Origin of the sequence: Caballeronia sordidicola (assembly GCF_000729995.1) — a bacterium.
In the GTDB taxonomy this organism is placed as follows: Bacteria; Pseudomonadota; Gammaproteobacteria; order Burkholderiales; family Burkholderiaceae; genus Caballeronia; species Caballeronia sordidicola_A.
This window is the reverse complement of the sequence record NZ_JNFG01000007.1, coordinates 1-56,800: the sequence shown is the minus strand read 5'-3', so window position 1 is coordinate 56,800 and position 56,800 is coordinate 1. Positions and strand designations below refer to the sequence as shown.

The following is a 56,800-nucleotide window of genomic DNA, read 5'->3' as shown; positions in this document are numbered from 1 at the left end:
CAACGCGCGAGCGCACCGTCGAGCGCTGCGCTTGTGTGCGGCGTCGATGCCAGCGTGGTCGCCAGTGCAAGCGCGTTAGCGGCCGCCTTGGCCGTGCTGCCGGCCGTATGGGGCCGTGGCACGAACGCGGCGTCGCCGAGCAGGATTATTCGCCCGAACACCATCCGGGGCACCCGCAGGTCCTGGATGGCCTGCACGAACGGCTCTTGCGTCGAGGCAACCAACGCCTGAAACGCCGGTGCAAGCAGTGCGCCGGAAGCGGCGCGCAAAACCTCGATATCCGCCTCTTTCGTGGCGCCCGGGGGCAAGGAAAACGTGCGTTGCTTGCCATCGCGATCGACCAGCAATTGATCGAGTTCGCCGCGTGTCTGCTTGCGATACCAGACCCAGTTCCAGCGGCGCTCGCCGGGCGTGGTCGAACCGTCCTCGCCCGGGACCAGATAGGCAAGGGCGGAATGTCCCGGGCCTTGCTGGAAGGTGAAGCGGTCCCGCAGGACATCCGCGGCTTGCTGCGGCAACGCGTTTTCAGGAACGAGTCCGCGCCAGGCGACATAACCGGCATAGCTCGGCGCTACCTCCGGCAACAGCACGCGACGCACGCTCGAGCGCGCACCGTCCGCGCCGATCAGCAGGTCGGCACGCTCGCTGCGTCCGGTCGCAAAATGCGCCACTATCTGGTCGCCCTCTGTATCGAAACCGGTGAACGCCTCGCCTGCATGAAGCGACTCAGCGGGCAGCGCCTGCTTCATGGTGGTGTACAGCAGGTTCCAGGACGTCTGGGTCTGCGGCATGTATAACTGCTCGATCAGGTTGTCGTCACGGTCCAGATAGATCCGGTCTCCCGACGCCACGCCAAGCTGTTCAGGGAAGGCCACGCCCGCGAACCGGAACGCGGCCAGCACGTCGGGTTGCAACACGATGCCGCCGCCGCGGCTGTCCAGTTCATTCGGCGACAACTCGAACACATCGACGTCCCATCCCGCCCGGCGCAAGGTGGTGGCCGTGAACAGTCCGCTCAACGATCCGCCGACGATAACTCCACGCGGCTTCACTGACGTGTTCATGCGGCGCTCCGGTCGAGCGCGGCTTGCAGTGCGCTGGCGAATACCGCCGGCGGTTGCGCACCGCTGATCGCTACGCCCTCGATGAACACCGTCGGCACAGAGCGAATGCCTTGCTGTTGAGCAAGCCGCTGCGCTTCGAGCACCTTTGCAAGGCCTCGGCCCTGCAAAAGGTATTCCTCTGTCGCGGCAGCGTCAAAGCCAGCTTTGGCAGCGATCTCAACCAATGTGCCGAGAAGGCCAATATCGCGTCCTTCCGAGAAGTACGCGGCGAATATCGACTGGTAGAGCGCTTCGGTCTTGCGCGCGTCGCCGATGCTCAACGCGTACTGCATCAACTGATGAGCAAGGCGTGTGTTCGGCGTCCTGCTGACCTTGTCGTAGTTGAATTGCACGCCGGCAGTCAGGGCCGTCGCCGCGACCTGCGCGTCCATCCCTTGCGAGCGTACCCAACTGCCGAACTTGGCCGTCCGATATTCGCGCCGGTCCATTCCATCGACTGGCATCGTGGGGTTCAGTTCGAACGGCACATACTGGATTGAAACGGGTACCGGCAGGTTGGCTGCGCGAATTCCCGAGGCGAGATTCAGGTGGCCGATCCAGCACCACGGACAAATGAAATCGTAGTTGACAGAGATTTCGATGGCTTGCACGGCGCGCTCCTGAGGACAATTAGGAAGATTACGCACAGGATATCGATTGCAATTCGTTAGTAGAATACGTTCGCAGAGCAATCTTGCGTTGCGTGCCACGCAACGCTCAGACAGTGGAGCGAGCAAGTGGACAAACTGGTTGCGTTGACTACGTTGCTGGAAGTGGCCGAGGCCGGCGGCTTTTCCAAGGCGGCCCAGCGCCTGGGCGTGGCCACTTCGTCGGTAACGCGCCTGATGGATGCGCTCGAAACGTCGCTTGGCACAGCGCTACTCACGCGCACCACGCGGCGCGTCAGCCTGACCGATGCCGGCACCGCGTATGTCGAGCAAATCAGCAAGGTGCTCGACGACCTTGCTGAAGCTGACGACAGCATCTTCGACAGCGGTGCGGCGCCCGTTGGCGCGCTGCGTATTTCCGTGCCTACTGCCTATAGCCGGCTGTGCCTCGCGCCGCATCTTGCTACTTTCCTGAGCGAGTATCCCCGTGTGGTCCTCGACGTGGTGGTCGCCGATCACTACCTGGACCTGGCCGCAGAGCGTATCGATGTCGCGATTCGAATCGGCTTGCCCGCACGCGATGAAAGCCTGGTCGTGAGGAAGCTGGCCGACAACAAGCGTTTTGTCGTGGTGAGCCATGAGTACCTGGAGCGGTACGGCAAGCCTGCCGACCCGCAGGCGCTGGCCGATCACGAATGCCTGCGCTTCGCTTATGGCGGACCTCACAGGGAGGCAAGGCAGGTGTGGACGTTTCGCGATGGAGACGCGCAGGAGCGGGTCGAAGTGCGCGGCCACCTGATTGCCAATAACCCTGATGTGCTGTTCGAAGCTGTTCTCGCGGGCAGGGGCATAGCACTGATGCCCGAATGGCTGGTCGCGCCGGAGATTGGTGCGGGCCGGCTGTTACGCCTGTTTGAAAATGTCGAGGTCAATCCGCATGCGGGCGATGCGGTGATCTACGCCGCTTATCTGCCGAACCGCCGCCATTCGAGCAAGGTACGCACCTTCGTGCAGTTCCTCGCGGCACGCGTGCCAACGCCCACAGCGGAATGATCGGCAGAAGGGTGCTGCACGCCGCTCACAGGCGATGCTGCTGACTCGTCGAGCTTTCGATGTCCGACACAATGCAGTTACGCCCCCCCAGCTTGGCGCTGTAAAGCAGCTTGTCGGCGCGTAGCAAGAGGGCGTCGAGCGTCTCACGCCCGGTTTGCGAAGCCAGCGAGATCCCGAAGCTCAACGTGACTGTGAAGCGGACACCGTCCAGTTCCAGCGCCGTGGATGCCAGGCGCCGTCGCAGTTCATTGGCGGCGCCAATGGCCTCGCTGGCATCATCGACCATTGTCAGCACAGCGAATTCCTCGCCGCCGAGGCGTGCCGCAATATCCGGCTGACGCCATATCTCGCTGCATAGTGTTCCAATCGTCTGCAGCGCCAGATCACCGGCGGCGTGGCCCAGGGTGTCGTTGATCTGCTTGAAGCGGTCCGCGTCGAACATGATGAGGACTTGCTGAGCTTCGGTCGCCGTGCGCCTGCTGAGCGAAGCGGTCGCCTTGCGTTCGAACGCGCGGCGGTTGAGCAAGCGGGTCAGGAAGTCGGTGTCGGCCACGGTCTCGAGTTCGCGCAGCAGGATATTGCGCTCGTGCTCCAGCCGCATCTTTTCGATGCTGTTTTCTTTCAGCACGAGGATCGCGTGAAACAGGCTGCGGATCTCAAGCCGGTGTTCACCGTGAGGAATGGGTGTCTCGAGCTTTCCATCGGCGATCGCCATGATGATGTCGGCCGCTTCAATAAACGGCTGCACGAACCGCCGCCTGAAGTACACGGACGCAATCAGCAAAAGGTAAAGAACGCCCGCAGTGCCGATTGCACTTGCAACCAGAAACATCAGCGATTCATTACGATGTCCTTTGACTTCGTGTTCCGCCAGATCCAGCACGTAGTCGCGAAATTGCACGATGGGCCGCATGGTCGGCACATACTCCGCCGCCAGTTCGGCCGCCGTGAGATCGGCTCCTTCCGGGTGCGTTGCCAATACGCGGACGCGCGCCATGTAGCTCAGGCCATTGTCGTAATAGACGCTGGTGAGGCGCTGATAGGTGGTTGCGCTGACCGGTGTATGTTCTACGCGGGCAGCGATCAGGCCGCGCAATTCGTCGATACGTCCTTTAGCCCGTTCTTGCGCGAATAATTCGGTTTCACTCAAGGGCCGGTGAGCGGTCAGCGCCGCAGTGAAGGTCGACCCCAGAAGCCCCGCCTGTTCACGAAGTTGAGCGGTCAACCGAGCGATCAGGATGCAATTCAGTGCGTTGGGGTCGCCGCGCACAATGCCCGCTCCGCCGGCATTTGCCAGCGGACCGAAGTTCGGAATAACGGCGACCATCTGGTTGACCGCGCTGAGGACGGCATCATGGTCACGTTGCTCTATGGGCTGAGCGATGAGGGCGTCGACTCGCTTGCGGGCCGCAACAAGCTGCGTTTGCACTGCATCGACGGACGCGCGTTCAACCGTGCAGCCGGGACACACCTCACTTGTAGTCAGCGAGCGCAGCACCGCCAGGCGCCGGTCGCTTTCGGCGCGCGCGTTGATCAAGGGAAGTCGCAGCGCCGGTGCACTAAGTGCGTCCGCGCCGAGCGCGCCGTTAGCGGGGCCGCGTTCCGCCGACACGCTTTCCATGGCGAGCAAGGCGGCGCGAAAGCGGTCTAGTGATTGAACCCCATTCTCCGCCAATGAATACGCGCGTAATTGATGGAGGAGCAAAGGCGTCGCGAGGCTCAAGACCAGTACGCACAGAGCGGCTGTTGTCAGCTTGAGTCGTTTGGCAAGCAAGATCCGGGTTGAGGGCATTTTTGTTAATTCGCAGCAGGTCGCTTGCCTGGCACATTCTTGAAACAGGGCGACTTATTGCAGCCGGTGATTCAACATACCGCAGGCCGCCGGAATCGTCTACTCGGACAAAACACGATCGTTAGATCGTTTCCTGTCGAAAAAATTGGAGAGTTATCTATCCGGGACGGTGGTGCTGTTGTCGGGAAAAATTTGATCGTGGATGATATCTCTTGGTTAACGGCACGTTAGCCACTTTATTGAGCAGCGCGGGCATGTGCTCACGCGCGGTCTTTCCAGTTCGGCCGCGGTCGCGGCATTCATGCGGGCAGCTACAAGCCCGGCTTCCGTCCGATTTAACAAATCCATGCGAGAGCACTGCTTGCTGCAGTCATGGTTTTATTTTCCGTGTAGCCTACGTCGCTATTAAGTCATCGAAACGCGATATTCTTGTTTCCACCCATCCCGCTCCTCGACAAAGGATCCGCAGAAATGAGCTACATCCACTTTATCGGTGGCGAAAAAGGAGGCGTCGGCAAATCGCTCGTCGCCCGCGTATTAGCCCAGTACTTTGTTGATCGGAACATCCCGTTCACGGGTTTTGACACCGACAAGTCGCATGGCGCGTTATTACGGTTCTATGCGGATTTTGCCGCGCCGGCCGTACTTGATCGTCACGATAGCCTGGACCCCATCATTGAACTTGCACTTGAGGATCCCCAACGGCGCATCCTGGTCGATCTTGCCGCGCAGACGCAGCAGTCCGTCGGAAAATGGCTCGACGACGCGGAAGTTGTTGAACTCGCGCAAGAGCATGGCCTGACGCTGACCTGGTGGCACGTGATGGACGCCGGGCGCGATTCGGTTGACCTCCTGCGGCAATGGCTCGATCAGTTCGGCGGACGGATCAAGCTGGTCATTGTCCTGAATGAGGTTCGCGGTGACCGGTTCGAGATTCTGGAAGCGTCAGGGGAACTTGCCCGGGCCAAAGCGCTGGGCGCCAGTGTGATCAGCTTGCGGCGCTTGCCCGATACCACGATGCAGAAAATCGATCAGCACGGCGTTAGTTTTTGGGCTGCGGTCAATCACGCGGATCGAGCGGCTTCCGGACTCGGTTTGCTGGAGCGGCAGCGCGTCAAGGTGTGGTTGAATCGAGCCTATGGGGAAATGGGTAGTCTGGCGTTGTAGCAGGGGCGTTAGATAATAGATAGTTATACAAACTAAGTGGGATCAAAAGCGGCGCGGATAATCCTGTCGAACTATCCGCGCCGATTCCTGCAAGAATTTGAGCCACTCGCGCGATCTTCCAGCCGAAGCCGGAAGATCGCGATCAAACGCTACAGGCTGATCGAATGCCTCAAGCCTGAGCTGCCGCCAGTGCAGCGTTCAGCGTCTTGCTCGGGCGCATCACCGACTCCAGCTTCTGGAAGTCCGGCTTGTAATAGCCGCCAATGTCCGCCGCTGCACCCTGGACCGCCGACAACTCAGCCACGATGGTCTTCTCGTCCGCCGTCAGTTGTTTCGCCAACGGCGCGAACTGAGCAGCCAGCTCTGCGTCTTCGGTTTGCGCCGCGAGTTCCTGCGCCCAGTACATCGCGAGATAGAACTGGCTGCCGCGGTTATCCAGTTGCCCGGTCTTGGGCGACGGGTTCTTGTTGTTCTCCAGCAGTTGACCCGTGGCGGCATCCAGCGTCTTCGCCAGGACCTTGGCTCGCGCATTGCCGGTCTTTAGCCCCAAATCCTCCAGCGACACCGCCAGCGCCAGGAATTCACCCAGCGAATCCCAGCGCAGATGGTTTTCTTCCACCAGTTGCTTGACGTGCTTCGGAGCCGAACCACCCGCGCCAGTTTCGTACATGCCGCCGCCGGCCATCAACGGAACGATGGAAAGCATCTTGGCGCTGGTGCCCAGTTCCATGATCGGGAACAGGTCGGTCAGGTAGTCACGCAGGATGTTGCCGGTAACCGAGATCGTGTCCAGGCCGCGGATGACGCGCTCCAGCGTGTAACGCATCGCGCGCACTTGCGACATGATCTGGATGTCCAGGCCGCTGGTGTCATGATCCTTCAGGTAGGTCTCGACCTTCTTGATCACTTCGGCTTCGTGCGGACGGTACGGGTCCAGCCAGAAAATGGCAGGCATGCCGGAATTGCGTGCACGCGTGACGGCAAGCTTCACCCAGTCGCGGATCGGCGCGTCCTTAACCTGGCACATGCGCCAGATGTCGCCTTGTTCCACGTTTTGCGTCAGCAGCACTTCACCCGTGGCGATGTCGACAATGCGCGCCTCGCCCGCTTCCGGTACTTCGAAGGTCTTGTCGTGCGAGCCGTATTCTTCGGCCTGCTGCGCCATCAGGCCGACGTTGGGCACCGTGCCCATGGTGACCGGATCGAAGTTGCCATTGGTCTTGCAGAAGTTGATGATTTCCTGATAGATCCGCGCAAACGTGCTTTCCGGAATCACGGCCTTGGTGTCCTTCGGACGACCGTCGGCGCCCCACATCTTGCCGCCAATGCGGATCATGGCCGGCATCGATGCATCCACGATGATGTCGTTAGGTGCATGCAGGTTCGAGATGCCCTTGGCCGAATCGACCATCGCCAGTTCGGGACGATGCTCGTGGCACGCATGCATGTCACGGATGATCTCTTCATGCTTGGAAGTCGGCAGGCTTTCCAGCTTGTCGTACAGGTTGACGAGGCCGTTGTTGACGTTCACACCCAGCTCGTCGAACAGCTTGCCATGCTTCTCAAAAGCTTCCTTGTAGAAGATCTTCACGGCATGACCGAAGACAATAGGATGCGAGACCTTCATCATCGTGGCCTTCACGTGCAGCGAGAACATCACGCCGGTCTTGCGCGCGTCTTCCATCTGTTCTTCATAGAAGTCGCACAGCGCCTTCTTGCTCATGAACATGCTGTCGATGATCTCGCCGTCCAGCAACGACACCTTCGGCTTGAGCACAATGGTCTTGCCACCTTGCGTGACCAGTTCCATTTTCACGTCGCGAGCCTTCGCCACGGTCATGGACTTTTCGCCATGATAGAAGTCGCCATGCTTCATGTGGGCCACGTGGCTGCGCGAAGCCATGCTCCACTCGCCCATGCTATGCGGGTTCTTGCGGGCGTAGTTCTTGACGGCTGCGGGCGCGCGGCGGTCCGAGTTGCCTTCGCGAAGCACCGGGTTCACGGCGCTGCCCAGGCACTTGGAATAACGCTGGCGGATTGCTTTCTCGGCGTCGGTCTTCGGATCTTCGGGGAAATCGGGGATCTTGTAGCCCTTGCCCTGCAGTTCCTTGATCGCGCCTGTCAACTGGTGCTGGGATGCGCTGATGTTGGGCAGCTTGATGATGTTGGTGTCAGGCAGCAGCGTCAGGCGGCCGAGTTCGGCCAGGTTGTCCGGCACCCGTTGCTCTTCTGTCAGGAATTCCGGGAACTCGCCCAGGATGCGGCCGGCGACCGAGATGTCGCTGGTGGTGACGCGGATTCCGGCCGGCGCGGTGAAGGTGCGGATGATGGGCAGGAAGGCGCTGGTGGCCAACAGCGGGGCCTCGTCGGTGAGGGTGTAGATGATGGTAGGTTGCTCGGTACTCATCGTTTTTCTCAGGAAAAATGGGTTGGGGGCGCCGCCGGCTGCGTCAACGACCGGGGTTAACCATCGAATTTTGCCTGATTTTGCTTTCAAGAGGGCTGAACCGGCCCGGCGTTTCGCATTGCAACCCCCAAATTGAGGGTTTTCAATGGCTGCGAGGGGGTGCCTGGACCTTGCGACATGCCCGGCAAACGGGCTTAAGCGCCTAAATTTAAAGACTAAATTGCTGCGCCGATTACTTGGGCCACCGCTTGCGGCCGCCTTACATCGCTAAGAGCGGCACACGCGGCGATATCGGCGAAAAACTTGGCCGCGACCTTGGCGCCGGGTCTGCACGACCGGAAAATGCGCGGGGCCGGCATAGTCGGGACAATTGGCTTGGCGGCTTTAGCGGGCCGCTGTCAACTCATCCGTGCCAAGGTAATGGCCCGTTCGGGACACGCGGTCACGCATAAACCGCATGCCTGGCACGCATCGGCGTTCGGCGTGTACGCGACTTTCATGCCGTGCACGCGCAGCTTGAATCTCTGCAATGGCCCCAGGCGTTCGTAGTCGGTGGCGTCGATCCGGCGGATCTCGAAGACGTTCTCGGGACACACGACCGCGCAATCCGCCTTGCCCTCGCACCGGTTGAAGTTCACAACGGGCGCGATCACGCCCGGTGCCTGTTTGCAGGCGGATGCCGGTGCATTGCTCATACCGTATCCTCTTGCGGCTTGCGGCGGCCGCAGCGCATGCCCTGCTGAAACTTCTCGCGCTCTTCCGGCGTCATCTGTTCCCAGCGGCGCCAGTGCTGGCGACCACGCCAGCCGCCATGGCCGCGAAATCCGCCGAACAAGATCCGGCTCAGGATCAATAGGCCCAGCGCATGGGCGAAATCGATCGCACGAGCTCCCACGAACAGCGCCGGGACCACCCAGTTCCATAAGCTCATCACCATCCAACCCAGCACGGCAATGCCCACGAGCACGAACAGCGCCTTGCCGAGGAATCTCATTCTGAATCTCATCTGCCTTCTCCTTTAAATATCCAGTTCGTCATACACGGCTTGCAAGCGGGCGCGCAGATGCAGCACCGCATAGCGCTTGCGAGCCAGCAGCGTGTTCAGGGCCACGCCGCTTTCTGAAGCCAGTTCCTTGAAGCTGCGGCCCTCGATTTCGTGAGCGATGAAAATATCGCGCTGGTTCTCCGGCAATTCATCGAGCGCGTGTTGCAGGGCCGCCAGGAGCACCGACCGGGCATAGGCGGCTTCGGGGCCGGCATCGTGCGAAGGGAGCGCGAGATCGAGCCGGTATTCATCGTCGACGGTATCGGCGTTGTCACTGGTCGCCACGGTCTCGCTCAGAGGCTGCTCTTTCTTCTTGCGAAAGCGGTCGATGATGCGGTTGCGCGCTACGCGAAACAGCCACGCGCTGACTTGTTCAATAGGTTCGGGAAGCCGGTACGCCTGCACGAATTCGTGAAGCACGTCTTGCAGGATATCTTCGGCGTCGCTTGGATCACGCACGCGACGCCGGATGAAGTTCCCGAGTTTCGTACGCTCACGCAAGACGGTTGCGGTGATGTCGCTGTCTCTATCGATCATCGGGTTCGTGGGCGGCGGCTGTTCCATACAGGTGAAGACGTTTCACGATCAAGGATATTGTGGCCCGTTAGAAAAAAAGCCGGCGACAGGGCCGGGCAACGCACGGGCCGAATCGAAAATCAGTCGGACGACAATCTGACATACGTTTGAACCACCCAGCGCGGTAGCCGCACCAAAATCGACAGTTTAACTTGCAAGTTAAACTGTCTTAATTTAGGATTCACGCATGGCCCGCTCTCGTAAATCCACTCCGCCGCTCGAATGCGTCGTCTCCGACCTGACGCTGGCAGTTGGCCAGCTTTTGCGCCAGCTGCGCAGCGCCAATCCCGGCGACCTGAACTTGTCGCAGTCTAGCGTTCTCGCGCGGCTGGAGCGAGAAGGTCCGATGACCACCGCGGATCTCGCGCGCGCCGAACTGATGAAGCCGCAGTCAATGAAAACCATCCTCGCGGGCCTCGAAGAAGAGGCGTGCGTCGAGCGCGAACCGCATCCCTCAGACGGCCGTCAGATCCTGTTCGCGATCACGCGCAAGGGGCTAAATGAACGCAAGCGGCGCACGGCGACCAAACGCGACTGGCTGCTGGCGAAGCTCGAACAGTTCGATCCGCAGGACGTCGCGACGCTTGCTGCGGCCATTCCGCTCATCAAGCGCCTCGGCGATTCCAGTCTTCCATAGCCTTTGCGGCTTCTCCAGCTTCCTCGAAAGGATGAACCATGAGTTTCGTTGCGATCTTCTTCGCAGGTGCCTTTTTATGTAACGCGATGCCGCATCTCACCGCGGGTCTGCGCGGTGAGATGTTCCCGTCCCCTTTCTCGAAACCACATGGCAAAGGGCCGTCGTCGCCGCTGGTCAATTTTCTGTGGGGGATGCTGAACGTATCGATCGGTCTGGCGCTGCTCGTTCACTATCCGTTCGAGCCCGGCGTGAACGTCGATAGCGCGGCGATGCTCGTCGGCGTGCTTGTCATGGGTGTTTTCTCATCGGTTCATTTCGGTCGTGTGCGTCGCGAAGGGCTGTTTTGAGCGCGGCACAACGCGATCGGCTTGATCCACTGGTCTGGAGAATTACGATCGTCGCCGTACTCGGCTCGCTGCTTGCACAGCTTGATGCGACTATCGTCAACGTATCGCTGTCCGGTCTCGCGCACGAACTCCATGCCACGTTGCCTGCGATTCAGTGGGTGACGAGCGGGTATCTGCTCGCGCTGACGCTGGTGTTGCCGCTCAACGGCTGGCTGGTCGACCGGATCGGCGGCAGGGCGCTCTACTTGTGGTGCTTCTCGTCGTTCACGCTTAGTTCGCTGCTGTGCGGCTTTGCATGGTCGGCTGATGCGCTGGTTGGCTTCCGTCTGTTGCAGGGCGCGAGTGGCGGTCTGCTCGCACCGATGGCGCAGTTAATGATGAAGCGCGCGGCAGGTAACCAGTTTACACGCGTGGCTGGCTATGCAACCGTGCCGATCCTGCTCGGGCCGTTGCTCGGTCCGGTGATTGCAGGCCTTATTCTTCGCTATGCGTCGTGGCGCTGGCTGTTTTTCGTCAACTTGCCGGTGGGCGTGCTGGCGCTGGTGTTGTCGGTGCTGTTCCTGCCCGATGATCGTAAATATCTTCAGCCGCGGGAGATGGATTGGCTCGGACTCATGCTGCTGTCGCCCGGACTCGCGATGGTATTGTTCGGCGCAGAGCGCATCCGGCAGCATACGGGGATCGTCGCGATGGTTGCGGGCGTCGTGGTGTCCGTCGTGTTTTTGCGGGTTGAAGTGCGCAAGGCTGGGCGGGCGCTGATCGATCTGAGGCAGTTTCACAATCGCACGTTTACGGTGGCGGCTGCTGCGCAGTTCCTGTCGAATGGTGTGATGTTCGCGGGACAGATGTTGATTCCTCTCTTTCTCATTCGGTCGGTCGGCTCTGAGCAATCTATCCGAACAGCAGTCGGCCAGAGCGGATGTCTCTTTGTCGTGATGGGTCTATCAGATAGCAGGATCAGAATAAGCCTTTGCACCCGTCCAATATTGACAATCGGGCTTCGGCTATCAACGTCAACTCACGTCACTACATACATTGCTCTGACGGTCGGAGCGCTTCGAGGGAAATCGGATTGTGGAGCGTGATGAAAGAGTTCTTTTACTGGACGATATTGGTAAAACAGATTGCAGCCTCTAAAGTGGCATCAACGCGTCTGTCTCGCAGATGGATCGACCCAAAAGACTTTGGTTGGGACCACTCGAGACTGCCAACTTGTATAGCTGATTCGACCTGAGCGCGCCGTCTGCCGGCGCATGCCGCTGCCAGAAACGGCGCAATGCGTGATTCGAATTGCGCGTGAGTTAGTTGCAGAGGGTCTCGATTGCTATTGCATAACAAAACTTTGGCGCAATCCGTCTCACTGATTCAGTCTGCAGAGGGAGCTATGAAATTCACAAGCTTAGCTATGTCCTTTTTTGGCGTGTCGATCGCTTGCATTTCGGTACATGCACAACAGGCGCCGCAGCCTGAATATCGCTACGTGTTGCCACTCAAGATCGCCATGGAGGCGGCGCAAGAGGCACTCCGGGTATGTGAGGAAAAGCACTATTGGTCGACGGTCACGGTGGTCGACATGGATGGAGTACCTCAAGTCGTCCTACGCGGAGATCATGCACCGGTGGCCACAGGTGAATCGAGCTTCAGGAAAGCATTTACGGTCGTCACACTTGGACCGGAGTTTGGATTTGATCGGTCGAGCGGATTCTTCAACCTGGTTAAAACGAACCAATTCGCGCCACAGCTAGCAACGGTGCATAACGTCATTGCCCTGCCAGGGGCCGTCGCTTTCAAGGCGCACGGGGAGATCGTCGGCGCGTTGGGCATCGGCGGCGCGCCAGGGGGCGATAAAGACGAAATATGCGCGGCTGCGGGTGTCGCCAAAGTGGCCGATCAGTTGCCACAGTGAACTTGGGCTTCAGTCTAGATGGTGATGAAGCAACGTTTACACGTCGACATTGGCTTGATGCAGATCTGTCCTTCTGGCTGTTCAGCCGTTGAAGAATTTTTCGCGCGCCTTCGTCGAAAAGGCGCTATCGACCATCAAGCGTCGTTCGCCGCACTCGTCTATCGGACGATGGAGCGAGTGCATTACACAGAGAAGCGGTCGGCTGGATTCGACGAGTCGGCAACACGCCAGGAATCTGGAAGGAAACGCTGGTCGATAGTTGCCTGTCTTGTCGAGGGATGTATCAATCTTTCAGATGACTAAACTTGTCTTTTGATATCACGTCTCGACGGCTATACGCCCAAATACCGTTCTCGCGCTTAAGCCAATCGTCATAGACGCAAATGTAGCCATCAATCGCACCGTGTTTTTTCGTGAAGAACTGCAGATAGCACTTTTGACGGGCACTTTCACCGTCGACCGAAATAATTTCGTTGGTCGTGAGGTGATACATAGTCCCGAACTCTGCGATGCCCTTGGCAACAAACGCCTTCAATTGCTCGGCGCCCTTTGGCTTTTCGCCGTCGATAACACCATTGAAGACTCCGTCGACCGTGAAGCAACTCGCCCATGCTTCAGCGTCGCCTTCGTCCATCGAAAAGTTGTATTTTGCGTTTAATGCCTGGATTTCCTGAATATCACTAGATGCCATTTTGGTCACCTCTATAAAAGGTATTGAATTGCGCTGCTGCAAACAGCTCATATAAATGAGTCTCGCGATCACCGAGCCCGACGAGCCGGGTCTGCGCGCAGAGCCTTAGATCCGCTTGATATTGAATCGGCTAACGACCGGCACTCTGGCCGCCGTCGACGTGCAGGATTTCGCCCGTCACGAACGGCGCCGAATCAAGGTACAGGATCGCGTTGGTGATATCGCTCGTCTCGCCCATACGGCCGAGTGGATGGAGGGCATCGAGCATGTCGTGATATTCCGACGGATGCATTGGCGTCTTGATGATGCCCGGCGCGACGGCATTCACGCGAATACCTTTCCTGGCGTACTCAATCGCTAGTGACTTCGTGGCGGCGTTCAGGCCTCCCTTCGTCAGCGCAGCCAGTACCGAATACACTCCGCTGATCGCCTGGTCCACGACGCACGCGGTCACACTCACCACGTGGCCGCTCGAATGCTTTTCCATTTCAGCGATGGCGAGCTGCGTGATGTAATAGAAGCCCGACATATTCACATTCACCACGGCGGCGTAATCTTCCCTGGTGTTTTCCGTGAAGGGCTTGCCAATATAAATGCCGGCGTTGTTCACCAGCGTGTCGATCCGGCCGAACTTTGCGACGCCTTCCGAAATGACGCGTTCAGCGGTGTCTGGATCGCCAATATCACCGGCAACCGTCAGGATGTTCGGATCTTCCGATGGCTTGATCGATCTCGAGGTTGCAACGACGCGATAGTCGAGTTTGCGAAATGCCTTGACGATGTCTGCACCAATGCCTTGCGATGCGCCGGTGACGACGACAACCTTGTGTGACGTGCTCATGCTTTACTCCAGAAAAACGTAGATGTCTGGCTTGATGCCCGATTAAGCCGACGGCTCTTTTTATCGCGTCATCTTTGCCTGAATCGAATGGTGATTCATTTACCCAGGAAGCGGTAGGATGGCTGGATGACTTTCAGTTATTCTCCCTGCAAATGAATGACAAGCTTTCGACCCTGCAGTTGTTCGTGCGGGTTGCCCATACGTCGAGTTTGACCAAAGCCGGCCGCGAATTGGGCCTATAAGCCAACCGTCGGCATCCAGACGCATTTCGGAGCTGGAGGAGGAAATCGGGGCTGCGCTATTCATAAGAAGCACGCGAGCAGTCACGCTGACGGAAGCGGGTAGCGATTACCTTGCCCGCGTAGAAGCGATTCTCTCCGCGCTAAATGAAGCGGACCACGCCGCGCGAGGAACCACTGAGCTGCGAGGCCATTTACGCGTTGCCCTGTCGACCAGTTTCGGGGTCCACGAGGTTATCCCGCGGATAGGGCGGTTTATGAGCGCGCATCCGGCTTTGCACGTTGACTGCGAATGGCCGACGACCGAGAGGAAGCGATCTCGGTCTAGCGATCGATTCGCCGCCTGATCGAATCCGTTGAAGCGGCGAGTTGTTTTCTGGCTGCTCACGTCGCCACCGTCAGCGACCTGACATTCTGCGTACGTATGCTTAGTCCAATCTGCTCGATGTCACAAAGGTCGCAGAAGAACGGTATCGGTAAGCGAGTCGACGAACGGCCGTTGTATGTTGAAATCAGCTGTAAAGATCGAGTTGACTCGATAGACCGCATCGGGTCGCGTACTGCCGGTCGCGACTCTCCAAGACTGAGCCTACGCGTGCCAATCGTGCGAGGCAGTGACCGGCCATAATTGATCATTTGAAATGGTTGCGCAGATCGAAGACAATCCGGCGTTTTTCTCTGACGTAGCAGAGCGTGGGAGGCGGTAGGTCGCTTCAGAGCGGCGGGGACGAGACCTGCGTTTTTCAATCAGCTCTTTCGGCAGGATTGCGATTTCATCAATAGCCAGGCGGCCCATCCATTTTCGTGTTCCCGTGCGGCACCTCGGTACGCCCCTGTCCCAAATCATCAGACGCGGCTGCAGCTGGCGGAGAGGCTTGTTTCCCCGCGATGGGATCGGCTTTGGAAATGGGGAGGACAGAGGTCGTGCATCCCGCCAGGACGAGCAGTAAAGCCAGAAGGATGGTTTTTGTCATAATGGCCCCCAGAAAGGAAGTCACATATTACGACAGGCTATCAGCTATGAGTGTCAAGGCGACGGGTGTGGCATAACCTCTAGCAAAGCTTTTGAGCGATGCTGTGCGGAGTCTCTCGCATAGGAGTCAACGCGACGACGCCAGAAGTAGTTACGCGTAGCGATGCATGTCGGCTGGTCTCAGCTAGTCGGGCTCGATCTGGCTTCAAGTGTCCAGTCCGGCCAGCTTCAGTCACTCGACTGGCATCCGACCATCGCGGACAATCAAGTATCTACCGCAATTTACGGGCGCTCCATGAGTCAATCCGAAGAGACTTTCTACGATGACATGGCATCCTCTTATCACCTGATTTTCGACGATTGGGATAAGGCGATCGAGCGTCAACGGGCGGTACTCGTGCCGCTGATGGCCGCGCCCGATGTGCTTGGCACTATCCTCGATTGCGCATGCGGAATCGGTACTCAAGCGTTGGGTCTCGCACTCGCGGGATATGACGTTGAGGGTACGGATATATCGAACACAGAAGTCGAGCGGGCAGTACGGGAGGCCGCTCTGCGAAATCTGGATGTCAAATTTCGCGTGGACGACATGAGGCTGCTCTCCACGTGCAAGGAACAGCATTACGGCACGGTTGTGGCTTTCGACAACGCCATTCCACACCTGGACAGCGACGAGGAGGTCGCCAAGGCATTAGCGGCAATGCTTAGAAGCCTACGCGCGCGAGGCAAAGTATTTGTGAGCTTGAGGGACTACGGCACGTTGCTGACTCAGCGACCGACTGTGCTATCGCCATCACTGTTCATTGACAACGGGCTTCGCCGCATTGTGCATCAGGTCTGGGACTGGCAAGACGCGCGGCGTTACACAGTCCATTTGTATATCACTCGCCAGACGAACAGTCTCGGCTGGCAGTCGAACCATTTCGTCGGGCGCTATCGGGCTATCACGCCCGACGAGGTGGCGACTCTTGCTGCTCGGGTCGGATTCAACGACGTGCAGGTCCTCTCACCAACTGTCACTGGCTACTACCAACCAATTGTTACGGCCACAGCCCCTTAGTCTGCCCCGTCCGGTTGAGCTTTGCATGGCCGTTACGAGCAACGATGACCGTCTGGTACGGGGTCAACTTCTGCCCGATGCGGACCAATCAACGGCAGCCTACCCCGCAGTTCAACGTCGGACCGGGTTCGTTCTTCGGCCATGAAAGAACGATCGCCTGTTAGCTTCAACGGCAGACAACTGATCGGCAGTAGCCATTTCAAACGGAAGCTGGGTCGTCGCTGCCGTTGGAATAACGATCCCTATATTTTCGAATCTTTGACCTATTCGGAATGTCTTGGCATTCCATCCTCACGAATTTGCGGTCAGCGCCGAAGCTTATATTCCAATCGTTTGTTGGCGCATGCAGATAAGCGACGATTGCTTGACGGACGAGGTTTTCCTTCCAATATTCTGCAATTTTCCTATGGTGCAAAACACTACTGGAGAACAAACTTCCGTCTGGAGATGAACATCTAGAGCCGTTCACCATGGCTCGCGCATGGACGCTCGAGCGTCAGCTACTTATTCGACAGCGAACCGTCGGAGCGCCGCACGCTAGTGCAAGACGAACGGAGTGGACAAAGCTGCGGTGTACCGGCTGTCACGCCAGTGGCCGCGCGCGGGCCGACGCTGTTGCGCTGGCCCGTGCACCCGACGCATGGTTCGCGTCGGTGGGTATGTCGCATCTTCAGAACATCTTGCGAATACCGACTGCCACGCCCAGGTTGTTGGTCCGGCCAATGGTGTCGGTCGGCACGCCGGCGCCGTTGACCCCGCCCGGGTAGTCGGCGGAGAAGGCGCCTGTGCCGCGAGCGAAGTCTGTGATTGCGTAGACTTCCGTTCGTTTCGTGAACGAGTATTCGGCGAGAACGGTACCTGACTGGTTCACCCCCCTGCCGAGCGAGCCGTCGAGCAGTTCAGCATTGCGCGTCTGCCCGTAGTAGTAGGCGAAAGTGAACAGCAGTGGAGCGGTGGCTTGCCAGTTCGCGCCGACGTAGTAGGTGTTGTCGATCCGGTTGGGGCTGCCACCCTTCAGTGCCGGTGCGCCAGCTTGCTGCATGTTGCTGTCGGTCAAACCAGTCTGGTCCTGCCCGCGCAGCCAGCCGGCAAGCAGGCGGATGTCATGGGTGATCTGATACGCGCCGCTAATGTGGAGGAAGTTGGTCTTGCCACCATTGATTGGGCTGCCGACACTCGTGCCGACCGAAGAGGTGGTCGCAGATGTCGGCACGGAGACCTGCTGGAAGCCCGCGTTGAGCATGGCAGGGCCGAACGTATACGTCAGTTCCGCTGCGTAGGTGGAGCCGATACCGAGCGCGCCCGGCTGGTTGCTGAAGCCGTAAAGGGCATCGATCGCGAGGTTATCGAAGCTGCCCTTGTACTTGACCGCGTTATTGACTTCAAGGTAATTGCCGATGCCGTTATACATCCAGCTGTTTTGCCAGTAGTTGCCAACGGTCAGTGGGTCGAAGACATCGCCCAAGGTGTCGTAGACCGGTGCATATTGCCTACCGAATGTCAGCGCGCCCCACTTGTCGTTCGACAGCCCCACGTAAGCTTGTCGACTGAACAGTGTGTCGGGGACATGTAGTTGCCCATTGAAGGCTTCGAAGCCGTTTTCGAGGCGGAAGACCGCAGCCCAGCCACCCCCCAGATCCTCACTGCCCCTCAAGCCCCAGCGGCTGTGGGTTTCCGGGCCGGACGTCATGGCGACCTGGTCGTGGCCACCCGGGCCAGCATTCGTCTGGTATCGGATGGCTTCATCGACGATGCCGTACAGCGTGACGGAGCTTTGTGCAAATGCCGGCGCCGCAGCAGCAGCGAGAAGTGCGCCAGTGGCACTGGAAATGAAAATGTTTTTCATTAGCATTCCACAGTAATTGGTGAGCCGACTGGGAGAAATCCTTCCCAGGCTCGAACAATAAGACCGTGAAAGGGAGCGTAGCCCGTCATTTCATTCAGGCACAGATATTTGTTACGTAGTGTTGTTTATTTGCCGAGTGGGGACGGGTATTTGAAAATTGTCTGATAATTATATGAATAGGATAACGACCTATCAGTTTGGTCTTGATGCGCCGCGCTGCTTAAAGCGCGAGGCATTGCCGATGCCGAGGCGGCTAGGGAATGGGGAGGGAATGTTGTCTATTGCTGTGGCCGCAGAGCTTTTATAAAGAAATGAATTAAGCGACGCAATACTTTCGACGACGCGAAGCCCACCGCTCTCCGTTCCGGAAAAACAGGGAATAGCGGAAATTGGCGGCTTTGACTGAGGCAAGCAACAGGCGCATGCATGTCAACGGACTTCGCATGAATCTCCCCAGATTTATTCTCAAAGAAAGGCGAAACGGTATCAGGCTGTGTTCACGTCGTTAGGCGGCGTAGTCGCCATCAGTGCCTACCGAAAGCGCGCGCCAGCGGTTGAGTTCAGCTTGCATGCCGGCGAGTTTCGCATCTGCTGCATTCACGGCAACCGATCCGGCGATAAAACGCATCGGCGGTGCGGCCTCGTTTGCAAGATCCACCAGTGCTTGTGCGAGCTTCGCTGGATCCCCCGGTTGCTCGCCATTGCGTTGTTCGAAGGACGCACGCAGTCGCTCGCGCCGGTCATCGTAGTCGGTCACTACTGTGTCGCCAAAGCGAAGCGATCCGCTCGTGAGGAAGTCGGTGCGAAAGGGACCGGGCTCGACGATCGTCACGAAGAGACCGAACGGTGCGATCTCCTTCGCCAGGGATTCGGAGAAACCTTCGAGCGCGAACTTGCTGGCGCAGTAAAGCGAAGCCACTTCCGCGCCGAGGATGCCGGCAAGCGACGAGATGTTGAAGATGCGTCCGCGGCGAGCGGTGCGCATGACGGGCAACGCAGCCCAAGTCACGTTGAAAACACCGAATAGATTAGTGGCGAACTGGGCCTGTACGTCCTCGATGGTGTTCTCTTCGAAGAATCCCAGATGGCCGTATCCCGCGTTGTTCACGAGTACGTCTATCCCGCCGAATCGCGAGACAGCGGCTTCAACCGCGGCGTTCGCCTGCGCTGCGTCGGTCACGTCCAGCGCGATACCAAGCAGTTGGTCATTGTCCGGCCCCAGGCTCTTAGCAATATCTTCCCGCTTGCGTCCCGTGGCGACGACTCGATCACCCGCCTGTATCGCAGCCTTGGCGATAAGCGCACCAAGGCCGCGGCTTGCACCCGTGATAAACCATGTTTTCTGCATCATCGGCTCCTTTGAGTGAGCCTTCATGGAACCATGATGCGATGTCTGCGCGATAGACCGATCCTCGCGCGTTCTTGCCTGAACGTGCAAGACTTGGTCGAGGGTCGGTTAGCCCGTTTGCGGGTGATGAGATAAGGCGTGCTCGTCGTCAGCCCTATTTACTCAGTCGCCGAGCTCGCTTGTGCAACCAATTAACCTGGAAGGATCGGCGAGGAAGTCTTCAATGGTGCCCTCGTCCTCGAAGAGCATCTTGAGGACGCATGCTTCGTCATCGGTCAGGCATGCTTCGAGCAACTCGCCGTCGCGCCCGATGGTGTCGCAGTCTTCAAGGGTCAACTCCGCAATGACGGCGGAGGTCAATTTGACGGGCCACTTTTCACTGAACGCGACGGTGATTACTTTTCGCGCTTCATCGTAGGCTCTGATCTCGACGCTGATGTAGGACATGGTGTCGATTTCTCCAGTGAACGTACCCAGGATGGCTCGCACTGCAACCCGCCACGAAACGCTACAGAACCCAGTTTAGCAACACACACTCGTTGATACGCAATGTCTTTAGAGGAATGTAACCGCGAATTGCCAGCGAGTGAACGTGCTTTTTAAATGCCACTTTTAAGCGCGTGCACGCATTAGTTTTTGTCCACCGAGGATTCTAAGAAATCGCCTGGTTGCAGTTTCCATGTGGCCGTTCAAGTTGGAACGCTTGATGCATAGCACAGCGGCTAGCCCTTTCATTCGACAGTTTTGCTGCCTAACTTGCTGCCTAATTTGCTGCTAACGGAGCGTACCCATGTCATCTGAAACGTTCGAACTTGCCACTCGCTTTTCGCATATCCGGCCACAAGACACCCGTTATGAGGATCAAGGGTTGCGCGATTTTTTTCTTTATCGTGATTTAGGCATCGCAGACGCGACGGGTGGCAAGGTGATAGCGCAACTCGTGAAAGCTAACAATGCACCAGAGCAAGGCACGGGTTGGCACCGTCATGAGGCCGAATTCCACATTGTGATCATGCTCAAGGGCTGGGCGCGCTTCATGTACGGCGACAAGGAGACGCTGGTCGCATCCGGCGACTGCGTTCATCAAGCGCCGGGGATTGTGCATTACCTCTTCGATTATTCCGAGGACATGGAATATCTGGAGATAGTCGGCCCTGCCAATTTCACCACCATCGACGCAAAGGGTCCATGCGAAGTGCCGGCGTTCACGCCCTGGAAGAGCCAGCAACCCGCGTAGGTCTTATCCAGGCCCTTCGGACTGCACATTCAGATCCATGCGCGGTGCGACAGGGCGTGCGAGCGGCGCCAATGATTGCAAAGGCTGGGCGCGTGCATTGATGACGATGGAGCTGGGTTCGTTGTCGTGGATCATCGCGCGCACGCGTGGATAGATATGCCGCTCCCAGCGTTTGCCGTTGAACACGCCATAGTGACCGACACCCGTTTGCACGTGGTGGGTCTTCATGTACGGGCGCAATTTGTTGCACAGCTCTTGCGCGGCAAGCGTCTGGCCGACCGCGCAGATATCGTCGCGCTCGCCTTCAACGGTGAGCAGCGCGGTTCGCCGGATCAAAGACGGATCAACCCTGCGTCCGCGCACCTCCAGTTCGTGCAGCGGCAACGCGTGCTGTTGAAAGATGGTGTCGACTGTCTCCAGGTAAAACTCGGCCGTTAAATCCATGGTCGCGAAGTATTCTTCATAGAATACGCGGATGGCCTCGGCTTTCGCTGGGTCGCCCTTGGCGCGCTGATACACCATGTCTTCGAACGCGTCGAAATGACGTGTCGGATTCATCGACATGAATGCCATCAATTGCGTGTGGCCCGGATAAACGCGCCGGCCTGCGCCCGCAAATCCCCATGGCACGGCACTAATCAGATTTTGCTCGAACCATTCGATCGGCTTGCTCTTCGCCAGCACGTTCACCGAAGTCGGATTGATGCGAGTGTCGATAGGGCCGGCCATCAGCGTCATGCTGGCGGGTTGCAGCGGATGATCGTCTGCGGCCATCAGGGAAACTGCTGCAAGGGTGGCGACGGTCGGCTGGCAGACCGCCAGCAAGTGGGTGTTGGGTCCCAGCGCGACGATAAAGTCGATGACATGCTGGACGTATTCATCAAAGCCAAAGCGGCCCTGCGCGAGCGAGACATCGCGGGGGTTGATCCAGTCCGTGATATAGACGTCGTGGTGGGGCAGCAGGGTGCGTACCGTGCCGCGCAGGAGCGTGGCGAAGTGGCCGGACATGGGCGCGATCACCAGCACGCGCGGCTGTTTAGGCGCGCCTTCCTTCGCAAAATGCAGCAACGAACAGAACGGCGTGGTGAGCGTGATCTCCTCGGTCACGGGCAGGCTTTTGCCATCCATCTCCACCGAGTCGATAGCGAATGGCCGCCGGCTATGCGTGAGCGCTGTCAGTGCCAGCAGATCGCATGTGGCTCGCAGTGACCGGCCGTGAGGGGTATCGGCGAGAAACGGCCACGCATCGAGTGCGTGATTGAGCAGCGCCGCGCCGTGGCGTATTGGCAGTGTGAGATCCGCCATCGCCTGATAGCCGGAGTATGCGAATGGGTTCATCGGCTTTCGCTTGAGCGCGTATTGTAGAGTCATCCACATCAACGCAATACATATGCCAACTGTATGTCAACGTCCGGCGTCAGCATGAGGGGCGTTTGAAAGTGGCACATCCCTTGCAACATTCCTGAACATGGTCTGATCGTGCAGTCTTTTGGTGCACGTCGCACTGCGCCGCGCCGCTGGGCGTCTGCGTTTTCGCTTGAGCTTGAGCTTGAGCGTGAGCATAAGAGAGCATAAGCGTGAACCTTAAATTGATCCGTTGAGGAGCAACAGATGACGAATGCTACGCTCACTATCAGCAGCAAGAACTATTCGTCGTGGTCGTTAAGAGGCTGGTTGCTCACCAAATTCAGCGGACTGCCGTTCGACGAGTTCGTGATGTCCATGGATGACCCCGGCGCGCGTGCCGAACTGCTGCTGCTGTCGCCGTCCATTCTCGTTCCCTGCCTGGTCCACGACGGCATCAAGGTATGGGACACGCTCGCGATCGCGGAATACCTGAACGAAGTGCGTCCGAAAGCGGGGCTGTTGCCTGATGACCGGCGCATGCGTGCGCACTGTCGTTCTATTTGCGGAGAAATGCATTCGGGCTTCAGTTCCTTGCGCTCGGCATTGCCCATGAACATAAAATCGCACTTCCCGAACTTCACGATCTGGGCACGCGCTCAGACCGATATCGAGCGCATTACGGCGATCTGGCTCGAATGCCTTGAGCAATATGAAGGTCCCTATTTGTTCGGGGCGCTTAGCGCCGCCGATGCGATGTTCGCACCAGTCGTCACGCGCTTTGTCACTTACGACGTCAAGCTCGAGCCCGAGATTGTCGCCTATTCGCAGCGCATTCTCGCCTTGCCGGAGATGCAGCAATGGATAGCCGATGCGCAACAAGAAGTCGAAGAGATCGACGAGCTGGATGCCGAGTTTTGAGGCCCGCTTAGCTTGCCAGCTTCCTGAACGTATCCAGCACGCCGTCACCTTTGAATGGTTTGACTATCCAGCCCTCTGCGCCGGCGGCCTTGCCTCGCTCTTTTCGCTCGGTGATCGCTTCGTTTTTCTCGCGGTTCTTGTCGATGCGAAGTGTTTCAACAATCCCTTGCAGTTCGATGACCCCGGATATCAGTTGCGGCATCGGATAGAACCAGGCGCTATTTTCTGTCCGATGAATTGACGTGGCGCCTATTAAAGCGCTCCCGGTGCCTAGCCGCGTAAAGTTGAACACAAGGCCTGCCGCGCTCCCCACCCCGGCCAACGTATATCGAGTTGCGCCATTCACTTTCGTTGAACCCGTCGGTGGCGCTCGCATCTGCCTTCCCGCCGAGCCCAACCACGTTGTTCCAGTGGTCAAAATATCCTAATTGTTATAGGACGTCGTACAAATTGATACGCTAGCACATCATCTGAGAAGGTCATTTTGCCGTCAATGACGCACCCGGTCTACGGGTAAATGCCAAGTCGAAATCTATTTCCCGGAAACATATAGTACGTTATCGTACAACCACTGGAATGTCTACGCACTAAGCCCCAGTTCCGACCGCGTGACATTGCTCGCGCGGCTCAGGCGTTCGGGGCACCCAAAGGAAACTTATGAAGAAGATTGCCCTGAGTGGGGCCGGCGGTCAGCTTGGCTCGGTAGTACGGACCGCGCTGATCGCACGTGGCATTCCATTGCGCTCGGCTGGGGGTACCAAGCCGCTGGTCGCGTTAGTGGAGAGAGAGGATGTCATGCATGGCGACCTCCGTGACCCTGCCATCGTGGATCGCCTGCTTAACGGTGTCGACGTATTGATCCACTTCGCGGGCACGAGTGTGGAGCGCCCGCTCCCTGAAATCATCGACAACAACTTGCGGGCGTTAGTCGAGGTCTACGAAGGTGCGCGCAGGCAAGGCGTGCGGCGGGTGGTCTTCGCCAGCTCGAACCACGCGATCGGCATGTACCCGGTCACGGAACATCTTGAACTCGACTGCGCGCTGCGCCCGGATGGTTTCTACGGTCTGAGCAAGGTGTGGGGCGAGGCATTGGCAAGAATGTATTGGGACAAGCACGGCATCGAGAGCATTTGCGTACGCATTGGCAGTTGCCTCGAACGCCCGACCGAGCCCAGGCACCTGAGCACCTGGTTCGGGCATAGCGACCTGATGCATTTCCTTGACCGTTGTATCGAGGCCGAGAGCGTGGGTTTCATGACGGTCTGGGGCGTCTCCGCGAACACGCGCAGCTGGTGGGACAACTGCGGCGCCGAGCGCCTGGGTTATGAGCCGACACAAAACGCCGAGGACTACGCCGCGCAAGTGCTCGCAGGGCCGAACCCGCTCGATGCCCTCGGTCAGCGCTATCAGGGTGGCAGCTTCGTCGGCCTCGATTACTCGCGCGAAGACAGCGCGTCGGATGGATCAAGCGCTCCGGCAGCGCAGCCCATCTGACTGGCTGAAGATTGGAAGTACCAGGACTAAAAGCAAAAGCATTGAAAGGAGACAGCAATGAAAATCAAGGGCATTCGCTGGTGGATGGTGAGCCTGGTAGCGGCGGGTCTGATCATCAATTACCTCGCGCGCAACACGCTCTCGGTGGCGGCGCCAACACTGATGAAAGACCTGCATATCACGACCGCACAGTACTCGCATGTCGTGGTGGCATGGCAACTTTGCTATGCGTTCATGCAGCCGGTCGCGGGCTATGTGCTTGACACCGTCGGCACCAAAATTGGTTTTGCGGCCTTCGCGCTCGCCTGGTCCCTGGCCTGCGCGGCGGCGGCATGGTCGACGAACTGGCAAAGCCTTGCGTTCTTTCGCGGCGTGCTCGGCATTGCCGAGTCGGCCGGCATTCCCGCAGGCGTGAAGGCGACGAGCGAGTGGTTCCCGGCCAAGGAGCGTTCGGTGGCTATCGGCTGGTTCAACATTGGCTCGTCCATTGGCGCGCTGCTTGCACCCCCTCTGGTTGTATGGGCGTTGATGCACGGGCAATGGCAATGGGCGTTCCTGATCGTCGGCGTGCTCGGCGTGGCCTGGACCGCGCTGTGGATGCTGATGTACAAGCATCCGCGTAAGCAGAAGCTGCTGGGCGATGCTGAACGGGATTACATCCTCAGCGGGCAGGAGGCCAAGCACAGCGATGACAGCGCGCCCAAGAAACGCTGGTCCGAGATGCTGGGCAGCCGCAACTTCTGGGCGATCGGTATTCCGCGGATTTTGTCCGAGCCGGCCTGGCAGACTTTCAATGCGTGGATTCCGCTTTACATGATGACCGAGCGGCACATGAACCTGAAGGAAGTCGCGCTGTATGCATGGATGCCTTTTCTGGCGGCCGACATTGGTTGCGTGCTTGGCGGCTACCTCAGTCCGCTGTTCCATAAGTACGCCAAAGTTTCGCTGTTCACGTCGCGCAAGATGGTCTTCGTCGTCGGTGCGTTATGCATGATCGGGCCGGCGTGCGTCGGACTGGTGGCGAGTCCTTACGCGGCTGTTGCGCTTCTGTGCGTCGGCGGCTTCGCCCATCAGACGTTATCGGGCGCGCTGTACGCCATTACGTCGGACCTGTTCGGCAAGAACGAAGTCGCGACCGCTACGGGCATGGGCGGCATGGCGGGGTACCTCGGCGCTGCCGCTTTCACGGCGCTGTTCGGCGTATTGGTCACGCAGGTCGGCTACAGTCCGCTGTTTGTCGTACTGGCGGTGTTCGACATCGTCGCAGCGGGCGTGGTGTGCTGGCTGGCGAGAAGCGGCGAGCGCATACCGGAGCCGCGTCTGGTTGCAGCGGGGCCGGGGTTCAAGTAGGGCGAGGAATCAGGACCGGCGCCGCTTTGCATTTCATGACCGCGCCGACCTATAAGTAAAAGGAATCGCCACATCAGATATTTTCACTAGACGGATATCGCTCGATTGAACAGACTCTGTCTCCAATTGCTTCGGCTAATACGCGAAGCCTGAGTGCCTCACATAAGAAGCGCCCGAAGGCGCAACAGTGAAGGAAGAGGAGACAAATGTTCCATCGACCCAAAGTCAGCCGGTCAATCCTCGCGCTCATGTGCGCGATGTCGTTCATCATGTATCTGGATCGCGTGAATCTCTCGGCCGCTGCCGGCCTGATTCGCGATGACCTGCATCTCACCAACACCGACGTCGGCCTCGTCTTCGCCGCCTTCGCCTACACGTACGCGATCTGCCAGGTAATTGGCGGCTGGCTCAGCGATCGCTTCGGTGCGAAAACCACCCTGATCATCTGCGCGTCCATCTGGATCGTTGCGACTGTCGCCACCGGTTTCGCGGGCGGGGTCGTCACCTTGTTCTGCGCGCGGATGTTGCTGGGCGTCGGCGAGGGCGCAGCGCTGCCGGCGCAAGCACGTGCATTGACCAACTGGTTCCCGGCCGAGAAGCGCGGGTTCGTGCAAGGTCTTACGCACTCGTTCTCACGCCTCGGCAATGCCCTGACGCCGCCGCTGATCGCGCTGCTTGTGGCGTTCGCGTCATGGCGTGCGTCGTTCATCCTGGTTGGTGTGCTGACTGCGTTCTGGGTATGCGCCTATGCGTGGTATTTCACCGATAACCCGCGCAAGCATCGGCACATGACCGCAGAAGAAGCACTCGGCTTGCCGCCCGAAGGCAAGGTCGTGGTTGAAAAGACTCACGCGCCGGTTCCGTGGCGGCGGTTGCTCAAGCGCATCGGCCCGACCATGATTGTCTACTTCTGCTACGGCTGGACCGGCTGGTTGTTCTTCACATGGTTACCCACGTTTTTCATGCATGGCCGTGGCCTCGACCTGAAAAGCTCCGCGCTCTTTTCGGCCGGCGTATTCCTCTCGGGCGTGGTCGGCAATACGGCGGGCGGCGTGTTGAGCGACCGCATATTGAAACGCACGCGCAACGTGGTGGCGGCGCGGCGTAACGTCATCATTGGCGCGTTTCTTGGCGCACTCGTGTTCCTCACGCCCGTGCTGTTCGTCAAGTCGCTGCCGGTCATGGCTGCATCCATGAGCCTGTCGTTCTTCTTCCTGGAGATGACCATTGGACCCATCTGGGCGGTGCCGATGGACATTACGCCCAAGCATGTCGGCATTGCGAGCGGCCTGGTCAATGCGGGCTCGGCAATAGCAGGTATCTTCTCGCCGATCGTATTTGGCTTCGTCGTGGATCACACCGGGAGCTGGACCTTACCGTTCGCCGGTTCAGTCGGCCTGCTTGCGCTCGGCATTGTGATGACGTTCTTCATGCGCCCGGATATCGCGCTGGATCAGGGTGCGGATCAAAACGATGAAACCCGCCGCGGACTCGAGTTGGCGGACCGCCTTGGTCACTGAGCAAGCGTTCCTCCACCCCGGATCGCATCGATCACGAGTTGAGTCGCCGGCCTGATCCGGCGATTCTTTCGAAGAATCAGCCCATACGGTGCGAGCCTTCCACGCAACGGCGTTGGCAGTGAGGTCATGGTGTTCAATGCCACGTAGTATTGCGCGACCGAACTTGGCAACACCGCCAGCATGTCGGAGTCGCGCAAGAGCGAGAGCGTGGTGAGGATCGACGAGGTCTCGACAGTGCTGATAGGCGGTGCCACGCGCGACTCGCGAAAGGTCTGGTCGATGATCTGGCGCATCGGGCTCGGATGCGGTTGCACGATCCATGGGTACTGCGCCAGTTCCGCAAGCCTGGGCCGTGCCGTAGTCTTCGCGGCAGGATGATCCGGCCGGGCGACGATCGATAAAGCCTCTTCCGACAAGGTCTCGAAACTCAAGTCGAGCGCGGGAAAACCATCGGGAATCCGCCCGATCACAATATCGAGCTGATCTTGCTGCAAGGCCTGCACGAGCACGTCGCTGGTATCGATCTGCACGGAGATCTGCAGGCGCGGATGCGCCTCTTTCAGCGACACAATGGCTCCCGTAAGCAGTTCGGGCGCGGGTGCCATCACGGCGCCAATGCGCACCTTGCCGATATCGCCGGCTTCAATCGCGGCCAGTTCCTCACGCAGTTCATCGAGGTCTTCAAACACCACGCGCGCATAGCGCATCACCGCTTCGCCGAAGATGGTCGGCTCCATGCCGCGCGCGTGCCGCACGAACAGCGACACGCCAACGGTGTCCTCCAGCTCCTGCAGCGCCTTGGTCGCGGCGGGCTGGGTCATCGCGAGTTCGTCGGCGGCGCGACGCAGGGAGCCGAATTCCGAGAGCGCCACCATGAGTTGCAGGTGGCGCAGGCGCAAGCGCTTGCGGATGGTGGATGCGGGCGCGATCATGCGAGCGATAACTCCAGGGAATAGAGCGATGCGATTAATTCAATAGTCAGTTATCGCGTAGTTTCGCACACTACGGGTATCAAACGACACGCACAAAAACCCTCGGCGTAATGAGTCACGAACGACCCACGAACGAGCCGCGTGCAATAAAACTCAGGAGACAAATCAATGATCGCAACCCGCGATGCGGCGCTTGACAGCGCTATTGGCCGAGCACGTTCGCGGCTGCTGCCATTCCTCGTGCTGATGTACGTACTGGCCTTCATCGACCGTGCCAACGTGGGGTTCGCCAAGAGTGTCCTGCAGGCCGACACGGGCTTGAGCGACGCAGCATTCGCGTTCGGCGCGGGGGTCTTCTTCATCGGTTACGCGATCTTCGAGGTGCCCAGCAATCTCCTCATGTACCGTTTCGGCGCGCGCGTCTGGATGAGCCGCATCATGGTCACGTGGGGCATTGTCTCGGCATGCACGGCGCTTGCTCACGATGCAACGAGCTTCTACGCGCTGCGTGTCCTGCTCGGGATAGCCGAGGCGGGATTCTTCCCCGGCATCATCCTGTTTCTTTCAAACTGGTTTCCGGCCAAGACGCGCTCGCAAACCATGGGCGCGTTCTACTTCGGCTTTCCGCTTGCACTGTTGCTCGGCAGTCCGGTGTCAGGTCTTTTGCTCGATGCGTCGAATCCATTCGGGCTGCATCCGTGGCAATGGCTGTTCGTGGTCGAAGGCGTGGCGGCTTCGGTGGTCGGTGTGATCGCCTACTTCTACCTGACCGATCGCCCCGCCGATGCACGCTGGCTCAGCGACGTGCAACGCAATGCATTGTCCACCGCACTGCGTGACGAGGACGAACGCAAGCTCGCACACGGGCCCGCCTCGGTGCTCGCCGCCTTGCGCGATACCCGCGTGCTCTTCTTCAGCTTCATCTACTTCACGGTGCAGATCAGCGTCTATGGCGTGGTCTTCTATTTGCCAACGCGCATTGCCGGACTGACCGGCGGCCATGTGGGGACGAAGGTCGGCTTGATCACAGCCATTCCATGGATTGCAGCGATTGCCGGGACCTTCGTGGTCACCCGCATTGCTGACCGCGTGGGACATCATCGGACGTTTGCCGCCGCCATGCTCACGCTCGCGGCGTTAGGTATCGCGGCCTCGGCAATGACCGCTTCGCTCACGCTTGCCGTGATCGCGTTCTGCGTTGCCGCGATTGGCTTCGTCTCGGTGCAGCCGCTCTTCTGGACCTTGCCGACGGGCTACCTTGGCGGCGCTGCAGCCGCGGGCGGCATCGCGCTCATCAATTCGATCGGCAACCTGGGCGGCTTCGTTGCCCCAAATCTGAAAGGACTGGCTGAGCGCGTGGTCGGCTCACCGGAGGCGGGGATGTTCTCGCTTGCGGTCGTTGGGCTGATTGGCGCGGCCTTGTTGCTCACGTTCAAGTCTGCTTCGGCACAGTCCACCGGTTCAATCGATTCCGCCGCACCGCTTGGTAAAAAACGGCCGAGCCATTAAGTCAATTAAGTCAATCAAGTCATTCACTTCTTCGAGGAGAGTCAGACCATGAAAATCAAGCATATCCGCACGCGCGTCTTTGAGTGGAAAGGCAAGGTCGTGCCGCCGCAAGCGCATTTCTGCACCAACGCCGTGGACATTCTCTACGAGCGTGGCGACGCGATGGGTTCGTTCCGCTTTCACGGCTGGCTCGTGGTGGAAGTGGAGTGCGACGACGGTACCATCGGCATTGGCAACTGCGCGCTCGCGCCGCGCATTGCGAAGCAGATCGTCGATGAATATCTCGCCCCTATCGCCATTGGCGAAGACCCGTTCGACAACGAATACATCTGGCAGAAGATGTACCGTCGTACCCACGCGTGGGGCCGCAAGGGGATTGGCATGGCCGCGATCTCGGCCGTGGATATTGCGCTGTGGGACATCATGGGCAAAGCGGTAAACAAGCCGGTGTTCAAGCTGCTCGGTGGGCGTACGAAGGAGAAGATCTGGTGTTACGCGTCGAAGCTTTATAACAACGACGACCGCGATGTGTTCCTCGCCGAAGCGCAAGGTTATCTCGACCAAGGTTTCACCGCGATGAAGATGCGCTTCGGCTACGGTCCGAAGGACGGACCCAAGGGCATGGCGAAGAATCTGGAGCAAGTGCGGTTGCTACGTGAACTGGCCGGCGATGACATCGACATCATGGTCGAATGCTACATGGGCTGGACGCTCGAATACGCGCGCCGGATGTTGCCGCGCCTGGCCGAATTCAATCCTCGCTGGATCGAGGAACCGGTGATTGGCGACGACGTCGAGGGGTATCAGGAACTGAAGAAGATGAACATCATTCCTGTGTCCGGCGGCGAACACGAATTCACGAGCTATGGTTTCAAGGATCTGCTAGAACGCCGCGCGGTGGACGTGATCCAGTACGACACGAATCGCGTGGGCGGCATCACGGCCGCGCGCAAGATCAACGCGATGGCGGAAGCGTGGTCGGTGCCGGTGATCCCGCACGCAGGCCAGATGCATAACTATCACCTGACCATGTCGAGCACGGCGAGCCCCATGTCCGAGTTCTTCCCGGTGTTCGATGTTGAAGTAGGCAACGAATTGTTCTACTACATCTTCGAGGGCGAGCCGCAACCGGAGAACGGTTTCCTGCAGCTCTCCGACGAGACGCCGGGACTCGGCATTACCCTGAGCGACAAGTATCTCGACGACTTCAACATCATCGAGTGACGCCCGGGCCGGCTTGATCGCCTTGAACAACGTCACCATAAGAACCGGAGACAGCCATGCAAAGCCGTATCGAAGCGCGTGACCCGCCACGCGCTATGGCGCGGGTAGAGAAAGCGACCAGCGTGCGCTGGCGCATCTTCGGCGTGGTGTTTCTCATCACGCTGATCAACCTGGTGGACCGGATCTCGCTGTCCATCGCCATGCCGACTATCGCGAAGGAGTTTGCTCTGTCGCCGGCTATGCAAGGGCTGATCCTCTCCAGCTTCTTCTGGTCATATGCGCTGCTGCAGATTCCGGGCGGCTGGCTTATCGACCGCTTCGGGCCGCGTCGCGTGGTGGCGGCAGCCACCTTGCTGTGGGGTGTGTTCCAGACCCTGCTTGGGGTAGCGTCAGGCGGTCTCTCGATGCTGTTGCTGCGGGTCGGACTCGGCGCCGCTGAAGCGCCGCTCTTCCCGGCCGGCAGCAAGCTCAATGCATTGTGGCTCTCGCGTCATGAGCGGGCGCGTGGTGCGGTGCTGATGGACGCAGGATCGCCGCTGGGCGCAGCCATCGGCGGCCTCGCGATCTCGAACCTGATCCTCGTATTCGGCTCGTGGCGCATGGCGTTCATCGCGGCCGGGCTGGTGACGATCGGTTGCGGCTGGCTCGCGTGGCACTATCTCCGCGACGATCCGGCGAAGCATCCCGGCGTGAACGCCGCCGAACTGGAGCACATCAGCGGAGGTGCTGTTCCCCTGGCCAAGGTTGCGTTCAGCGCCGCCGATGAACTGCCGTTTCCGGTACGTTCTGCGGTGGCCATGTGCGTCGGACGGCTGAGCTGGGCGATGATCTTCTTCGGCCTGCTCACGTGGGGACCCAGCTATCTTGCGCAGGCGCGAGGACTGAGTCTTCAGCAGATCGGTACGTCGACGTTCTTCATCTTCCTGTCGGGCGCGCTGGGCTCGCTCTCGGGCGGTTTTCTCTGCGACGCGCTGTGTACCCGCGGCTTACCGCGTGGCAAAGTGGTGAAGGGCATGATCGCGCTGTCGGGTCTGACGACGCTCGGCGTGCTTGCTGCATTGCCTTCGATCTCGTCGGCACTGGAGGCCGTTGTGGTGCTGTGCGCGGCCGCGTTTTTCCTGATGTGGGGTAGTCTCTACTGGAGCCTGCCCTCGCTGCTCGCTAGTCCCCGGCGGGTTGGCCTGCTGGGCGCGTTGATGAATTGCGCCGGGAGTGTAGGCGGTATTTCGATTCCACTGATCACGGGTTTCATCCTGCAGCGAACGGGTTCGTTCGATATCGTCCTGCAGTTCTACAGCGCCTGTGCGCTGGTTTATATCATCGGCTCGATCGCTATCGATCTGCGCCGCACTCACTGAACATAGGGTGAAACGCATGACACCTCGTATTGCAGTATTGCTTGGCGACCCTGCTGGAATCGGCCCTGAACTCATTGCGCGTTTGCTCGCCAAACCCGAGAACCGGGCGCGCGCTGACCTGCTTATTTTGGGCGATCGGCGTGAGCTTGAGACCGGCATGGAGATCGCGGGGCAGCGCTTCGACTACACCGTCGTGGACAACGAACAAGCCGCATCGACGGGGACGGGTACGCCGTCGCTGATCGACTTCCGTCTGACCGACGACGCTCCGTATGAACGCGCCGTTTCGACCGAGCGGGGCGGGCGCTACAGCCTCGAAGCGTTCAAGCAGGCACTGGCCCTGACGAAGGCGAATCGCACGCAGGGCATGCTGTTTGCGCCGGTCAACAAGACCTCGCTGCACATGGCGGGCATGCAGACTGGTGACGAGATGGAATGGTTCGCGCAGCAGCTTGGCTACACCGGCGCGTTCTGTGAGTTCAACGTGCTCGACGAACTGTGGACCTCCCGCGTGACCTCGCACATCGCGCTGAAGGACGTAAGCGCGAAGCTTTCGGCTGAGCGGATCATCAACGCGGTGCGGCTGATTCACGATGGTCTCAAGCGTGCGGGCAATCCGGCGCCGCGCATTGCGGTGTGTGGTTTCAATCCGCATAACGGCGACAACGGCGCGTTCGGCCGCGAGGAAATCGACGTGATCGCGCCGGCCGTAGATGAAGCGCGCAAGCTCGGGTTTGACGCTCAGGGACCGTTCCCGGCCGACACCATCTTTGTGCGTGCCCGGGACCAGAAAGCATTCGACGGCGTTGTCACCATGTACCACGACCAAGGCCAGATCGCGATGAAGCTGATGGGCTTCTGGCGCGGCGTCACGGTGCACGGAGGATTGCCGGTGCCGATCGCGACCCCGGCGCACGGCACGGCGTTCGATATCCACGGCAAGGGCCGCGCGGACGCAGGTGCGACGCAGAAGGCATTCGACATCGTCACGCAGATGGCGCTTGCCCGCATGGGCTGACGACGATGCCCACGCCCATTGATGCGATGCGCGAGCGCTTCTTGCAAAGCGGCGACAACGCCGACGTGCCGATAGTCGACGCGCATCATCATTTCTGGGACCTGCAGCGAAACTATCATCCGTGGCTACGCGATCTCCCGCGGATTCCGTTTCGCTACGGCGACTACGTAGCGATTTGCCGGGACTTCTTGCCTGAGGATTATTTTGCGCTGGCCGCGCCGCATCGCGTCGTGAAGACGGTCATGATGGAAGGCGAGTGGGACCCGAGCGATCCGCTTGGCGAAGCGCGCTGGGCAACCACGCTGAACGCGCGCTGTGGTTTTCCAAATGCGATGGCGGGGCAGGTCTGGCTCGACCGCGATGACGTGGCTCACGTGCTTCGCGAGTACCAGTCGACGCCAATCGTGCGCAGCGTGCGGCACAAGCCCACGGCGGTGCCGCGCAGCGACCATACGGCAACGTTTGCCGCGCCTGGGTCGATGCGTTGCGACCGATGGCGTGCGGGGTATGCATTGCTTGAGGCCAGCGGCCTCATGTTCGAACTTCAGACGCCATGGTGGCACTTCATTGAAGCCGTGGAACTCGCGCGGGATTTCCCTGGCGTGACGATCATCGTGAACCATACGGGGTTGCCTGCCGACCGGAGCGTCGAAGGCTTGCAAGCGTGGCGGACCGCGCTTGCACAGCTTGCTGCGTGCACGAACGTCAGGCTCAAGATATCCGGAATCGGCGAGCGAGGCGTGCAGTGGAGTGTCGAACGTAATCGTCCGATAGTGCGGGACGCGATTGAAATCTTCGGCGTCGAACGATGTATGTTCGCAAGCAACTTCCCCGTGGACAGCGTGGTGGTGAAGTTGCATACGCTATTCGACGGCTTCAAATCTATAGTCGCAGACTTGAAGCCGCTCCAGCGCCTGGCTCTGTTTCACGACAATGCTGTCGCGCTATACAGGTTATGACGGTCTGAAGACCGCTAGCTGGCGCGCCTTAAGCTCGGAGAGCGCGTGATCGCTTGGGCGGGCTTGGCTTGCTCTCTGCGGGACTCGAACCCTGGACACGATGAGGGCCGTCGGAAGCGCGAATGATCAACTCCGGCGCCCAAACCTCCTGAAGATCCTTGGGTGGCCGGCCCGCCAGTCGCTCAAGCAACATTTCCGCCATTCGCTTACCAGCGCGGTGCGTCTCAGCCGAAAAGGTTGTCAGCGAAGGTTGTATATAGCGCCCGATTGGATGATTGTCTCCTCCAATCACACCGACATCACGGCCCGCCACTCTGCCAGTTTCCGCAATCCCGCGCATCACGCCCAGTGCGATCAAGTCGTGGCCACACACAATGGCTGTGGGAGGGTCCGGGAGTTCAAGCAACCGACGGGCAGCGTCTGCTCCGCCTTCCTCGGATATTGCAGCTTCGACACAGAGCGCCTTATCGTATTTGATCCCTGCCGCGCGCAATGCTTCCGCATAGCCCACGTGCTCGTGGTGGCTGAACATCAGGTACTCAGGTGCATGGACAAGGGCGATGCGACGATGACCCAGTGCGATAAATCGTGCACAACCGGAGCGCCCCACAACCTGATGATCGATATCGACATAGGCGTAATCGTCGGACGTGTCGCTTCTGCCGAAAGCGACAAACGGAATGTCGCGCTCGAGAAGGTAGGCAATGCGTTCGTCTTGCCGGCGTGTGCGTCCGAAGAGCAGCGCATCAACGCGTTGGCGTTCTATGAGGCGCTTGAATACGTCAATTTCCGCTTCCACGCTTCTGGCGGAAGCGACGATCACCTGATAGCCGCTGCTATCCATCGCATCATTCACGCCCATCAACATATCCAGAAAGAATGGGTGAGCGAATGACGTTTGCGGAGGCGACACGACGAACGCGATAGTGTCGGCCGATTGCCGGCGCAAGCGGCTCGCAGATGGATCCGGAGAAAAGCCGTGCAACTCGGCGGCTTCCAGCACGCGCTTACGGGTAGCCGGGCTTACGTCGTCCCGGTCGTTCAGAGCCTTCGACACAGTGCTGATAGAAAGCTTGAGCGTAGCCGCAAATTCCTGAATGTTCATTCCGATTTTCTCTAATTTCTCTAACTCAGCTGTGAGCAGGGCATCGAAAACGATTTTCGACATTCTACGCGATAGCCCAGGCGCATCAAGAACCCTAAAGTCGGACATGACAGAGAACGATTTCGGTCCCCGCTCTACGGTTCGGCGGCACGGGCTATTCTCGCGTCAGTGTTTACCCCTTGATTGAATTCAACCAAAACTACCAGAAGAAGCGGCGGTTCACGGCCCAGACGCTTGCGCGGCGCGGCTATCAGGGAGATTTCGCGCATGGAAATCCACAAAAAACGATTTCGATAATTATTTTGCGGCGCTTGAATTTTAAAAATTGTGCTGCTATCTTTCAATCGAAATCGTTTTCGAAAACACCGATTAAGGCAGTTCCACTGGTGAGAGCGTGAGTTGCTGAGGGGGGCATGGAGGGCCAATTTGCAGGCCGCGGTCTCACGCCGTTGAATCCGCGGCTCGGCTGCGCGCATGTGACGCTCACCATAGCTGCCGCTCAAGGCTCACCTTTCGGCACGTAAAGTGCAACTATTCAGTATGACTATTTAATGGTGAGCGTTTTGATAGAACATATCTTGACTGAGAAAGCGCCTTTGCCGCGGGGGCACTACGCACAGGCAACCAAGGCAAACGGCTTTGTATTTGTTTCGGGTCAGCTACCCCTGACAACCGACGTCAATGCCGCGCTGGCGGAAGGACTCGAAGCGCAGGTTCATCAGGCGCTTACGAACGTACGAGAAGTGCTTTTGGCGGCAGGAACCGATGTTGAAAGGCTCTTAAGCGTGCAGATATACGTGTCCGACATCGAAATCTGGCCACGCGTGAACAAGCTTTACCAAGAGTTCATTGGAAACCCGGCGCCCGCTCGAACGGTGGTGCAGTGCGGGCAACTGCACTATGGAGCGTGCATAGAGATTAGCGCGATCGCCCTTTGCGACGACGCTCTCTGACCGAGGAAAAATAGATCAGATCAAAGCAGCGTCGAGTCGACAAGCAGGTTCATTGAGGTTGCGCGGTCCCCAGGATGTTGCTGTTGGAAACGGCTCTGCGAATGCGGACTGTTCCATCCAAGGTATTCCACAGAGGAGATTGAAATGCAGATGTTTGATTGGTATCGAGCGGCCGCGCCAGCAGAACGGCGGACGTTCTGGGGATGCTTTAGCGGTTGGACGCTGGATAGTTTTGACAATCAGGTTTTGGCCTTTCTTTTGCCCACCCTGATGGCGGCCTGGCATTTTTCCAGGACCGAAGCGGGTCTGATTGCAACTTCGTCTTTGCTTGCCGCCGCAATTGGAGGATGGGTGTCGGGAATTCTAAGCGATCGGCACGGACGCGTACGCGTCTTGACCGGCTCAATCATCTGGTTCACAGCATTCAGCATCATTGCCGGGTTCACAGGCTCATATCACCAACTGCTGGTCGTGCGCGCTTTGCAGGGGTTGGGGTTCGGCGCAGAGTGGGCCGTCGGGGCCGCGCTGATGGCGGAGGTCATCAACCCGGCCCATCGGGGGAAAGCACTCGGCCTGGTTCAGAGTGGGTTCTCTGTTGGTTGGGCACTCGCCGCTGTAGTCACGGGTGTTCTTCTAGCGTATCTCCCTCCATCGATTGCGTGGAGGTCCGCCTTTTGGGTCGGCGTTATTCCTGCGCTTGTCGTGCTGCTGATCCGGCGATATATTCCCGAGCCGGAAATCTTCCGCGAAATGAAGAAGGCGACAGGCGGCGCGATCGTGGCGACGTGGCGCTCATCATTTCGCAGAGATGTCCGGCGTTCGAGTCTTCTCGCCGCGCTTCTAGTGACCGGGCTGCAAGCAAGCAGCTATGCCATCATGATCTGGCTACCTACGATGCTGGTTCAGGTTCGCCACTTGCCGGTGTCGACGGTTGCCGTGATGGCGACCCTGATGAGTGCCGGCTCGTTCATCGGGCAAGTGAGCTTCGCGTACGTCAACGACTCACTGGGTCGTCGATTCACCGCGACAGCGTTTTGTCTCTGCGCCGTGCTGCTGACGGGTTGTTACCTGTTCATTCCAATGGACGCGTGGATATTGGCAGCGTTGGGGCTTCCAGTTGGGATGTGCATGAATGGCGCATTTGCCGGCATTGGACCCATGTTGTCGGAGCTGTTCCCAACTCAGATTCGAACTACCTGCATGGGATTCTCGTACAACGTCGGCAAGTCGATTGGAGCGCTGAGCGTCGCCTTGGTTGGCGCTGTTGCTGAGCATCTGGGCCTTGTGGGCTCGATCGCGCTGTTCTGCTCCATTGGCTATTTGTGTGCGTTCGTTGCCTTGGCATTCTTGCCGGAGACGCGCGGTCGGGATCTCACGAGTATTGCCCCCAGCGAAGATCCCTATGATCAGGTGAGTTTGTTAGACCAGGCAAGTCCAATTCGGAGATAGCACCCTGTGCAGTAGGCCTTGGGCCACGGACTTCATGTATTAGTTCGTTAAGCTAAATGATTGTGAAGCAATGTTTCTGCTTTTTCCAACAACATGGGCGCGAGGTTTTGTTGATATTGGAGATGCACATGAGTAGTGAATTGGGAGTCGACGTACTCGATTCCGGGCCGGCTGTCGATTTTTACGATCCCGCCGTGGGCCACAGCCTGCCGCACGATCCGTTCAAGGCGATCGTCGCGCCGCGCCTGATAGGCTGGGTATCGACGTGCTCGTCGAGCGGTCAGTTGAATCTCGCACCATACAGCTTCTTCAGCGCGTTCGCGGCGTTCCCGCCGATCATCGGTTTTTGCAGTGAAGGCCGCAAAGACAGCCTTCGCAATATCGAGGAAACGCGCGAATTCGTCTGGAGTCTCGCGACCCGTCCGCTTGCCGAACAGATGAACCTTACGTCGGCGCCCGTCGCGCCGGATGTCGACGAGTTTCAACTAACGGGCCTGACGCCGGTCGCAGGGCGCAACGTGTCGGTGCCGCATGTGGGTGAATCGCCGGCTGCGCTCGAATGCAAGCTGCTGGAGATCGTGCATCTGCACGATCTGAATGGCAAGCCGACGGACAACTGGCTCGTGCTTGGTCAAGTGGTCGGCGTGCACATCCAGAAGGCGTATCTGAAGGACGGTCTCTTCGACACGCGCGCTGCGCAGCCGATCATGCGCGCGGGTTATCGCGGCGACTACGCGCAGATCGGCGAGATATTTGAAATGATTCGTCCGGCATCCTGAACCTCGGGAACTGTTAGCCGGTTTCGTCAAACCTTCAATCATTCGAAAATTACCGAAAACGTTTTAGATATCGTACGTCTGTGTTTGACACAGATCGCCAAACATGCAAACATTATCGAACGAAATCGTTTTCGTAAAAATGAGAACACCATGACTCAAATCGATCACGAAGTGTCCATGATCCGAGAAACCGCACGTCGATTCGTGCGCAATCGGCTCGGTCCTCTCGAACAGCAAATCGAAACAGATGACGATGTCAGCACGGAGTTGCTTGCACAGTTGCGCTCGGAAGTTGCAGCACTGGGCTTGTACGGGTTCAACCTTCCCGAAAGTATGGGCGGACCCGGCCTCTCGGCCGCTGCGAAAGTGGCTATTCTCGAGGAGCTCACGCATACGTCGGTACCGCTGAGCGAGGTATTCGGTCATCTGCCGCTTCAACTGACCCAGACCAATGACCGCCAGCGAGCCGAGCTTTTGCCGGGCATCTTGTCAGGCGAGAAGATCGTCACGTATGCGCTGACCGAGCCTAACGCGGGATCGGACCTCAGTGGACTTCGCACCAGAGCGGAGAAAGTGTCGGGGGGCTGGTTGCTTAACGGAAGCAAGCACTTCATCTCGCACGCCGAGACGGCCGACTACATCATCGTGCTCGCGGTCACTGACGCGTCGGCGACGCTGAAGAACAAGCTCACTACGTTTATCGTTCGCCGTGGGAATGCAGGTGTCGTCGGGATGACGCGCTACCGGAAGATGGGATGGCGTGGATACCACCTCAATGGCTTCACCCTTGAAAACTGCTTCGTCCCTGATGAAGACCTGCTTGGTGAGCCTAACGCGGGCTTCCTGGGCATGATGCAGTCGATTAATCAGGACAGGCTGCTTTCCGCGAGCCGCTCACTCGGTCTCTCAGCACGTGCCCAATCAATGGCCTGTGAGTACGCACTCGAGCGCAAGGCATTCGGAGCAAATCTCGCGCAACATCAGGGAATCCAGTTCATGGTTGCCGATAATGATGTGGAAATTGAAGCGGCGAGAATGCTGATTCGCGCGGCAGCGGAACTGATTGAAGACGGAAACCCGCAAGCACACGTCGCCGCATGCCGTGCGAAGCTTTATGCGAGCGAGATGGGGTGTCGGGTAACGGATCGCGTACTGCAGATCTTCGGTGGAATGGGTTACATGACCGAACTCCCGATCGAACGCTTTTATCGCGATGCCCGGGCATTTCGTATCGGCGAAGGAACGTCGGAAATGCAGCGTATTCAAATTGCACGCGCCGCCTTTGCCGTGTCCGGAGGTCGTCATGGCATTTGATTTGCTTGAATCGGGCGACGCCGATCTTGTCGCCCTGCATCATGGCGAAAGAACCTTCACCCGCGGCGAACTGCGGATCGCGTCGCGACGAGCCGCTTCCTTTCTATATGAACTGGGGGTCAGGCGAGGCGACACTATCGCGGTATGGTTGCCCGACGGAGGCGTGTGGCTGCAGCTTTTCTTCGCGGCGGCGCAGCTTGGTGCGTTGATGGTGCCAGTCAGTACGCGATTCAAGCTGCAGGAAGCGCAGCATGTTGTCGGCACGGCGAAACCGAGCGTACTCGTGGTGCCGCAGAGTTTTCTTGATTTCGACTACGCGGGCGCGGGTCGTGAGATTCAGGCTTCCAGCGACGGTTTGCAGCACGTTGTGGAAGTGCCGCAATTCGATGGCTTTGAATGGGGTACGTTCGAGGCATATTCAAAGTGGGAAGGCCGGGACACAGATCGGCTTTGCACGTTCACGACGTCTGGAACAACCGGCAAGCCCAAGCTCGCCGTTCACACGGCAGGCGGAATTGCACGGCATGCGCACAACGTTGGGCGAATCAACGACATGCGCGTGGGAGATGTAGCGCTCTGCGCGCTTCCCCTTTATGGGGTCCTTGGATTTGTTCAGGCCATCGCAGCGCTTGCCTCAGGGGCTGCTTGCGTGCTGTTACCGGTCTTCAAAGCGGAAGCCGCCGCAGCAGCCATAGAGCGGCATCGCGTGACGCATTTTTTCGGGTCGGACGCAATGATGGACATGGTGCTCAATGCCGGAGATTTCTCGTTGGCCACGTGGCGCCGCGGAGCCTTTGCAGAATATGCAAGCCTCGGCCCAAACGTCATTGCCAAGGCGTGGGAAGCGTGGGGAGTGCGCCTCACTGGCTTGTACGGCATGTCCGAATGTTTCGCGATGACCGCGATGCGCGACCCCGAGGGAGACGCACAGCAGAGGGGCATGCCGGGAGGTACGCCTATTTCCCCTGAGATCTCGTTTCGAATCGTCGATCCTGCAAGCGGAGCTGTCTTGCCCGACAGGCAACAGGGTGAATTGCAGTTGCGCGGCTATAACGTCATGGCAAGCTATCTGAACAATCCTGTAGCGACAGCAGAAGCCTTCACAGCGGACGGCTGGTTCAGGACTGGCGATCTCGCCTACGCTGATAGCGGCACGTTTTTCTACCAGGCCAGAATCAAAGACAGCTTGCGTCTGCGCGGTTATCTGGTCGACCCAGTCGAGATAGAGACGTTTCTCGCGCAACATCCGGGCGTTCAGGCGGCGCAGGTCGTCGGCGTTCATCTCGATGGTGAAGGGGATGTGGCTATCGCTTTTGTTTGTCACTCAAAGACGCCCGCTACGGAGAACGAATTGATCGCCTACTGCAAGCAGGGAATTGCCGGCTTCAAGGTTCCGCGGCGCATCCTGCCAGTCGCTTCCTTTCCGCAGCAGGACGGTCCCAACGGCGTCAAGATCATCAAGAGTGTATTGCGGGAAATGGCATCGCAATGTCTTGGTGTTGGTCTTGTTCAAACCGTATCCGTAACACGGGAGATTAATCATGAAGCAAGCTGAAATTCGATCGGACATTGCATGGGCTACACCGACCAAGGTGGTAGTTCATGGCCTCGACCTGTGTGAAGACATCGTGGGCAAGATCGACTTCGGTCAGATGGCGTTTCTGCAATTGTTCGCTCGACTGCCTGAAGAGCGCGAGTTGCGCATGTTCAACGCGATGATGGTCATTCTTGTCGAACACGGCATTACGCCATCGTCGCTGGCAACGCGCATGACCTATGCCGGTGCGCCTGAAGCGGTCCAGGCGGCGGTCGCCGCAGGATTGTTGGGATTGGGGTCGGTGTTCGTTGGTTCGCTCGACAACGCAGCGCGGCTTTTACAGAAGTCACTGCCCGATCCGCATAACGTGCCGGACATCGATGTACTTGCTCGTGAGATCGTTGATGACTATCGCGCGCGCAAGGAGATTTTGCCGGGAATAGGGCATCCGTTTCACAAGCCGATCGATCCCCGTGCGCCTGCACTGTTCAAGGTCGCGCGAGAGACAGGATACGACGGACCCTACATTCGCCTCATGACGGCAATCGGACATGAAGCTGAGCGACAGCTCAATCGTTCTTTGCCGGTGAACGTCACAGGCGCGATGGCCGCGGTGGCATCGGAAATGGGTATTGGCTGGCAGATCTGCCGGGGACTGGCGGTTGCCGCGCGGTCGGTCGGCCTGGTGGGCCACATCCTGGAAGAAATGCGTCAGCCAATTGCCACCGCGCTTTACCTGCGCACCGAACACGAGGCCAGTGCGCATCTGATCCCGAAGGAGCACCAGGAGGGAGTATGACGGCCTTCGAACAAGACGAGATGCTGTCAACGCAACGCTCGATGGCGCAATGCGGTGACTATCGATTCTGGACTGACGAGAAGCTGAGGAATGCCGATACCGATCAGTTCAGACACGTCAACAACGCCGCCATCGCGACATTTTTCGAGGCGGCTCGCATGGAGATCTTCACACCGCCCTTAATTCATACGCTGATGGGCGGTGCGAACCTCGAGGTGGTGAAGCTGCTGATTGAGTTCAGTGCTGAGTTGCATTTTCCCGGATACGTGCGTGTGGGAAGCACGGTCGTTGAAGTAGGGAACACATCGTTCAGGGTACGGCAGGGCTTGTTTGGAGGAGTGGATGACACCTGTTGCGCGAAGGCGGAAGCCGTGTGTGTCCTCGTTCATGGCGAGACAGGACGTCCCCATCCAATCACGCCTGAATTGCGCGCATATCTTTTGACCCACGACGGTAGGGAGACTTTCGCATGAATGGGAACAAAGTTTTGTACGAGCGGCGTGGAGACGTTGCGCTCCTGACGCTCAACGACCCCGACCGCCGCAATGCGCTGTCCCGGGAGATTGTCCGCGGATTGTCGAGTACGCTGGACACCGCGTTAAGCGAAGGCGTCCGCGCGGTCGTGATAACCGCGGCTGGACCTGCATTTTGTGCCGGCGCCAATATCGACGACCTTCGCGACGGATGGATGGAGTGCCCGCACCCGGACGAAGATCCGGCGGTCATGTTCAAACGTATCGCCGAGTTCGATCGACCCGTGGTCGCTGCGGTTCATGGTGCTGCGGTGGGCGGTGGAATGGAACTCACGCTCGCTTGCGATCTTGTCGTCGCGGCCGACTCAGCGTGGTTCTCCATGCCTGAGTTAGGTCACGGGGTGATTCCGAATACCGGCCTCGCGTTGCTCTTTCGTGTCGTCGGCGTTCGCCGCGCATTCGAATTGATATTGACGCGCCGGCGCGTGCCCGTGGAGGAAGCGTTGGACATCGGTCTTGTTAACCGTGTCGTGCCAGGCGACAAGGTCCTCGAGGGCGCGTTGTCCCTCGCTGAACAAATCGTGGAATCAGTGCCGCCTGGTGCGCTAAAAGCCGCCAAGTTCAATCTGCATGCGCACGCGGCGATTGATTGGACCCGTGTGCTGAGCTCTCCGCTCGATGTTCCAAAGGAAGAGTGGCAAGAGGGACTGACCGCCTTCACGGAAAAGAGAGCGCCGGATTACGGGCGCTTTTGGGAAGAGACCAAACACCAAATCAAAGGAGCAAGCCTTGATCATTGACCTTCATGCACACGCGCTCGACGAGCAGTTCATTCACGATCTCTCGAAGACGCCAGTGGCCGGGCTTCGCGCAGAACGCGGAGACGACGGGTATTGGGTGATTCGCCGGCAAGGCGATGACCGCAAGAGTTCGATTGATCCGAACCTGCACGATCTTCCCAAGCGGCTCGAGAGCCTGCGCAACCGTGATGTGGGGCTCCAGCTGTTTGCGCCCCCGCCGTTCATGCTGGCATGGCCGGGCGGCGCCTCAGGCGTAGAGCTTGTCCGTGCGTTGAATGGGGCGAGCCATCGCACCGCGGAGCAATCCGACGGCCGGATGGAGATGTTGGCGGTGCTGGCCCTTGGGGAGCCCGACGTCGCTGCTCAGGAACTGCAGCGCGCCGTGGACGAGTATGGCGTGCGCGGCGTAATGATGCCGAGTTCCGCGGGAGGGAAGCCGCTCGATGGTCCCGAGTTTGCGCCTTTGTTCGCGCTGATCGAGAAACTCGGACTCGTCATCTTTATGCATCCGACCTCTGCAGTGACATCGGAGCGGTTTGGAATGTATGGGGTGCATGTGCTTATCGGATGGCCGTTTGAAACAACACTGGCCGTCACGCGAATGATCTTCGAGGGGCTGCTCGAGCGTCATCCAACGCTGAAGCTGGTGCTTGCACACGGTGGTGGAAACCTGATGTTCTTGCGAGGCCGTCTCAATTCAGCTTATGAGGCGACGGGTTGGGAGGCCGATCCGTATTTTCGCAAGAACATTACCCGGCCGCCGAGTGAGTACCTTGACCGTCTTTACTACGATACCTGCGCATTGAGCGAAGACAGTAACCGCTTCACGATCCTGACAATGGGCGCAGAGCGGGTCGTGTTCGGCTCGGACTATCCGTTCGATATTGGCGACCCCGAAGGTCGACGCTCGGTCCCGGTGGTGGATGCGCTGCCTGAAGCGGAGCGGCAGATGATTTACAACGGCAATGCGCTACGACTGCTTGAAGGAGCAGGTCGCTGATACGCGAATGCGCCATTTGAGGAGAGTAACGTGACGGAGACGAATGACATGTCGATCCTGGCCATTGCGGAACACACTGACGCGTCGCTGAAGGCATCAATGAGCGCGCCACTCTCGATTGCCCGACGACCTTTGGATCCAATAGATATAGCCCGTCTGCAGGGACTCGCGATCGCAAACGCGGAAGATGCAAGCTTGTGGCGGTGGTTCTCCCTGATGTTGCAAGACACCCGCATAAGGTGGTGCGTGGCGCACGGCAACTGGCTGGTTTCTGTTGAACATCGGCATGTGGCAACTGAAGCGAGCTTTGACGAGGCGATGCGGGCAGCAAAGGCCAGGTTCGACGGACCAGATAAACGGCGATGACTTGTTGATTTCCAAGTCAACGCATTGACACCCGGCTCGATCGATCCGTCACATTCGTTTCGCTCAGATGCAACGCAGCGAAGTCAGCGTAGTCTTGACCGCCTCATCCCAAGGCGTATGCGGCTCCTCACCCAGCGTAGCCAGCAGCGGCGCATTCTCCATGCGTATGGGCTCCTTCCACAAATAGCGCATCTCCCGCATTTCACGGAACATCTCCGAGAATGGCGACATCAGCGGAAGCACCCACCAGGGGAACGCACGCACCTTGATGCGGGGCTGGTCGACCGAGCGTCTGATAGCGCCAATCATCTGCGTGCCATCGGCGTCCCAGTGACCCCTCATATGAAAGGCCGCGAAGTCGGGCAGCCGATCTTCCTGTTCGATCAGACGCACCATGGTAAGCGCCACGTCGGGCACATAAGCCCACTGATGTCCGATACCCGCTTTGCCCGGATAGAACATGGCGCGGATGGGTTTGCCCGGTTTGACGAGCCCGCCTGAAAACCAGCTATTGCCATTACTGCCGGGACCGAAAAAATCGCCTGCCCGGACGACCAGGCTGCGCACGCCCTCCGAGCTTGCCGCCTGCAAGCGGCGCTCAAGCTCGACGCGAATCGCACCCTTATGCGTGAGCGGTTCCTGAGACGCCGATTCGCGTAATACAGGGAACGCGTTGGGGCCGAAGTTATACACCGTGCCAGGCAAGACGATCCTTGCGCCTGAAGCGCGCGCAGCGGCAATGGTGTTGTCGATCATCGGCAGCACGAGCTGCGCCCAGTTACGATATCCCGGTGGATTGACCGCGTGAACAATGAGTTGCGCGCCGTCTGCGGCCGCGACAACATCCTGTCGATTCATCGCGTCGCCCTTGATCCAGTCGAATCGATCGTCGCGGTTGGTCAACGAAGCGGGGTCCCGATGCAACGCGCACACCTTCCAGCCACGCGCAGCGAGTTGCCGCGCCACTTCACCGCCGATGCTGCCGGTAGCCCCAAGAATCAATGCCGTGCGAGTGCTCGTCATGTTTGCCTCCTGATGTAATGGTGATTATTCTTGCGCAGGCGGCAGTTAAATGAAATTATCGATACCAATAGAGCGGATATACATTTTTGTATGACTGAGACTGAACCTAGTTGGGATCTCTACCGGACTTTCCTTGGCGTGATCCGCGAGGGTTCGCTGTCGGGGGCGGCGCGTTCGCTAGGGCTGACGCAACCGACGGTGGGGCGTCATGTGGATGCGCTCGAACAGGTCATGGGCTATGCGCTTTTTATCCGTACGCAACAGGGTCTTAGCCCTACGCAGGAAGCGCTGGCGCTTAAACCCTTTGCCGAAGCGCTGGAATCGAATAGTGCTGCGCTGTTGCGGGCGGCGTCGAGTCAGGGCGTGGCAGTCCGCGGCACCATCCGTATAACTGCCAGCGACGTCATTAGCGTGGAAGTGCTGCCGCCTATCATCACCGCGCTGCACGTCGCTTACCCTGAACTGGTCATTGAACTGATGCCGTCGAACCGGATTGAAGACCTGCTGCAGCGCGAAGCGGACATTGCAGTGCGGATGCAGCGGCCAAGCCAGGGGGTGTTGATTGCGCGGCGGATTGGCGATGTCGAGCTTGGGCTCCATGCGCACAAGCGTTATCTGGAGCGACGCGGCAAGCCGGCGAATATCGACGAGCTCGCTAACCATGCGCTTATCGGCTTCGACAAGGAAACCGCTTTTATTCGCAGCGTGAAGGACCAGCTGCCCGAGCTGCGCCGGGAGCTGATGGCGTTACGCACTGACAGCGACCTCGCTTCGCTTGCGATGCTGCGGGCGGGTTTCGGTATTGGCATGTGTCAGGTGGCGCTTGCTCGCCGCGACCCTGACCTGATTCGTCTTTTCCCTAAGAAGATATCCCTTCGACTGGATACCTGGCTTGCCATGCATGAAGACTTGCGCGACAACCCGAGTTGTAAGGTCGCGTTTGCAGCGCTGGCTGAAGGACTGGATCGATACGTTCAAGGGGCCTAGGGAAAAGCCTCAATCCCTAAGCCGCGATTGTGTAAAGCACTTGCATATTGACTAATACCATCGTCTGATCGACGCGCAGTAGCATCTCTGATTAGATCCCCTCTAGACCATGGCCAGTCTCAAGGCGGACGTGACTGGAAATTTCGTCGACTGCTTTTTTCTCATCTTTTCTGGGGAACATCATGCAAGTGCTTAAATTCGCCGTGACAACGGCCGCAGCGGCTCTCATTGCTTTCCCGGCCTTCGCGCAAAACGCGAGTGATACAGCGTCGACCGCGCCTCCGGCCGCTTCGGGCAAGAAAGCCGTGCGGGCACAAAATCACCAGATCGAAAAAACAGTTCGCCGGGCGCTGACGAAAACAAAGGGGCTCGATTCATCTGGCATCACGATTCTGGTGAAGCACAATGTTGTGACCCTCGACGGAACGGTGCCGGATGAATCGCAAATCGCGCTCGCAGAAAGTTCTGCGAAGGACGCTGCGCAGTCGAACAAAGTAACGAACAATCTTACTGTCAGGGAAGTCGGCAACTAGAGCGTCAGCGGTTGTACCAAACAACCGCTTGATGCAATGCCCATCACGGGCAATCTTGTCGACGAAATAGCCAAAGATGCGGTAACCCCCCACGAATAGAGACCATCGACGAGAAAGTCGCCGACGGTTGCGGCCATGGGATGCTCCAGTGGATGGTGGCGAAGGCCATTAACTCAGCAATGGGTATTCCACGCTGGGCACACAGGCGGCGCTGTCTTGATCGCGCGGCACATTTCGGCGACCGGGCCGAGATCAAGTCGATGTGCGAACTCGATTGCCTCGTCCAGGCAGACTGCGACCTCTAACGCTCGGCCTTCGCTGTTTTCCAAGGGCCGTGGCGCCGCTTTGACCCCGCTAAATTGTGCATGACGCTCCGCGCCAGAAAATCCCGGCGCGGAGCGTCATGGCGGACAAGCGGGTCTAATTCAGGCAGCGGACTGACGGACTTTGGCTCGTGGAAGGGGCATCCGTTATGACCTTGGCGGAACTCGGAGGACATCTCATACGCCGCATGCGCCGGCTTGCGTGCCCGGTTCACTCCTCCGTGTGGCCGATGAGCGACGCGCTCATCCAGGATTTCATCAGGGCGCGGGCGGCGGCGAACAGATCGAGCTTGGCAGCCGTGGTTTCATCTCCTTTGGTGTGGGTTCCGATGAAATGACGAGCCAGCCTGCTTCGCGTGTGACATCGGCGCGGGAAATTTTTCGCGCGCCGCGACCGGCGGGGTTTGCTGTCAGCAATCCAATCGTATGATGAGAATTTTTCCGCGGTGCACACCTCTAAGTCGGAGGCAGCGGACTAGAGAAATGGACTACGCATCGATTCAACCTGCGCTCACCACCCTGTTGCGCAATCGGCCGCTCGGCACCACTGCCGATATCAACAAGCAGACGGTTGCGTACTGGGACGGCTATGAAGTCAGAGGCATTCACTTGCGGCATGACCAGAGCGGCCGGCTCGATGAGGATTTTGACTTCGACGAGCGCACACTCAATCAACTGCACGCGGATCTGGTCGCGTGGATGGCCGCGCCTCGTTATACGGTACGACCGGAACTCGTGCACTGGCTGAAGGACGCTACCCCGTTCAACGCAGGCGACTGAAGCAACCTGCCCTGACTCGTGCAGTGGCGAGAATCAGGCCTCGTGAGGGCACACATGGAACAGCAGGCAGATACGCTCGTGAAAGGCGCCGGGCCTGCAGGCCTCGCGGTTGCTGCGTGTCTGAAGAAGCGGGGAGCATCCTGCATCATTGTGGACCGGGCGAGCGAGGTCGGTTCGAGCTGGCGCCATCATTATGACCGTCTGCACCTTCACTCCGACCGGGATCGCTCGGCCCTGCCGTATCTTCCGTTTCCCGCTGGAACCCCACGTTATCCGTCGCGCGAACAGGTGATCGGGTATCTGGAACTGTACGCGCGGCATTTCGAGCTGGCGCCGCACTTCAACGAGGAAGTCAGGACTGTACGGCCGTGCGACCGCGGATGGATTGCGACCACGACTGCAGGCGTCTATCATTCGCGGCGGGTCGTCGTGGCCACCGGCTACAACGCCGTTCCCTACCTGCCACAGTGGCGCGGCCAGGAACGCTTCCGCGGCCGCATGTTGCACAGCAGCGAGTACCGCAATGGCGAGTCATTTCGCGGCCAGAGCGTTTTGGTCGTCGGGTTCGGAAACAGTGGGGGAGAGATCGCGATCGATCTCCACGAACATGGCGCACGCGTGGCAATGGCGGTGCGCGGGCCCGTGAACATCGTCCCTCGCGAGATTCTCGGTGTCCCCATACTCGCTATCTCCATCGCGTTGAACCACCTTCCTGCCCGGCTCGCTGACGCGCTGGCTGCACCCCTCGTACGGCTCGTTATCGGAGACATCACCAAGCTGGGTTTCCGCAAGCTCCCGATGGGCCCCTTTGCGCAAATCAAGGCGAGGACACGGATCCCGCTCATCGACGTCGGTACAGTCAAACTGGTCCGGGAGGGCCACATCGAGGTACTCGGAGACATTCGCGAGATGGGCGAGACTGACGTGACATTTGATGACGGGCGTTTGCGGGGCTTCGACGCAATTGTTGCCGCAACGGGGTATAGCCCGCGAAGCGACTGTTTCCTGGAGCCGCAGGGCGATATCCTCGACGTGAAGCAACCGCGGCCGCCCAGCGGTGGGGAGAAAAAATCCGGGCTGCATTACTGTGGGTTTATCGTTTCGCCGACCGGCATGTTGCGCGATATCGGAATTCAGGCGCGACGGGTTGCAGCTGATATCGCGCGCCTCGAGGCAATTACAACCGACAACGCCGCCACTGCGTCCTATCGCGCGTAATATCGAGTGCGAAGCGTGAGAGGCGAACCTCGCCATTCGAATAGACCAGCAAAAAATAGAAGGCTAAACGGGACAAGGGAGATACGGTGAACAACGACATGTACGAAGAGGGGTTGAACAAAACCGCTGCCAACTTCGCAGCACTGACACCACTGACCTTCATCGAACGTGCGGCGTCGGTATATCCAACACTGCCCGCCATTTCGCACGGCGCGGTGCGACGCGACTGGGCGCAGACCTATGCGCGCACAAGGCGTCTAGCCTCCGCGCTGAGCGTTAGAGGCATCGGCGTTGGCGACACGGTCGCTGCAATGCTGCCTAATATTCCCGAGATGGTCGAGGCACATTTCGGTATCCCAATGATTGGCGCAGTCCTCAACGCGCTCAACACGCGACTCGATGCAAACACGCTCACGTTCATGCTGAATCATGGCGAAGCGAAAGTGGTGCTGGTCGACCGCGAATTCTCCGCCGTGATGCGCCAGGCGCTCGCGAACGTAGACCATCCGATTCTCGTCGTCGATGTGGACGATTCCGAATATGCCGGGCCGGGAGAGCGTATTGGTGAACTCGATTATGAAGCGCTGCTGGCGAGCGGCAATCCTGCATTCGAATGGGCGCCTCCGTCCGATGAATGGAATGCGATCTGCCTGAACTACACGTCAGGGACAACGGGATATCCGAAAGGCGTCGTCTATCACCATCGCGGGGCGTACACCAACGCGGTCAGCAACATCCTCGAATGGGATATGCCAAAGCACGCGGTGTACCTCTGGACGCTGCCGATGTTCCATTGCAACGGCTGGTGTTTTCCCTGGACCGTGGCCGCGCGGGCGGGCGTCAACGTGTGCTTGCGCAAGGTCGATGCGAAGTCGATCTTCGATCTGATTCGCCGCGAGCGAGTGACGCACTATTGCGGCGCGCCGATCGTACAGAACCTGCTGGTCAATGCTCCCGAGGAGATGAAAGGCGGGATAACGCACCGTGTCCACGCAATGGTCGCCGGGGCGGCGCCGCCTGCTGCGATGATCGAAGGAATGGAGCGGCTCGGCTTCGAGTTGACGCATGTGTACGGCCTGACTGAGGTTTATGGGCCGGCGACCGTGTGTGCGCAGCAAGCTCAATGGAGCACGCTCGACATAGGTGAACGGGCGAGCCTGAATGCGCGGCAGGGCGTGCGTTATCACTTGCAGGATGCCGTGACGGTACGCGACCCTTTGACGATGCAGGAAGTGCCGGCGGATGGAGAGACCATCGGCGAGATCATGTTTCGCGGCAACATCATGATGAAAGGTTACCTGAAGAATCCGGCCGCCACACAGGAAGCGTTGCGCGGTGGCTGGTTTCACACCGGAGACCTGGGGGTCGTCAATCCGGACGGTTATGTCCGGATCAAGGACCGCAGCAAGGACATCATTATTTCGGGTGGCGAGAATATTTCAAGCATCGAAATTGAAGATGTGTTGTATCGCCATCCAGCAGTACTCGCGGCTGCCGTCGTTGCGAAGCCGGATGCTCGTTGGGGTGAGACGCCTTGCGCTTTCGTTGAGTTAAAGGCGGGTGCAACAGTAAGCGCGGCGGAACTGGTCGCGCATTGCAAAGCCCATCTCGCCGGTTTCAAGGTGCCGCGCTCGGTCGAGTTCTGCGAGTTGCCGAAGACATCGACTGGCAAGATACAGAAGTTCGAACTGCGTAAGCGCGCCGGGTCGGTCGCGGCCATCGACGTATGACGGAGCCGAACATGGACGAAAGCGTAAGGCCAGAACCGCTGGTGATCATCGATAAAGAACTCTACGGCGTGCCCGGCGCGGTGCAGATAACGCTGAACCGGGCCGATGCATTTAATGCGTTATCCGAATCATTGATCGACGCGCTGCAAAACAGCCTGGACGAAGTGGCTGAATCGGATGCGCGGGTGGTTGTGCTTGCAGGCGCGGGCAGGGCGTTTTGCGCAGGCCACGATCTGAAGGAGATGCGGGCCACACCGTCATTCGAGTACTATCAGGCTCTGTTTGCTCGCTGTTCGCAGATGATGTTGACGATCCAGCGCATGCCGCAGCCCGTGATCGCACGCGTGCACGGAGTCGCGACTGCGGCAGGCTGCCAACTGGTCGCGATGTGCGATCTGGCAGTGGCCGCAAGCACTGCTCGTTTTGCCGTGTCCGGGGTCAACCTGGGATTGTTCTGCTCGACGCCCAGTGTGCCGCTGTCGCGCAATCTGTCTCGCAAGGCCGCATTCGAAATGCTTGTGACGGGCGACTATATTGATGCACAAACCGCGTGTGAGCGGGGCCTTGTGAATCGCGTCGCCACGCCCGAACGGCTCGACGATGCGATTCGTGCACTCGTGGCGAGCATTAGTGAGAAGCCGCGTGCAGCGATCGCGGCCGGTAAGCGTCTCTTCTACCGGCAACTGGAGGCAGATATCGATACGGCGTACCAGCTGGCCGGAGACACGATGGCACGCAACATGCTGGACGACGCGGCTCTCGAAGGAATCGAGGCATTCATTCAGAAACGCACGCCGCGGTGGCGCGAATCGTAAGGTGGTGAATGCAGTTGTGCGCGCGCCGGCCGTGACGCCATGGTTTGGTGTGCCTCGCGCGGCGTGTGCAAGCGAACCGAAGGCTGTTTATATTTGCTGAAAAACTTCGATGCCGACCGTGATTTATTGACTAGAATTCATTCGATGCATCCGCGCCAGAACGTGGCGTGCACCGTTCGAGTGCCAGTGTCGAGATGACTCTGCTGCGAGGGCGGCGATTCCTTTAGCGATGCTGACGAGAAGCACATCGAACCGCGAAGGACGCGCCCATGAGAGCCATCCTGTGTATCTGCGCCACGGTGCTCGCGACGCTGTCGGCAAGCTCTTTCGCGGACTCGACCACCATTCCGCCATTACCGGCGCTCAACATCGATATCACGCAGACGTCCGTGTCCGGACTATCCTCCGGCGGGTTCATGGCGGTGCAGCTTGGCGTCGCCTATTCTTCCATCATCAAGGGCGTAGGGGTGGTCGCGGGCGGCCCCTACTATTGCTCGCAAGACAGCGTGCTGATCGCGACGACGAAGTGCTCGTGCACGCTCCTGCCCGGGGGCGCATGCGAAGTCACGCCGACGAGCACTGACGTGCCGAAGCTCGTTTCGTTCACGCAGGCATCGTCAGCGAGCCACGGCATCGACGATGTGGCGAACATCGTTGCACAACGCGTGATCACAATCTCCGGTGCGAGCGATGCCACTGTGCCGTCGCCCGTGGTCACGCAACTGCAGGCGTATTACGCCGCGCTTGGCGTGCCGGCGCAAAACATATCGAAGATCGAACTCGCCAACGCGGGCCACACCATGCCAACCGTGAACTACGGCGTGGCGTGCGAGAAGTCCGAGTCGCCGTTTATCGGCAAGTGTCACGTCGATGGCGCGCAGGCGATTCTCGGCTGGATCTATGGCCCCGGTGCGCTTGCCCCGACCACCGCGTCGACGAAGAAAGGGAGCTACATCCGCTTCGATCAGACTCGGTATCTGCCAGCTGACCGTCCTGCGAGTTTCACCTGGACCACGGGCATGGACACCACCGGCTGGCTATATGTGCCGGCCGCTTGCAATGCGGGGCAGGCTTGCCGTCTGCACATCGTGCTGCATGGGTGCGAGCAGGGCCAGGACTACTTGCCGCTCGAATCGCCGCCGGGCGGTGGCCTCTTGTTCGGCACTACGTTCGTCCGGCACGCGGGTTATGCGCAGTGGGCGGACAATAACCAGATTGTGGTGTTGTTTCCGCAAGCGGTGTCGATCCCCGGACTGAATCCGGATGGATGCTGGGACTGGTGGGGTTACACGGGGGACCACTTTGCCGATCAGCAGGGCGTGCAGATGCGCACGATCCGCAACATGATCGACAGGCTGGTTTCGGGCGCGACGCCTTGAGCGACTGCGTTTGTTCGAGCGCAAGCGCCAAGGCTGTGGTGAACCAGGGAAGGGTATGCCATGAAACTCGCGACCATGCTTCGGTGGACCATCGCGGTAATGGCGGCGAGTGCTGCGTTGCTGCTCGGCGCTGCTCATGCCACAACTTCCGGTGAGGCCTTCGGCACTCCGGGCGCGCCGGCGATGCATGGACCGGCGCAGAAGTCCTTCCTCGGGACGGCGCTGAGTCCGGCTTCGCAGGTGTACTTCACGGGCTATCGCGGCATCGTGTCAGAGGTGTATTATCCGGTGCTCGACACGACCGAAACCGTCGACCTGCAGTTTCTCGTCGGCGATGCCGCAGGCACTTTCGTCGATGAAGAAAAGCTTCAGCCTTATACGGCCGTGCAGGCCGACCCGCGTACGATGAGCTGGCAGGTAACAACAGGCAATGGCGCTCACAACTGGCAGGTCGTCAAGACCCTCTACGCCGATCCAAAACGCAATTCGCTGATCGAGCGTGTCACGTTCCAGGCGCTGAATGGCACGCATGTGAACGACTACAACGTGTATCTGCTGTTCAAGCCGCATCTCGACAATGCCGGTTCGAACAACACCGCGACTACCGCCTCCGCCGCCAATGGCCGGGTGATGCTGGTCGCCAACCACAACACGCGCTATTCGGCGCTTGCCGCTTCGCTGCCGTGGAAAATACAAGGCGGCACCACGATGGTATCGAACGGCTTCGTTGCTCAGAGCGACGGCTGGACCGATCTGCTCGGCGGGGCATCGCCGGACAAGAGGATGGACTGGACTTATTCGTCGGCGACCAACGGCAACATCGCGCAGATGGGCTGGCTCGACTTCGGCAGCAGCAGTGCGACGAGCATCTCGTTCAACATCGTGCTTGCGTTTGACAGTACGTCCGCAAGCAACGCGATGCAGACCGCGACCGCCACGCTCGGCGACGACCTCGATGGTCTACGCACACAATACGACAGCGCGTGGCATGCCTACGCCGCGGGCCTCTCGACCCAAGGCAACACCGCTGACGACGAGTACTACCTCGCCGCGATGACCCTCAAGACAATGCAGGACAAGAGCAATGGCGCGATGATCGCGGGCATTGGTACGCCATGGGGCGAGACACAAGGCGACGGCAACATCGGTGGCTATCACCTCGTGTGGTCGCGCGATCTCTTCAAGTTTGCCAATGCGCTGATCACGGCTGGCGATACGAACACACCTGCCACGGTCGTCCATTACCTCTTCGATACCCTGCAACAGAACACCGACTGCGGCACCGCCGAATACAATGCCGACGGTTGCGCGCAAGGGTTCAGCCGCGTCGGCCGCTTCCCGCAGAATTCGTGGGTGAGCGGCTGGCCTTATTGGCAGGGGACGCAGATGGACGAGCAGGCGATGCCGATCCTGCTCGCGTGGCGTCTCGGCCCGGGCGTCTATAACGCGCTGTGGCCGAAGATCCTTCTGACTGCCGACTACATTCTTAGCACGGGTCCATGGACCTTTCAGGATCGATGGGAGGAGGACTCGGGCTATTCACCATCGACGATTGCCGCTGAGGTGGCGGGCCTCGTTGCCGCTGCGCGCATAGCCGTTGACAACGGCGATAACGCACGCGCAGCCAGCTACCTTGCTGCCGCCGACTATTGGCAACAGAACGTGACGCGCTGGACCTACACCAACACCGGCTTTTACGGCAGCAAGAAGTACTACGTGCGAATCAATCCGGCGAGCAAGAGCCAGGCGGGGAGCTCGGGTATCAGTTCGCAGATCTACGAGCCAACCAGCTATCCCGACTCGGGGCAAAGCTTCCTCGTGAAGAACGGTGGCGGCATGCAGGATGAACGCGCAGTGGTCGATGGTGGTTTCCTCGAGCTGGTACGCATGGGTGTGAAGCGTGCCAACGATCCCACCATTGTTGGTACGCTCGCCGCCTATGACGCCGTGCTCGCGATGAACGTAACGGGCTCGAACCCGGCGTGGTTCCGCTACAACTTCGACGGCTACGGTGAACACAACGACGGCAGCAATTACGACGGCACCGGCGTCGGCCGCGCATGGCCCATCTTTACGGCCGAGCGGGGTATGTACAGCATCGCGAGCAGTGGAGTGGGCAGCAGCGGTGCCTCGTACCTTAACGCGATCAAGACCTACGCGACGCCGGAAGGCTTCATCCCCGAGCAGATCTGGACCAACACCATGACGCTGCCCGGCAACTGGCAAGTCGTGACGCCGCCGGGATTCACGGCCGGTGCGCCGACCAAATCAATGGCGCCGCTTAACTGGGCGATGGGCGAGTACATCAGCCTGCTGGCATCGATTCACGCGGGCAGGGTCGTCGATATTCCATCCATCGTGTGCGCGCGTTATAGCAATTGCGTGATCGCGCCGGTGAGCGGGCAGGCCGGCGTCTCGATCAGCGTCCAGGCCGCGACGCAGCCGGGGCAGTACATGTATGTAACCGGAAGCACGGCCGCGCTCGGCAACTGGAGCACCGACCTCGGACTGCCGGTGGACCCGGCCAACTATCCGGTATGGAGCAACACGGTGAATCTCCCGGCGGGGAGCAGCGTGCAATACAAGTACTACCGCAAGAACGCCGACGGAAGCGTGACATGGGAGAACCTGCCTGGCGGCGGCAATCGCACGCTGAACGTGCCGGCGTCGGGCGGCACTGCATTGAACGATACGGTCGGCTGGTGAGCCTGGAGCGGTGGTATGTGCCTTGGGCAGGGATCGCTCCTCTGCCGGTTCCAGGCGATGCAAGAAGCGAACATCGTCCGGGTCAAGCCAAATCGGACGACCATTTCTGTATCACTTTTAAAACGGCCGACAAATGCTTATGCGATCGCGGTTTGAAGGTCGCAAAGGCGCGGTTTCAAATGACGTTGCAAAAACCGGATGCGCCTCCAGTAAGGGATTGAGCGTA

General features: G+C 59.1%; 55 protein-coding genes and 1 pseudogene (1 of these 56 cut by a window edge). 37 read left to right on the top strand and 19 right to left on the bottom strand.

Annotated features, from left to right (window positions below; genetic code table 11):
- Both FH08_RS0107290 and FH08_RS0107285 read right to left on the bottom strand, forming a co-directional pair.
- Positions 1–1,064: the 5' portion of an FAD binding domain-containing protein gene (locus tag FH08_RS0107290; protein ID WP_031357695.1), read on the bottom strand. 85 nt of this gene lie to the left of the window's left edge; 1,064 of the gene's 1,149 nt are visible here — the first part of the coding sequence; it begins with the start codon at positions 1,062–1,064; its stop codon lies off the left edge, out of view.
- Positions 1,061–1,714 carry a DsbA family oxidoreductase gene (locus tag FH08_RS0107285; RefSeq protein WP_031357694.1) on the bottom strand — a complete coding sequence of 218 codons (654 nt, stop codon included), beginning with the start codon at positions 1,712–1,714 and terminating at the stop codon, positions 1,061–1,063. The genes FH08_RS0107290 and FH08_RS0107285 overlap by 4 nt, the downstream gene beginning before the upstream one ends.
- A gap of 126 nt (positions 1,715–1,840) precedes the next feature.
- On the opposite strand from FH08_RS0107285, the gene FH08_RS0107280 reads away from it, so the two are divergent.
- On the top strand, positions 1,841–2,764 hold the full coding sequence (locus tag FH08_RS0107280; protein ID WP_031357693.1) for a LysR family transcriptional regulator: 924 nt from the start codon (positions 1,841–1,843) through the stop codon (positions 2,762–2,764).
- 25 nt (positions 2,765–2,789) lie between these two features.
- Here FH08_RS0107280 and FH08_RS0107275 read toward each other — a convergent pair whose 3' ends face one another.
- Positions 2,790–4,556 (bottom strand): sensor domain-containing diguanylate cyclase, encoded by a 1,767-nt coding sequence (locus FH08_RS0107275; RefSeq protein ID WP_035565543.1) that lies wholly within the window; start codon positions 4,554–4,556, stop codon positions 2,790–2,792.
- 471 nt (positions 4,557–5,027) lie between these two features.
- On the opposite strand from FH08_RS0107275, the gene FH08_RS0107270 reads away from it, so the two are divergent.
- Positions 5,028–5,723 (top strand): mobilization protein, encoded by a 696-nt coding sequence (locus tag FH08_RS0107270; RefSeq protein ID WP_031357691.1) that lies wholly within the window; start codon positions 5,028–5,030, stop codon positions 5,721–5,723.
- Between the two features lie 169 nt (positions 5,724–5,892).
- Here FH08_RS0107270 and FH08_RS0107265 read toward each other — a convergent pair whose 3' ends face one another.
- The 4 genes from FH08_RS0107265 to FH08_RS0107250 form a co-directional block, all read right to left on the bottom strand.
- Positions 5,893–8,130 (bottom strand): NADP-dependent isocitrate dehydrogenase, encoded by a 2,238-nt coding sequence (locus tag FH08_RS0107265; RefSeq protein WP_031357690.1) that lies wholly within the window; start codon positions 8,128–8,130, stop codon positions 5,893–5,895.
- Positions 8,131–8,528: 398 nt separating this feature from the next.
- On the bottom strand, positions 8,529–8,825 hold the full coding sequence (locus FH08_RS0107260) for a 4Fe-4S binding protein (protein ID WP_031357689.1): 297 nt from the start codon (positions 8,823–8,825) through the stop codon (positions 8,529–8,531).
- Entirely contained in the window at positions 8,822–9,136 is a 315-nt protein-coding gene (locus FH08_RS0107255) for a hypothetical protein (RefSeq protein WP_031357688.1), read from the bottom strand. The genes FH08_RS0107260 and FH08_RS0107255 overlap by 4 nt, the downstream gene beginning before the upstream one ends.
- Positions 9,137–9,148: 12 nt before the next feature.
- Positions 9,149–9,739 carry a sigma-70 family RNA polymerase sigma factor gene (locus FH08_RS0107250; protein WP_031357687.1) on the bottom strand — a complete coding sequence of 197 codons (591 nt, stop codon included), beginning with the start codon at positions 9,737–9,739 and terminating at the stop codon, positions 9,149–9,151.
- Between the two features lie 199 nt (positions 9,740–9,938).
- On the opposite strand from FH08_RS0107250, the gene FH08_RS0107245 reads away from it, so the two are divergent.
- The 4 genes and pseudogenes from FH08_RS0107245 to FH08_RS0107230 all read left to right on the top strand — a co-directional run bounded on the left by FH08_RS0107245 (position 9,939) and on the right by FH08_RS0107230 (position 12,641).
- Positions 9,939–10,388 (top strand): MarR family winged helix-turn-helix transcriptional regulator, encoded by a 450-nt coding sequence (locus tag FH08_RS0107245; protein ID WP_031357686.1) that lies wholly within the window; start codon positions 9,939–9,941, stop codon positions 10,386–10,388.
- Positions 10,389–10,426: 38 nt separating this feature from the next.
- Entirely contained in the window at positions 10,427–10,735 is a 309-nt protein-coding gene (locus tag FH08_RS0107240) for a LapA family protein (RefSeq protein ID WP_031357685.1), read from the top strand.
- A pseudogene (locus FH08_RS0107235) lies at positions 10,732–11,679 on the top strand (MFS transporter); the annotation flags it as partial. The gene FH08_RS0107240 and the pseudogene FH08_RS0107235, both read left to right, overlap by 4 nt.
- Positions 11,680–12,119: 440 nt before the next feature.
- Positions 12,120–12,641 carry a GlcG/HbpS family heme-binding protein gene (locus tag FH08_RS0107230; RefSeq protein WP_031357683.1) on the top strand — a complete coding sequence of 174 codons (522 nt, stop codon included), beginning with the start codon at positions 12,120–12,122 and terminating at the stop codon, positions 12,639–12,641.
- A 283-nt stretch (positions 12,642–12,924) separates the two neighbouring features.
- On the opposite strand, the gene FH08_RS0107220 is transcribed toward FH08_RS0107230, so the two are convergent.
- Positions 12,925–13,332, bottom strand: coding sequence for a nuclear transport factor 2 family protein (locus FH08_RS0107220; protein WP_031357682.1), 408 nt, complete (start codon positions 13,330–13,332; stop codon positions 12,925–12,927).
- A gap of 130 nt (positions 13,333–13,462) precedes the next feature.
- Positions 13,463–14,173, bottom strand: coding sequence for an SDR family NAD(P)-dependent oxidoreductase (locus FH08_RS0107215; protein ID WP_031357681.1), 711 nt, complete (start codon positions 14,171–14,173; stop codon positions 13,463–13,465).
- Between the two features lie 229 nt (positions 14,174–14,402).
- Between FH08_RS0107215 and FH08_RS54315 the strand changes: the two genes are divergently transcribed.
- Positions 14,403–14,759 carry a LysR family transcriptional regulator gene (locus FH08_RS54315; protein ID WP_419177987.1) on the top strand — a complete coding sequence of 119 codons (357 nt, stop codon included), beginning with the start codon at positions 14,403–14,405 and terminating at the stop codon, positions 14,757–14,759.
- A gap of 921 nt (positions 14,760–15,680) precedes the next feature.
- Positions 15,681–16,445: a class I SAM-dependent methyltransferase gene (locus FH08_RS0107200; protein WP_031357680.1), complete on the top strand. Its 765-nt coding sequence runs from the start codon at positions 15,681–15,683 to the stop codon at positions 16,443–16,445.
- 670 nt (positions 16,446–17,115) lie between these two features.
- On the opposite strand, the gene FH08_RS0107195 is transcribed toward FH08_RS0107200, so the two are convergent.
- The 3 genes from FH08_RS0107195 to FH08_RS0107185 all read right to left on the bottom strand — a co-directional run bounded on the left by FH08_RS0107195 (position 17,116) and on the right by FH08_RS0107185 (position 20,086).
- Positions 17,116–18,291, bottom strand: a complete 1,176-nt coding sequence (locus FH08_RS0107195) for a porin (RefSeq protein ID WP_031357679.1) — start codon at positions 18,289–18,291, stop codon at positions 17,116–17,118.
- A 505-nt stretch (positions 18,292–18,796) separates the two neighbouring features.
- Positions 18,797–19,642 (bottom strand): oxidoreductase, encoded by an 846-nt coding sequence (locus FH08_RS0107190; protein WP_235210303.1) that lies wholly within the window; start codon positions 19,640–19,642, stop codon positions 18,797–18,799.
- 159 nt (positions 19,643–19,801) lie between these two features.
- Positions 19,802–20,086, bottom strand: coding sequence for a hypothetical protein (locus tag FH08_RS0107185; protein WP_031357677.1), 285 nt, complete (start codon positions 20,084–20,086; stop codon positions 19,802–19,804).
- 343 nt (positions 20,087–20,429) lie between these two features.
- On the opposite strand from FH08_RS0107185, the gene FH08_RS0107180 reads away from it, so the two are divergent.
- The gene (locus FH08_RS0107180; RefSeq protein ID WP_031357676.1) at positions 20,430–20,876 is read left to right on the top strand and encodes a cupin domain-containing protein; all 447 of its coding nucleotides are present in this window, start codon (positions 20,430–20,432) and stop codon (positions 20,874–20,876) included.
- A 3-nt stretch (positions 20,877–20,879) separates the two neighbouring features.
- Here FH08_RS0107180 and FH08_RS0107175 read toward each other — a convergent pair whose 3' ends face one another.
- Positions 20,880–22,214, bottom strand: a complete 1,335-nt coding sequence (locus FH08_RS0107175) for a polyhydroxyalkanoate depolymerase (protein ID WP_051887864.1) — start codon at positions 22,212–22,214, stop codon at positions 20,880–20,882.
- A 273-nt stretch (positions 22,215–22,487) separates the two neighbouring features.
- On the opposite strand from FH08_RS0107175, the gene FH08_RS0107170 reads away from it, so the two are divergent.
- Positions 22,488–23,141 (top strand): glutathione S-transferase family protein, encoded by a 654-nt coding sequence (locus FH08_RS0107170; RefSeq protein ID WP_031357674.1) that lies wholly within the window; start codon positions 22,488–22,490, stop codon positions 23,139–23,141.
- Positions 23,142–23,148: 7 nt separating this feature from the next.
- On the opposite strand, the gene FH08_RS53245 is transcribed toward FH08_RS0107170, so the two are convergent.
- The gene (locus tag FH08_RS53245) at positions 23,149–23,517 is read right to left on the bottom strand and encodes a hypothetical protein (RefSeq protein WP_051887862.1); all 369 of its coding nucleotides are present in this window, start codon (positions 23,515–23,517) and stop codon (positions 23,149–23,151) included.
- A 281-nt stretch (positions 23,518–23,798) separates the two neighbouring features.
- Between FH08_RS53245 and FH08_RS0107160 the strand changes: the two genes are divergently transcribed.
- The 3 genes from FH08_RS0107160 (at position 23,799) to FH08_RS0107150 (ending at position 27,505) form a co-directional block, all read left to right on the top strand.
- A complete protein-coding gene (locus FH08_RS0107160) occupies positions 23,799–24,635 on the top strand; it encodes an NAD-dependent epimerase/dehydratase family protein (protein ID WP_031357672.1) in 837 nt (278 codons plus the stop codon).
- Positions 24,636–24,692: 57 nt separating this feature from the next.
- Entirely contained in the window at positions 24,693–25,985 is a 1,293-nt protein-coding gene (locus FH08_RS0107155) for an MFS transporter (protein WP_031357671.1), read from the top strand.
- A gap of 206 nt (positions 25,986–26,191) precedes the next feature.
- On the top strand, positions 26,192–27,505 hold the full coding sequence (locus FH08_RS0107150) for an MFS transporter (RefSeq protein ID WP_051887860.1): 1,314 nt from the start codon (positions 26,192–26,194) through the stop codon (positions 27,503–27,505).
- Here FH08_RS0107150 and FH08_RS0107145 read toward each other — a convergent pair.
- Positions 27,499–28,437 (bottom strand): LysR family transcriptional regulator, encoded by a 939-nt coding sequence (locus FH08_RS0107145; RefSeq protein ID WP_031357669.1) that lies wholly within the window; start codon positions 28,435–28,437, stop codon positions 27,499–27,501. The genes FH08_RS0107150 and FH08_RS0107145 overlap by 7 nt on opposite strands.
- A gap of 168 nt (positions 28,438–28,605) precedes the next feature.
- Between FH08_RS0107145 and FH08_RS0107140 the strand changes: the two genes are divergently transcribed.
- The 5 genes from FH08_RS0107140 to FH08_RS0107120 are packed head-to-tail and all read left to right on the top strand — an operon-like array spanning position 28,606 to position 34,505.
- On the top strand, positions 28,606–29,946 hold the full coding sequence (locus FH08_RS0107140; RefSeq protein WP_035565540.1) for an MFS transporter: 1,341 nt from the start codon (positions 28,606–28,608) through the stop codon (positions 29,944–29,946).
- A gap of 48 nt (positions 29,947–29,994) precedes the next feature.
- A complete protein-coding gene (locus tag FH08_RS0107135) occupies positions 29,995–31,170 on the top strand; it encodes an L-rhamnonate dehydratase (protein ID WP_031357667.1) in 1,176 nt (391 codons plus the stop codon).
- Positions 31,171–31,226: 56 nt separating this feature from the next.
- Positions 31,227–32,528, top strand: a complete 1,302-nt coding sequence (locus FH08_RS0107130; RefSeq protein ID WP_031357666.1) for an MFS transporter — start codon at positions 31,227–31,229, stop codon at positions 32,526–32,528.
- A 16-nt stretch (positions 32,529–32,544) separates the two neighbouring features.
- Positions 32,545–33,546, top strand: coding sequence for a 4-hydroxythreonine-4-phosphate dehydrogenase PdxA (locus tag FH08_RS0107125; RefSeq protein WP_031357665.1), 1,002 nt, complete (start codon positions 32,545–32,547; stop codon positions 33,544–33,546).
- Positions 33,547–33,551: 5 nt separating this feature from the next.
- Entirely contained in the window at positions 33,552–34,505 is a 954-nt protein-coding gene (locus tag FH08_RS0107120; RefSeq protein WP_051887858.1) for an amidohydrolase family protein, read from the top strand.
- A 28-nt stretch (positions 34,506–34,533) separates the two neighbouring features.
- Here the strand turns inward: FH08_RS0107120 and FH08_RS0107115 are convergent, their stop codons facing one another.
- Together FH08_RS0107115 and FH08_RS51685 are read right to left on the bottom strand one after the other, a co-directional pair.
- Complete coding sequence (locus tag FH08_RS0107115) at positions 34,534–35,610, bottom strand: substrate-binding domain-containing protein (protein ID WP_031357663.1); 1,077 nt, start codon at positions 35,608–35,610, stop codon at positions 34,534–34,536.
- Between the two features lie 134 nt (positions 35,611–35,744).
- The gene (locus FH08_RS51685; protein ID WP_152602745.1) at positions 35,745–35,954 is read right to left on the bottom strand and encodes a hypothetical protein; all 210 of its coding nucleotides are present in this window, start codon (positions 35,952–35,954) and stop codon (positions 35,745–35,747) included.
- A gap of 234 nt (positions 35,955–36,188) precedes the next feature.
- Between FH08_RS51685 and FH08_RS0107105 the strand changes: the two genes are divergently transcribed.
- From FH08_RS0107105 to FH08_RS0107060, 10 genes are all read left to right on the top strand, one after another.
- Positions 36,189–36,563, top strand: coding sequence for a RidA family protein (locus FH08_RS0107105; RefSeq protein WP_235210302.1), 375 nt, complete (start codon positions 36,189–36,191; stop codon positions 36,561–36,563).
- A 144-nt stretch (positions 36,564–36,707) separates the two neighbouring features.
- Positions 36,708–38,012: an MFS transporter gene (locus tag FH08_RS0107100; protein ID WP_081889384.1), complete on the top strand. Its 1,305-nt coding sequence runs from the start codon at positions 36,708–36,710 to the stop codon at positions 38,010–38,012.
- Positions 38,013–38,140: 128 nt separating this feature from the next.
- On the top strand, positions 38,141–38,791 hold the full coding sequence (locus tag FH08_RS0107095) for a flavin reductase family protein (RefSeq protein ID WP_051887856.1): 651 nt from the start codon (positions 38,141–38,143) through the stop codon (positions 38,789–38,791).
- A gap of 150 nt (positions 38,792–38,941) precedes the next feature.
- The gene (locus FH08_RS0107090) at positions 38,942–40,105 is read left to right on the top strand and encodes an acyl-CoA dehydrogenase family protein (RefSeq protein ID WP_031357659.1); all 1,164 of its coding nucleotides are present in this window, start codon (positions 38,942–38,944) and stop codon (positions 40,103–40,105) included.
- Positions 40,095–41,660, top strand: a complete 1,566-nt coding sequence (locus tag FH08_RS0107085; RefSeq protein WP_035565536.1) for an AMP-binding protein — start codon at positions 40,095–40,097, stop codon at positions 41,658–41,660. The genes FH08_RS0107090 and FH08_RS0107085 overlap by 11 nt, the downstream gene beginning before the upstream one ends.
- Positions 41,647–42,441 (top strand): citryl-CoA lyase, encoded by a 795-nt coding sequence (locus FH08_RS0107080; RefSeq protein ID WP_031357657.1) that lies wholly within the window; start codon positions 41,647–41,649, stop codon positions 42,439–42,441. The genes FH08_RS0107085 and FH08_RS0107080 overlap by 14 nt, the downstream gene beginning before the upstream one ends.
- Complete coding sequence (locus FH08_RS0107075; RefSeq protein WP_031357656.1) at positions 42,438–42,914, top strand: acyl-CoA thioesterase; 477 nt, start codon at positions 42,438–42,440, stop codon at positions 42,912–42,914. The genes FH08_RS0107080 and FH08_RS0107075 overlap by 4 nt, the downstream gene beginning before the upstream one ends.
- The gene (locus tag FH08_RS0107070) at positions 42,911–43,714 is read left to right on the top strand and encodes an enoyl-CoA hydratase/isomerase family protein (RefSeq protein ID WP_035565531.1); all 804 of its coding nucleotides are present in this window, start codon (positions 42,911–42,913) and stop codon (positions 43,712–43,714) included. The genes FH08_RS0107075 and FH08_RS0107070 overlap by 4 nt, the downstream gene beginning before the upstream one ends.
- Complete coding sequence (locus FH08_RS0107065; protein ID WP_051887852.1) at positions 43,704–44,714, top strand: amidohydrolase family protein; 1,011 nt, start codon at positions 43,704–43,706, stop codon at positions 44,712–44,714. Before FH08_RS0107070 ends, FH08_RS0107065 begins: the two co-directional genes overlap by 11 nt.
- A gap of 48 nt (positions 44,715–44,762) precedes the next feature.
- Complete coding sequence (locus FH08_RS0107060; RefSeq protein WP_235210301.1) at positions 44,763–45,080, top strand: hypothetical protein; 318 nt, start codon at positions 44,763–44,765, stop codon at positions 45,078–45,080.
- Between the two features lie 63 nt (positions 45,081–45,143).
- Here the strand turns inward: FH08_RS0107060 and FH08_RS0107055 are convergent, their stop codons facing one another.
- A complete protein-coding gene (locus FH08_RS0107055; RefSeq protein WP_031357652.1) occupies positions 45,144–46,103 on the bottom strand; it encodes an SDR family oxidoreductase in 960 nt (319 codons plus the stop codon).
- A 90-nt stretch (positions 46,104–46,193) separates the two neighbouring features.
- On the opposite strand from FH08_RS0107055, the gene FH08_RS0107050 reads away from it, so the two are divergent.
- Positions 46,194–47,090 carry a LysR family transcriptional regulator gene (locus FH08_RS0107050; protein WP_031357651.1) on the top strand — a complete coding sequence of 299 codons (897 nt, stop codon included), beginning with the start codon at positions 46,194–46,196 and terminating at the stop codon, positions 47,088–47,090.
- Positions 47,091–47,272: 182 nt separating this feature from the next.
- Positions 47,273–47,623, top strand: coding sequence for a BON domain-containing protein (locus FH08_RS0107045; protein ID WP_031357650.1), 351 nt, complete (start codon positions 47,273–47,275; stop codon positions 47,621–47,623).
- On the opposite strand, the gene FH08_RS53240 is transcribed toward FH08_RS0107045, so the two are convergent.
- Entirely contained in the window at positions 47,620–47,760 is a 141-nt protein-coding gene (locus FH08_RS53240; protein WP_235210300.1) for a hypothetical protein, read from the bottom strand. The genes FH08_RS0107045 and FH08_RS53240 overlap by 4 nt on opposite strands.
- Before the next feature lie 388 nt (positions 47,761–48,148).
- Here FH08_RS53240 and FH08_RS0107030 point away from each other — a divergent pair, with 388 nt between their 5' ends.
- From FH08_RS0107030 to FH08_RS0107000, 7 genes are all read left to right on the top strand, one after another.
- Positions 48,149–48,376, top strand: a complete 228-nt coding sequence (locus tag FH08_RS0107030; RefSeq protein WP_081889381.1) for a hypothetical protein — start codon at positions 48,149–48,151, stop codon at positions 48,374–48,376.
- A gap of 53 nt (positions 48,377–48,429) precedes the next feature.
- Entirely contained in the window at positions 48,430–48,726 is a 297-nt protein-coding gene (locus FH08_RS0107025) for a hypothetical protein (protein WP_035565528.1), read from the top strand.
- Between the two features lie 54 nt (positions 48,727–48,780).
- Positions 48,781–49,944 carry a flavin-containing monooxygenase gene (locus FH08_RS0107020; protein WP_051887850.1) on the top strand — a complete coding sequence of 388 codons (1,164 nt, stop codon included), beginning with the start codon at positions 48,781–48,783 and terminating at the stop codon, positions 49,942–49,944.
- Positions 49,945–50,042: 98 nt separating this feature from the next.
- On the top strand, positions 50,043–51,674 hold the full coding sequence (locus tag FH08_RS0107015) for an acyl-CoA synthetase (protein WP_031357646.1): 1,632 nt from the start codon (positions 50,043–50,045) through the stop codon (positions 51,672–51,674).
- An 11-nt stretch (positions 51,675–51,685) separates the two neighbouring features.
- Positions 51,686–52,489 (top strand): enoyl-CoA hydratase, encoded by an 804-nt coding sequence (locus FH08_RS0107010; RefSeq protein WP_031357645.1) that lies wholly within the window; start codon positions 51,686–51,688, stop codon positions 52,487–52,489.
- Positions 52,490–52,758: 269 nt separating this feature from the next.
- Positions 52,759–53,868 (top strand): poly(3-hydroxybutyrate) depolymerase, encoded by a 1,110-nt coding sequence (locus tag FH08_RS0107005; RefSeq protein WP_031357644.1) that lies wholly within the window; start codon positions 52,759–52,761, stop codon positions 53,866–53,868.
- A 75-nt stretch (positions 53,869–53,943) separates the two neighbouring features.
- Positions 53,944–56,574 carry a glycoside hydrolase family 15 protein gene (locus FH08_RS0107000; protein WP_031357643.1) on the top strand — a complete coding sequence of 877 codons (2,631 nt, stop codon included), beginning with the start codon at positions 53,944–53,946 and terminating at the stop codon, positions 56,572–56,574.
- Positions 56,575–56,800 lie beyond the last annotated feature (226 nt).

Coding starts and splice junctions, on each gene's coding strand:
- FH08_RS0107080 (WP_031357657.1), top strand. CDS start 41,647: ATGAAGCAAGCTGAAATTCGATCGGACATTGCATGGGCTACACCGACC.
- FH08_RS0107240 (WP_031357685.1), top strand. CDS start 10,427: ATGAGTTTCGTTGCGATCTTCTTCGCAGGTGCCTTTTTATGTAACGCG.
- FH08_RS0107130 (WP_031357666.1), top strand. CDS start 31,227: ATGCAAAGCCGTATCGAAGCGCGTGACCCGCCACGCGCTATGGCGCGG.
- FH08_RS0107090 (WP_031357659.1), top strand. CDS start 38,942: ATGACTCAAATCGATCACGAAGTGTCCATGATCCGAGAAACCGCACGT.
- FH08_RS0107060 (WP_235210301.1), top strand. CDS start 44,763: ATGTCGATCCTGGCCATTGCGGAACACACTGACGCGTCGCTGAAGGCA.
- FH08_RS0107045 (WP_031357650.1), top strand. CDS start 47,273: ATGCAAGTGCTTAAATTCGCCGTGACAACGGCCGCAGCGGCTCTCATT.
- FH08_RS0107230 (WP_031357683.1), top strand. CDS start 12,120: ATGAAATTCACAAGCTTAGCTATGTCCTTTTTTGGCGTGTCGATCGCT.
- FH08_RS0107010 (WP_031357645.1), top strand. CDS start 51,686: ATGGACGAAAGCGTAAGGCCAGAACCGCTGGTGATCATCGATAAAGAA.
- FH08_RS0107265 (WP_031357690.1), bottom strand. CDS start 8,130: ATGAGTACCGAGCAACCTACCATCATCTACACCCTCACCGACGAGGCC.
- FH08_RS0107195 (WP_031357679.1), bottom strand. CDS start 18,291: ATGAAAAACATTTTCATTTCCAGTGCCACTGGCGCACTTCTCGCTGCT.
- FH08_RS0107200 (WP_031357680.1), top strand. CDS start 15,681: ATGAGTCAATCCGAAGAGACTTTCTACGATGACATGGCATCCTCTTAT.
- FH08_RS0107175 (WP_051887864.1), bottom strand. CDS start 22,214: ATGAACCCATTCGCATACTCCGGCTATCAGGCGATGGCGGATCTCACA.
- FH08_RS0107140 (WP_035565540.1), top strand. CDS start 28,606: ATGATCGCAACCCGCGATGCGGCGCTTGACAGCGCTATTGGCCGAGCA.
- FH08_RS0107180 (WP_031357676.1), top strand. CDS start 20,430: ATGTCATCTGAAACGTTCGAACTTGCCACTCGCTTTTCGCATATCCGG.
- FH08_RS0107260 (WP_031357689.1), bottom strand. CDS start 8,825: ATGAGCAATGCACCGGCATCCGCCTGCAAACAGGCACCGGGCGTGATC.
- FH08_RS0107025 (WP_035565528.1), top strand. CDS start 48,430: ATGGACTACGCATCGATTCAACCTGCGCTCACCACCCTGTTGCGCAAT.
- FH08_RS0107135 (WP_031357667.1), top strand. CDS start 29,995: ATGAAAATCAAGCATATCCGCACGCGCGTCTTTGAGTGGAAAGGCAAG.
- FH08_RS0107070 (WP_035565531.1), top strand. CDS start 42,911: ATGAATGGGAACAAAGTTTTGTACGAGCGGCGTGGAGACGTTGCGCTC.
- FH08_RS0107160 (WP_031357672.1), top strand. CDS start 23,799: ATGAAGAAGATTGCCCTGAGTGGGGCCGGCGGTCAGCTTGGCTCGGTA.
- FH08_RS0107220 (WP_031357682.1), bottom strand. CDS start 13,332: ATGGCATCTAGTGATATTCAGGAAATCCAGGCATTAAACGCAAAATAC.
- FH08_RS0107255 (WP_031357688.1), bottom strand. CDS start 9,136: ATGAGATTCAGAATGAGATTCCTCGGCAAGGCGCTGTTCGTGCTCGTG.
- FH08_RS0107245 (WP_031357686.1), top strand. CDS start 9,939: ATGGCCCGCTCTCGTAAATCCACTCCGCCGCTCGAATGCGTCGTCTCC.
- FH08_RS0107100 (WP_081889384.1), top strand. CDS start 36,708: ATGCAGATGTTTGATTGGTATCGAGCGGCCGCGCCAGCAGAACGGCGG.
- FH08_RS0107250 (WP_031357687.1), bottom strand. CDS start 9,739: ATGGAACAGCCGCCGCCCACGAACCCGATGATCGATAGAGACAGCGAC.
- FH08_RS53240 (WP_235210300.1), bottom strand. CDS start 47,760: ATGGCCGCAACCGTCGGCGACTTTCTCGTCGATGGTCTCTATTCGTGG.
- FH08_RS0107055 (WP_031357652.1), bottom strand. CDS start 46,103: ATGACGAGCACTCGCACGGCATTGATTCTTGGGGCTACCGGCAGCATC.
- FH08_RS0107115 (WP_031357663.1), bottom strand. CDS start 35,610: ATGAACATTCAGGAATTTGCGGCTACGCTCAAGCTTTCTATCAGCACT.
- FH08_RS0107085 (WP_035565536.1), top strand. CDS start 40,095: ATGGCATTTGATTTGCTTGAATCGGGCGACGCCGATCTTGTCGCCCTG.
- FH08_RS0107125 (WP_031357665.1), top strand. CDS start 32,545: ATGACACCTCGTATTGCAGTATTGCTTGGCGACCCTGCTGGAATCGGC.
- FH08_RS0107155 (WP_031357671.1), top strand. CDS start 24,693: ATGAAAATCAAGGGCATTCGCTGGTGGATGGTGAGCCTGGTAGCGGCG.
- FH08_RS0107005 (WP_031357644.1), top strand. CDS start 52,759: ATGAGAGCCATCCTGTGTATCTGCGCCACGGTGCTCGCGACGCTGTCG.
- FH08_RS0107050 (WP_031357651.1), top strand. CDS start 46,194: ATGACTGAGACTGAACCTAGTTGGGATCTCTACCGGACTTTCCTTGGC.
- FH08_RS0107275 (WP_035565543.1), bottom strand. CDS start 4,556: ATGCCCTCAACCCGGATCTTGCTTGCCAAACGACTCAAGCTGACAACA.
- FH08_RS0107075 (WP_031357656.1), top strand. CDS start 42,438: ATGACGGCCTTCGAACAAGACGAGATGCTGTCAACGCAACGCTCGATG.
- FH08_RS0107095 (WP_051887856.1), top strand. CDS start 38,141: ATGAGTAGTGAATTGGGAGTCGACGTACTCGATTCCGGGCCGGCTGTC.
- FH08_RS0107170 (WP_031357674.1), top strand. CDS start 22,488: ATGACGAATGCTACGCTCACTATCAGCAGCAAGAACTATTCGTCGTGG.
- FH08_RS0107145 (WP_031357669.1), bottom strand. CDS start 28,437: ATGATCGCGCCCGCATCCACCATCCGCAAGCGCTTGCGCCTGCGCCAC.
- FH08_RS0107185 (WP_031357677.1), bottom strand. CDS start 20,086: ATGTCCTACATCAGCGTCGAGATCAGAGCCTACGATGAAGCGCGAAAA.
- FH08_RS0107015 (WP_031357646.1), top strand. CDS start 50,043: ATGTACGAAGAGGGGTTGAACAAAACCGCTGCCAACTTCGCAGCACTG.
- FH08_RS0107190 (WP_235210303.1), bottom strand. CDS start 19,642: ATGATGCAGAAAACATGGTTTATCACGGGTGCAAGCCGCGGCCTTGGT.
- FH08_RS0107000 (WP_031357643.1), top strand. CDS start 53,944: ATGCTTCGGTGGACCATCGCGGTAATGGCGGCGAGTGCTGCGTTGCTG.
- FH08_RS0107150 (WP_051887860.1), top strand. CDS start 26,192: ATGTTCCATCGACCCAAAGTCAGCCGGTCAATCCTCGCGCTCATGTGC.
- FH08_RS0107120 (WP_051887858.1), top strand. CDS start 33,552: ATGCCCACGCCCATTGATGCGATGCGCGAGCGCTTCTTGCAAAGCGGC.
- FH08_RS53245 (WP_051887862.1), bottom strand. CDS start 23,517: ATGCGAGCGCCACCGACGGGTTCAACGAAAGTGAATGGCGCAACTCGA.
- FH08_RS0107215 (WP_031357681.1), bottom strand. CDS start 14,173: ATGAGCACGTCACACAAGGTTGTCGTCGTCACCGGCGCATCGCAAGGC.
- FH08_RS0107020 (WP_051887850.1), top strand. CDS start 48,781: ATGGAACAGCAGGCAGATACGCTCGTGAAAGGCGCCGGGCCTGCAGGC.
- FH08_RS0107270 (WP_031357691.1), top strand. CDS start 5,028: ATGAGCTACATCCACTTTATCGGTGGCGAAAAAGGAGGCGTCGGCAAA.